This window comes from Streptomyces sp. NBC_01006 (assembly GCF_045162725.1).
Lineage (GTDB): Bacteria > Actinomycetota > Actinomycetes > Streptomycetales > Streptomycetaceae > Streptomyces.
In genome coordinates, this window is sequence record NZ_CP108700.1 from 7,352,442 (window position 1) to 7,409,662 (window position 57,221).

At 69.6% G+C, this 57,221-nt stretch carries 49 protein-coding genes and 3 pseudogenes (2 of these 52 cut by a window edge); 24 read left to right on the forward strand and 28 right to left on the reverse strand.

Going from position 1 to position 57,221, the window contains the following annotated elements; all coding sequences use genetic code 11:
* The 9 genes from OG509_RS33490 to kdpF (OG509_RS33530) form a co-directional block, all read right to left on the reverse strand.
* Positions 1–305 carry the 5' end (the start) of a DUF4142 domain-containing protein gene (locus OG509_RS33490; protein ID WP_406186335.1) on the reverse strand. It extends 445 nt beyond the left edge of the window, so 305 of the gene's 750 nt are visible here — the first part of the coding sequence; it begins with the start codon at positions 303–305; its stop codon lies off the left edge, out of view.
* Positions 306–801: 496 nt separating this feature from the next.
* Positions 802–3,345 carry an ATP-binding protein gene (locus OG509_RS33495; RefSeq protein WP_406186336.1) on the reverse strand — a complete coding sequence of 848 codons (2,544 nt, stop codon included), beginning with the start codon at positions 3,343–3,345 and terminating at the stop codon, positions 802–804.
* A 79-nt stretch (positions 3,346–3,424) separates the two neighbouring features.
* On the reverse strand, positions 3,425–4,108 hold the full coding sequence (locus OG509_RS33500) for a response regulator (RefSeq protein ID WP_363125035.1): 684 nt from the start codon (positions 4,106–4,108) through the stop codon (positions 3,425–3,427).
* A 95-nt stretch (positions 4,109–4,203) separates the two neighbouring features.
* Positions 4,204–4,920, reverse strand: coding sequence for a potassium-transporting ATPase subunit C (locus OG509_RS33505; RefSeq protein ID WP_406186337.1), 717 nt, complete (start codon positions 4,918–4,920; stop codon positions 4,204–4,206).
* Positions 4,921–4,926: 6 nt separating this feature from the next.
* A complete protein-coding gene (gene kdpB / locus OG509_RS33510) occupies positions 4,927–7,032 on the reverse strand; it encodes a potassium-transporting ATPase subunit KdpB (RefSeq protein WP_406186338.1) in 2,106 nt (701 codons plus the stop codon).
* Positions 7,029–8,693, reverse strand: a complete 1,665-nt coding sequence (gene kdpA, locus OG509_RS33515) for a potassium-transporting ATPase subunit KdpA (protein ID WP_406186339.1) — start codon at positions 8,691–8,693, stop codon at positions 7,029–7,031. Before kdpA ends, kdpB (OG509_RS33510) begins: the two co-directional genes overlap by 4 nt.
* Positions 8,694–8,699: 6 nt before the next feature.
* Positions 8,700–8,789 (reverse strand): K(+)-transporting ATPase subunit F, encoded by a 90-nt coding sequence (kdpF, locus tag OG509_RS33520; protein ID WP_037789535.1) that lies wholly within the window; start codon positions 8,787–8,789, stop codon positions 8,700–8,702.
* Between the two features lie 237 nt (positions 8,790–9,026).
* Positions 9,027–9,785, reverse strand: coding sequence for a DUF4118 domain-containing protein (locus OG509_RS33525; protein ID WP_406186340.1), 759 nt, complete (start codon positions 9,783–9,785; stop codon positions 9,027–9,029).
* 46 nt (positions 9,786–9,831) lie between these two features.
* The gene (gene kdpF, locus OG509_RS33530; RefSeq protein ID WP_351316968.1) at positions 9,832–9,921 is read right to left on the reverse strand and encodes a K(+)-transporting ATPase subunit F; all 90 of its coding nucleotides are present in this window, start codon (positions 9,919–9,921) and stop codon (positions 9,832–9,834) included.
* A gap of 249 nt (positions 9,922–10,170) precedes the next feature.
* On the opposite strand from kdpF (OG509_RS33530), the gene OG509_RS33535 reads away from it, so the two are divergent.
* From OG509_RS33535 to OG509_RS33550, 4 genes are all read left to right on the forward strand, one after another.
* Positions 10,171–12,042 carry an APC family permease gene (locus OG509_RS33535; protein ID WP_406186341.1) on the forward strand — a complete coding sequence of 624 codons (1,872 nt, stop codon included), beginning with the start codon at positions 10,171–10,173 and terminating at the stop codon, positions 12,040–12,042.
* A gap of 252 nt (positions 12,043–12,294) precedes the next feature.
* Positions 12,295–14,445, forward strand: a complete 2,151-nt coding sequence (gene kdpB / locus OG509_RS33540; RefSeq protein WP_406186342.1) for a potassium-transporting ATPase subunit KdpB — start codon at positions 12,295–12,297, stop codon at positions 14,443–14,445.
* A gap of 247 nt (positions 14,446–14,692) precedes the next feature.
* Positions 14,693–15,499 carry an SDR family NAD(P)-dependent oxidoreductase gene (locus tag OG509_RS33545; protein WP_406186343.1) on the forward strand — a complete coding sequence of 269 codons (807 nt, stop codon included), beginning with the start codon at positions 14,693–14,695 and terminating at the stop codon, positions 15,497–15,499.
* 150 nt (positions 15,500–15,649) lie between these two features.
* A complete protein-coding gene (locus tag OG509_RS33550) occupies positions 15,650–16,432 on the forward strand; it encodes a GNAT family N-acetyltransferase (RefSeq protein ID WP_406186344.1) in 783 nt (260 codons plus the stop codon).
* Between the two features lie 45 nt (positions 16,433–16,477).
* Here the strand turns inward: OG509_RS33550 and OG509_RS33555 are convergent, their stop codons facing one another.
* The gene (locus OG509_RS33555) at positions 16,478–18,448 is read right to left on the reverse strand and encodes an APC family permease (RefSeq protein ID WP_406187760.1); all 1,971 of its coding nucleotides are present in this window, start codon (positions 18,446–18,448) and stop codon (positions 16,478–16,480) included.
* Positions 18,449–18,622: 174 nt separating this feature from the next.
* The gene (locus tag OG509_RS33560) at positions 18,623–19,183 is read right to left on the reverse strand and encodes a hypothetical protein (protein ID WP_406186345.1); all 561 of its coding nucleotides are present in this window, start codon (positions 19,181–19,183) and stop codon (positions 18,623–18,625) included.
* Positions 19,184–19,352: 169 nt separating this feature from the next.
* Between OG509_RS33560 and OG509_RS33565 the strand changes: the two genes are divergently transcribed.
* On the forward strand, positions 19,353–19,991 hold the full coding sequence (locus OG509_RS33565; protein WP_406186346.1) for a hypothetical protein: 639 nt from the start codon (positions 19,353–19,355) through the stop codon (positions 19,989–19,991).
* An 8-nt stretch (positions 19,992–19,999) separates the two neighbouring features.
* On the opposite strand, the gene OG509_RS33570 is transcribed toward OG509_RS33565, so the two are convergent.
* From OG509_RS33570 to OG509_RS33590, 5 genes are all read right to left on the reverse strand, one after another.
* Positions 20,000–20,353 (reverse strand): hypothetical protein, encoded by a 354-nt coding sequence (locus OG509_RS33570; RefSeq protein ID WP_406186347.1) that lies wholly within the window; start codon positions 20,351–20,353, stop codon positions 20,000–20,002.
* Positions 20,350–20,511 carry a hypothetical protein gene (locus OG509_RS33575; RefSeq protein WP_406186348.1) on the reverse strand — a complete coding sequence of 54 codons (162 nt, stop codon included), beginning with the start codon at positions 20,509–20,511 and terminating at the stop codon, positions 20,350–20,352. The genes OG509_RS33570 and OG509_RS33575 overlap by 4 nt, the downstream gene beginning before the upstream one ends.
* 17 nt (positions 20,512–20,528) lie before the next feature.
* Entirely contained in the window at positions 20,529–21,305 is a 777-nt protein-coding gene (locus tag OG509_RS33580; protein ID WP_406186349.1) for a GNAT family N-acetyltransferase, read from the reverse strand.
* Between the two features lie 71 nt (positions 21,306–21,376).
* Entirely contained in the window at positions 21,377–21,451 is a 75-nt protein-coding gene (locus OG509_RS33585) for a 50S ribosomal protein bL37 (RefSeq protein WP_371681089.1), read from the reverse strand.
* Positions 21,452–21,465: 14 nt separating this feature from the next.
* Positions 21,466–22,272 carry an SDR family NAD(P)-dependent oxidoreductase gene (locus OG509_RS33590; RefSeq protein WP_406186350.1) on the reverse strand — a complete coding sequence of 269 codons (807 nt, stop codon included), beginning with the start codon at positions 22,270–22,272 and terminating at the stop codon, positions 21,466–21,468.
* Positions 22,273–23,581: 1,309 nt separating this feature from the next.
* Between OG509_RS33590 and OG509_RS33595 the strand changes: the two genes are divergently transcribed.
* The 3 genes and pseudogenes from OG509_RS33595 to OG509_RS33605 all read left to right on the forward strand — a co-directional run.
* Positions 23,582–24,979 carry an amino acid permease gene (locus OG509_RS33595; RefSeq protein WP_406186351.1) on the forward strand — a complete coding sequence of 466 codons (1,398 nt, stop codon included), beginning with the start codon at positions 23,582–23,584 and terminating at the stop codon, positions 24,977–24,979.
* Positions 24,980–25,087: 108 nt separating this feature from the next.
* Positions 25,088–25,393 carry a hypothetical protein gene (locus OG509_RS33600; protein ID WP_406186352.1) on the forward strand — a complete coding sequence of 102 codons (306 nt, stop codon included), beginning with the start codon at positions 25,088–25,090 and terminating at the stop codon, positions 25,391–25,393.
* A gap of 183 nt (positions 25,394–25,576) precedes the next feature.
* A pseudogene (locus OG509_RS33605) lies at positions 25,577–26,412 on the forward strand (sensor histidine kinase KdpD); the annotation flags it as partial.
* Positions 26,413–26,418: 6 nt separating this feature from the next.
* Here OG509_RS33605 and OG509_RS33610 read toward each other — a convergent pair.
* The 5 genes and pseudogenes from OG509_RS33610 to OG509_RS33630 all read right to left on the reverse strand — a co-directional run.
* Positions 26,419–26,514 (reverse strand): annotated as a pseudogene (locus tag OG509_RS33610) (class II glutamine amidotransferase); the annotation flags it as partial.
* Positions 26,515–26,834: 320 nt separating this feature from the next.
* Entirely contained in the window at positions 26,835–27,035 is a 201-nt protein-coding gene (locus OG509_RS33615) for a DUF5988 family protein (protein ID WP_123074881.1), read from the reverse strand.
* A gap of 110 nt (positions 27,036–27,145) precedes the next feature.
* The gene (locus tag OG509_RS33620; RefSeq protein ID WP_406186353.1) at positions 27,146–28,096 is read right to left on the reverse strand and encodes a 1-phosphofructokinase family hexose kinase; all 951 of its coding nucleotides are present in this window, start codon (positions 28,094–28,096) and stop codon (positions 27,146–27,148) included.
* A gap of 1,149 nt (positions 28,097–29,245) precedes the next feature.
* Positions 29,246–29,722 (reverse strand): cupin domain-containing protein, encoded by a 477-nt coding sequence (locus OG509_RS33625; RefSeq protein ID WP_406186354.1) that lies wholly within the window; start codon positions 29,720–29,722, stop codon positions 29,246–29,248.
* 366 nt (positions 29,723–30,088) lie between these two features.
* The gene (locus OG509_RS33630; RefSeq protein ID WP_406186355.1) at positions 30,089–30,964 is read right to left on the reverse strand and encodes a universal stress protein; all 876 of its coding nucleotides are present in this window, start codon (positions 30,962–30,964) and stop codon (positions 30,089–30,091) included.
* Positions 30,965–31,296: 332 nt separating this feature from the next.
* Between OG509_RS33630 and OG509_RS33635 the strand changes: the two genes are divergently transcribed.
* Both OG509_RS33635 and OG509_RS33640 read left to right on the forward strand, forming a co-directional pair.
* On the forward strand, positions 31,297–32,208 hold the full coding sequence (locus OG509_RS33635; RefSeq protein ID WP_406186356.1) for a universal stress protein: 912 nt from the start codon (positions 31,297–31,299) through the stop codon (positions 32,206–32,208).
* Between the two features lie 416 nt (positions 32,209–32,624).
* Positions 32,625–33,188: a DUF5994 family protein gene (locus tag OG509_RS33640; RefSeq protein ID WP_406186357.1), complete on the forward strand. Its 564-nt coding sequence runs from the start codon at positions 32,625–32,627 to the stop codon at positions 33,186–33,188.
* 275 nt (positions 33,189–33,463) lie between these two features.
* Here OG509_RS33640 and OG509_RS33645 read toward each other — a convergent pair whose 3' ends face one another.
* Positions 33,464–34,807, reverse strand: coding sequence for a phosphoribosyltransferase family protein (locus tag OG509_RS33645; protein ID WP_406186358.1), 1,344 nt, complete (start codon positions 34,805–34,807; stop codon positions 33,464–33,466).
* 372 nt (positions 34,808–35,179) lie between these two features.
* Here OG509_RS33645 and OG509_RS33650 point away from each other — a divergent pair, with 372 nt between their 5' ends.
* Together OG509_RS33650 and OG509_RS33655 are read left to right on the forward strand one after the other, a co-directional pair.
* A complete protein-coding gene (locus OG509_RS33650; protein ID WP_406186359.1) occupies positions 35,180–35,728 on the forward strand; it encodes an HPP family protein in 549 nt (182 codons plus the stop codon).
* Positions 35,729–36,317: 589 nt separating this feature from the next.
* Positions 36,318–37,493, forward strand: coding sequence for a site-2 protease family protein (locus tag OG509_RS33655; protein ID WP_406186360.1), 1,176 nt, complete (start codon positions 36,318–36,320; stop codon positions 37,491–37,493).
* Between the two features lie 112 nt (positions 37,494–37,605).
* On the opposite strand, the gene OG509_RS33660 is transcribed toward OG509_RS33655, so the two are convergent.
* Together OG509_RS33660 and OG509_RS33665 are read right to left on the reverse strand one after the other, a co-directional pair.
* On the reverse strand, positions 37,606–38,514 hold the full coding sequence (locus OG509_RS33660; RefSeq protein ID WP_406186361.1) for a universal stress protein: 909 nt from the start codon (positions 38,512–38,514) through the stop codon (positions 37,606–37,608).
* A gap of 229 nt (positions 38,515–38,743) precedes the next feature.
* On the reverse strand, positions 38,744–39,826 hold the full coding sequence (locus OG509_RS33665; RefSeq protein ID WP_406186362.1) for a YbhN family protein: 1,083 nt from the start codon (positions 39,824–39,826) through the stop codon (positions 38,744–38,746).
* Positions 39,827–40,233: 407 nt separating this feature from the next.
* Between OG509_RS33665 and OG509_RS33670 the strand changes: the two genes are divergently transcribed.
* Positions 40,234–40,641, forward strand: a complete 408-nt coding sequence (locus tag OG509_RS33670; RefSeq protein ID WP_406186363.1) for an STAS domain-containing protein — start codon at positions 40,234–40,236, stop codon at positions 40,639–40,641.
* A 369-nt stretch (positions 40,642–41,010) separates the two neighbouring features.
* Here the strand turns inward: OG509_RS33670 and OG509_RS33675 are convergent.
* Positions 41,011–41,390: pseudogene (locus OG509_RS33675) on the reverse strand (CBS domain-containing protein); the annotation flags it as partial.
* Between the two features lie 70 nt (positions 41,391–41,460).
* Positions 41,461–41,925 carry a cyclic nucleotide-binding domain-containing protein gene (locus tag OG509_RS33680; RefSeq protein ID WP_266616605.1) on the reverse strand — a complete coding sequence of 155 codons (465 nt, stop codon included), beginning with the start codon at positions 41,923–41,925 and terminating at the stop codon, positions 41,461–41,463.
* A gap of 406 nt (positions 41,926–42,331) precedes the next feature.
* On the opposite strand from OG509_RS33680, the gene OG509_RS33685 reads away from it, so the two are divergent.
* On the forward strand, positions 42,332–42,970 hold the full coding sequence (locus OG509_RS33685) for a hypothetical protein (protein WP_406186364.1): 639 nt from the start codon (positions 42,332–42,334) through the stop codon (positions 42,968–42,970).
* Between the two features lie 15 nt (positions 42,971–42,985).
* On the opposite strand, the gene OG509_RS33690 is transcribed toward OG509_RS33685, so the two are convergent.
* On the reverse strand, positions 42,986–44,041 hold the full coding sequence (locus OG509_RS33690) for an NAD(P) transhydrogenase subunit alpha (protein ID WP_406186365.1): 1,056 nt from the start codon (positions 44,039–44,041) through the stop codon (positions 42,986–42,988).
* A 102-nt stretch (positions 44,042–44,143) separates the two neighbouring features.
* Here OG509_RS33690 and OG509_RS33695 point away from each other — a divergent pair, with 102 nt between their 5' ends.
* The 10 genes from OG509_RS33695 (at position 44,144) to OG509_RS33740 (ending at position 56,577) form a co-directional block, all read left to right on the forward strand.
* Complete coding sequence (locus OG509_RS33695; protein ID WP_406186366.1) at positions 44,144–47,791, forward strand: hydantoinase B/oxoprolinase family protein; 3,648 nt, start codon at positions 44,144–44,146, stop codon at positions 47,789–47,791.
* A 401-nt stretch (positions 47,792–48,192) separates the two neighbouring features.
* Positions 48,193–48,729, forward strand: coding sequence for a hydrogenase maturation protease (locus OG509_RS33700; protein ID WP_406186367.1), 537 nt, complete (start codon positions 48,193–48,195; stop codon positions 48,727–48,729).
* A gap of 42 nt (positions 48,730–48,771) precedes the next feature.
* On the forward strand, positions 48,772–49,941 hold the full coding sequence (locus OG509_RS33705; RefSeq protein WP_406186368.1) for a 4Fe-4S dicluster domain-containing protein: 1,170 nt from the start codon (positions 48,772–48,774) through the stop codon (positions 49,939–49,941).
* A complete protein-coding gene (locus OG509_RS33710) occupies positions 49,938–50,423 on the forward strand; it encodes a cyclic nucleotide-binding domain-containing protein (RefSeq protein WP_406186369.1) in 486 nt (161 codons plus the stop codon). Before OG509_RS33705 ends, OG509_RS33710 begins: the two co-directional genes overlap by 4 nt.
* A complete protein-coding gene (locus OG509_RS33715; protein ID WP_406186370.1) occupies positions 50,420–51,226 on the forward strand; it encodes an FAD/NAD(P)-binding protein in 807 nt (268 codons plus the stop codon). Before OG509_RS33710 ends, OG509_RS33715 begins: the two co-directional genes overlap by 4 nt.
* Position 51,227: 1 nt before the next feature.
* Positions 51,228–52,046 carry an oxidoreductase gene (locus OG509_RS33720; protein WP_406186371.1) on the forward strand — a complete coding sequence of 273 codons (819 nt, stop codon included), beginning with the start codon at positions 51,228–51,230 and terminating at the stop codon, positions 52,044–52,046.
* Positions 52,043–53,407 carry a Ni/Fe hydrogenase subunit alpha gene (locus OG509_RS33725; RefSeq protein WP_406186372.1) on the forward strand — a complete coding sequence of 455 codons (1,365 nt, stop codon included), beginning with the start codon at positions 52,043–52,045 and terminating at the stop codon, positions 53,405–53,407. The genes OG509_RS33720 and OG509_RS33725 overlap by 4 nt, the downstream gene beginning before the upstream one ends.
* Positions 53,408–53,629: 222 nt before the next feature.
* Positions 53,630–54,499: a universal stress protein gene (locus tag OG509_RS33730; protein ID WP_406186373.1), complete on the forward strand. Its 870-nt coding sequence runs from the start codon at positions 53,630–53,632 to the stop codon at positions 54,497–54,499.
* Between the two features lie 103 nt (positions 54,500–54,602).
* On the forward strand, positions 54,603–56,078 hold the full coding sequence (locus OG509_RS33735) for an AAA family ATPase (protein ID WP_406187761.1): 1,476 nt from the start codon (positions 54,603–54,605) through the stop codon (positions 56,076–56,078).
* 307 nt (positions 56,079–56,385) lie between these two features.
* Complete coding sequence (locus OG509_RS33740; RefSeq protein ID WP_400931140.1) at positions 56,386–56,577, forward strand: hypothetical protein; 192 nt, start codon at positions 56,386–56,388, stop codon at positions 56,575–56,577.
* A gap of 289 nt (positions 56,578–56,866) precedes the next feature.
* Here the strand turns inward: OG509_RS33740 and OG509_RS33745 are convergent, their stop codons facing one another.
* Positions 56,867–57,221, reverse strand: partial view of a CBS domain-containing protein gene (locus tag OG509_RS33745; RefSeq protein WP_406186374.1) — the 3' portion only. Its footprint extends 302 nt past the window's final position; the window shows 355 of its 657 coding nt (coding positions 303–657); its start codon lies off the right edge, out of view; the stop codon is at positions 56,867–56,869.

Consider the following 57,221-nt stretch of genomic DNA (forward strand, 5'->3'; position numbering starts at 1 on the left):
AGGAAGGTTTTGTCCAACGCGGTGACTGCGTCGGTGCTGGCGGCCTGAGGCACTGCCAGACTGGAGCCTGTCGTCGGGAGGTTGGCGGAAACCGACTCGTCGGCCGAGCTGTTCTTGAGTGAGAGCCATGCAGTTGCAGTGGCGGTGACCGCGACGAAAGCGACTGCCGCGGCTATCAGGCGGCCACGGCGACGACGGGACGGGGGTCGGGTGCTGCGTGCATGAGATTTCATCATGCCTCCTGAGGTGCGCGACGGTTCACCAGTGCCGCCACCGGCATTGTGGCGCCCGGAACTTTTGGACACGGCCACGCTAACCTTTGCTCTAGGCAAACAAATTCGTTTAGCGATGATGTACAAAAGTGGGAGGAGAGGGGCGGTCACCGGATAGCATCACGGCTCGTCTCGCCGCCAGCGGCGACGAGGAGCTCGACCGGGGATCGCGGTGCAGGGCGACGACGTCGGCGCTGTGACCGTCGCGCCGTGACGGCAGCACGACCGTGACGGCTTCTCCGCAAAAGGCGTTCCGTACGGCAAGGCGGCGTCAAGAAGCGCAGCTCAGACTGTGGGCATCGCGCAAACTGGTCAGGCGACGGCGCCGGATGACGGTCCATTGGTGCAGCCGGACGGCGGGTGACCTGACTACCGCCGGAAGGACGCCGGGGCCGACCGTGGGGGGCGGGCCCGGGTGACCACGCGCCGGGAGCCCGTCGTGCCACACAGAGGTCGCCCGGTCACAGCTCAAGGGGATTGCTGTGACCGGGCGGCCTCTGGCTTCATCGGGATCCTGCGGCCCGTCCTCTTACGTGACCGCCGCGCCGGAAAGGTCCGGTGTGATCGGAGGAGTCTGCCCGGAGATGGGGAGCGTGAGGACCATCGTCAGGCCGCCGCCCGGGGTGTCCTCGGCGGCCAGCGTGCCGCCGAGGGCCTCCGTGAAACCGCGGGCGACGGCAAGGCCCAGGCCGACTCCGGCGCCGGCGGGCGCGTCGCCGTACCGCTGGAAGGGTTCGAAGATTCGGCCCTTCGCCGTGTCCGGAATACCGGGTCCGCGGTCGACGACCCTCAGTTCGACCCGGTCTGCCAGGGCACTGGCGGCGACCAGCACCGGGGCGTCTTCGGGGCTGTACTTGACCGCGTTCTCGACGATGTTGGCGACGGCCCGTTCCAGTAGGCCGCGGTCGACGGCGACCATGGGGAGGGATTCGGGGATGTCGAGTTGGACGCTGTCCTCGGGGACCCCGCCCAATGCCATGGGGACGACCTCGTCGAGATCCGTTTCGCGGATCTGAGGGGTGACGGTGCCGGTCTGGAGGCGGGACATGTCCAGGAGATTGCCGATGAGGGCGGCGAGTCGGTCGGCGCCGTTCTCAATGCCTTCGAGGAGTTCGGCCTTGTCCTCGTCGGACCATTCGACGTCGTCGGAGCGCAGGGAGGTGACGGAGGCTTTGATGCCGGCGAGCGGAGTGCGCAGGTCGTGGCTGACTGCGGCCAGGAGGGCGGTGCGGATGCGGTTGCCCTCCGCGAGTTCACGGGACTTCTCGGCCTCGACGACGAGGCGCTGGCGGTCGAGTACGACGGCTGCCTGGGCGGCGAAGGCGCCGAGGACGCGGCGGTCCTCGGCGGGCAGGACCCGGCCGGTGAGGGCAAGGGCCATGTTCTCACCGATGGGCATGTCGACGTCCGCGTCCTCGGGGCGTGCGGCGGGGCCGGCGCCTACCGCGGCCGTGGTGGTCCATGGGTCGACTTCGCTGGTGCGTTCCAGGAGGACGACCGACTGCATGGCGAAGGTCTCGCGGAGGCGTTCGAGGAGCGCGTCGAGGGAGTTCTCGCCGCGCAGGATGCTGCCGGCGAGGAAGGAGAGGATCTCGGACTCGGCGCGCAGCCGGGCCGCCTGGTGAGTGCGGCGGGCGGCCAGGTCCACGACGGATGCCACCGCGACCGCCACGCCGACGAAGATCGCGATGGCGACGATGTTCTTGGGATCTGCGATCGTCCACAGGTGCAGTGGCGGGGTGAAGTAGTAGTTCAGCAGCAGGGACCCGAGGGCCGCCGAGGCAAGAGCGGGGAGAAGTCCGCCGAGCATGGCCGCCGCCACCGTGAAGGTGAGGAAGAGCAGCATGTCGTTGGCGAGCCCGAGGTCTGGGACGACCTGGCTCAGCAGGATGGTGAGCAGCATGGGGCCGGCGATTCCGGCCAGCCAGCCCCAGATGATGCGGGAGCGCCCGAGCCGTGCGCCGCGGGCGACCGGGAGGCCCCGGCCCTTGGCGGCCTCGTCGTGGGTGACGATGTGGACGTCGAGGTCGGGACCGGACTCGCGGGCGACGGTGGCGCTGACGCCGGGCCCGAAGACGTACTGCCAGGAGCGTCTTCGGCTGACGCCGAGGACGATCTGGGTGGCGTTGCACCCGCGGGCGAATTCGAGCAGTGCGTCGGGGACGTTGTCCCCGATGACGTGGTGGAAGGTGCCGCCGAGGTCCTCGACCAGGGTTCGCTGGACGGCGAGTTCCTTGGGGGAGGCGGCGGTGAGCCCGTCGCTGGCGGCGATGTAGACGGCGAGGACCTCGCCGCCGGAGCCTTTCTCGGCGAGGCGGGCGGCGCGGCGGATGAGCTGCCGTCCCTCGGGTCCGCCGGTGAGGCCGACGACGATGCGTTCGCGGGCTTGCCAGGTGGAGCGGATGTTGTGCTCTCCGCGGTATTCCTGGAGGTATTCGTCGACGCGGTCGGCGACCCACAGCAGCGCGAGTTCGCGCAGGGCTGTGAGGTTGCCGGGGCGGAAGTAGTTGGACAGGGCCGCGTCGACCTTGTCGGACTTGTAGATGTTGCCGTGGGCCATGCGCCGGCGCAGGGCCTGCGGGGACATGTCGACGAGCTCGATCTGGTCGGCCCGCCGTACGACTTCGTCGGGGACGGTCTCGCGCTGCCGGATGCCGGTGATCGTCTCGACGACATCGCCGAGGGATTCCAGGTGCTGGATGTTGACGGTGGAGACGACGTCGATGCCGGCCTGAAGGAGTTCCTCCACGTCCTGCCAGCGCTTGGTGTTGCGTGAGCCGGGGATGTTGGTGTGGGCGAGCTCGTCCACGAGCGCGACGGCGGGACGGCGCGCGAGGATCGCGTCCACATCCATCTCGGTGAAGATGGTGTCGCGGTAGTCGAGTTCGCGCCGCTCGATGAGCTCAAGGCCGTGCAACATGACCTCGGTGCGCGGGCGGTGGTGGTGCTCGACGAAGCCGACGACGACGTCCGTGCCCCGTTCCAGCCGCCGATGGCCCTCGGAGAGCATGGCGTAGGTTTTGCCGACACCTGGTGCCGAGCCGAGGTAGATCCGAAGCTTTCCGCGTCCCATGATGCCGACTTCTCGTGTGTGTGCTGACGGGCGTGCAATGCGGAATTTCCCTGACCGTTCGCCGGTCAGGGAAACCCCGTTATGGTTCGAAGCGGTAACCCATGCCGGGTTCGGTGATCAGATATCGGGGGTGGGAGGGATCCGCTTCCAGTTTGCGCCGTAGCTGCGCCATGTATACACGCAGGTAGTTGGTGTTCTCCCCGGAAGCCGGGCCCCAGACGGTCAGCAGGAGCTCGCGCTGGGTGATCAGCCGGCCCGGGTGGGTGATGAGGATTTCCAGCAGGTGCCACTCGGTCGGCGTCAGCCGGATCGTGCGGTCACCGCGCCGCACCTTCTTCGCGACCAGATCGACGGTGAATTCGTCGGTCGTGACCACCGCGTCGTCGGCCTGGGGCGCCGGAGTTTCCTGCCTGCGACTGGCTGCTCGGAGGCGGGCCAGGAGCTCGTCCATGCTGAACGGTTTCGTCACGTAGTCGTCGGCGCCGGCGTCCAGGGCCCGGATCTTGTCCTCCGAGGTGTGGCGTGCCGAAAGGACGACGATCGGGACCCGACTCCAGTCGCGGACGCCTTTGATCACCTCGATTCCGTCCATGTCCGGCAGACCGAGATCAAGGATGATCACGTCAGGCTTTCGGGCGGCGGCGAGTCTGAGGGCCGATCGGCCTGTGGAGGCCTCATCGACGTCGAACTTGCGCGCCTGGAGGTTGATCTTGAGCGCGCGGACGAGCTGTGGGTCGTCCTCCACCACCAGCACCCGGGTCATGGGTGTGCAGCCTTTCGTTTGTTGCGGGCACGGTAAGAAGCCGGCGGGTCGCGAACTCGCGGCCCGCCGGCTCTCAGGTCGTGCGATGTCGGGCATCAGCTCTTGGACAGCGCCTTGAGGGCGATGTTGAGTTCGAGGACGTTGACGCGGGGTTCGCCCATGAAGCCGAGGATGCGGCCACTGGTGTGGTCGGCGACGAGCTTTTCGACCTGCTGGACGTCGAGCTTGTTCTGCTCGGCGACCCGGTGGATCTGGAGTTTGGCGTACTCGGGGGAGATGTTCGGGTCGAGGCCGGAGGCAGAGGAGGTGACGGCGTCGGCCGGCACGTCCTGGGGCTTGACCTGGTAGGAGGCCGTGGAGTTGTCGGTGATGACGGCTTCCTTGGCGGCGACGACCTGGGCGCAGAGGGTGCCTTCCTCGGCGGCCTTGGTACAGACCCCGTTGACCGCGCCGTTGTCACCGGAGCGGTTGGTGGCGCCGGAGAGGATCAGCGAGTACTGGGTGTTGACGCTGTTGGAGCCAAGACCGTTGGAGGGGCGCGGCTGGAACCACTTGAGGTCCGGCTTGGCCGCCTCGTCGGGGTCGTTCGGGTCCTTCTTGGGCAGGTTGTAGGTCTGGCCGATGAGGGAGGAGCCGACGACCTGGCCGCTCTTGTCCTTGATCTCGGAGCCGTTGGCCTTGTCGTTGAACAGGGCCTGGGCGATCCCGGTGACGGCCAGCGGGTAGATGACCCCGCAGATCACCGTCAGCACGAGAAGGGCTCGGAGGCCCGCGCCGATCAGGCGGACGGTGCTGGATACGGAATTGTTCATCGCAGATCAGCCGATTCCGGGGATGAGGGAGATGAGGAGGTCGATGATCTTGATGCCGATGAAGGGGGCGATCAGGCCGCCGAGCCCGTAGAGCCCGATGTTGCGGCGGAGCATCTTGTCGGCGCTGGTCGGCTTGTACTGGACACCCTTGAGGGCGAGCGGCACCAGCGCGATGATGATCAGCGCGTTGAAGATGACGGCGGAGAGGATCGCCGACTCGGGCGAGGCCAGGCCCATGATGTTGAGCTTGTCCAGGCCGGGATAGACCACCGCGAACATCGCGGGGATGATCGCGAAGTACTTCGCGACATCGTTGGCGATGGAGAAGGTCGTCAGCGCACCTCGCGTGATCAGCAACTGCTTGCCGATTTCCACGATCTCGATGAGCTTCGTCGGGTTGGAGTCCAGGTCCACCATGTTCCCGGCCTCCTTGGCGGCCGAGGTACCGGTGTTCATCGCGACACCCACGTCGGCCTGGGCGAGTGCCGGGGCGTCGTTGGTGCCGTCGCCGGTCATCGCGACCAGCTTGCCGCCGGCCTGCTCCCGCTTGATGAGAGCCATCTTGTCCTCGGGCGTCGCTTCCGCGAGGAAGTCGTCCACGCCCGCCTCTTCGGCAATCGCCTTGGCGGTCAGCGGGTTGTCGCCGGTGATCATGATCGTCTTGATGCCCATGCGGCGCAGCTCGTCGAACCGCTCCCGCATGCCTTCCTTCACGACGTCCTTGAGGTGGATGACACCCAGGACACGGGCGCCCTTGTCATCCTGGACGGCGACGAGCAGCGGCGTGCCGCCCGCCTGCGAGATGGCGTCGGTGAGCGTCTGCGCGTCCTCGGAGACACTGCCGCCCTGCTCCTTCACCCATGCCACGACCGAACCGGTCGCGCCCTTGCGGACCTTGCGCCCGTCCACGTCGACGCCGGACATGCGGGTCTGGGCGGTGAAGGGGATCCACTCGGCGTGCGCGAGCTCGCCTTGGTGGCGTTCGCGCAGTCCGTACTTCTCCTTCGCGAGGACCACGATGGAGCGGCCTTCGGGGGTCTCGTCTGCCAGCGAGGACAGCTGGGCGGCGTCGGCGACCTCGGCCTCGGTGGTGCCCTTGACCGGGACGAACTCCGATGCCTGGCGGTTGCCCAGGGTGATGGTGCCGGTCTTGTCGAGCAGCAGCGTGGAGACGTCACCGGCCGCTTCGACCGCGCGACCGCTCATCGCGAGGACGTTTCGCTGGACGAGGCGGTCCATGCCCGCGATACCGATCGCGGACAGCAGCGCGCCAATAGTGGTGGGGATCAGGCAGACGAGCAGCGCGGTCAGCACGATCATGGACTGTTCGGCGCCCGCGTAGATCGCGAAGGGCTGGAGGGTGACGACGGCCAGCAGGAAGACGATGGTCAGAGAGGCGAGAAGGATGTTGAGCGCGATCTCGTTGGGCGTCTTCTGCCGCGCAGCGCCCTCGACCAGGGCGATCATCCGGTCGATGAAGGTCTCACCGGGCTTCGTCGTGATCTTGATGACGATCCGGTCGGAGAGCACCTTCGTGCCGCCGGTGACCGCGGAGCGGTCGCCGCCGGACTCACGGATGACCGGGGCGGACTCGCCGGTGATGGCGGACTCGTCGACGGAGGCGACGCCCTCGACGACGTCACCGTCGCCGGGGATGATGTCGCCCGCCTCGCAGACCACCAGGTCGCCGATCTTGAGATCGTTGCCCGGCACGGACTCCTCGCCCTTGCCGTCCTTGGTCAGACGGCGGGCGACGGAGTCGGTCTTGGCCTTGCGCAGGGTGTCGGCCTGGGCCTTGCCGCGGCCCTCGGCCACCGCTTCGGCGAGGTTGGCGAAGATCGTGGTCAGCCACAGCCAGGCGGTGATCGCCCAGCCGAACCAGTCCGTCGGGTCCTTGATGGCCAGGACGGTCGTGACGACCGAGCCGATCAGGACCACGAACATGACCGGAGACTTGATCATGATGCGCGGGTCGAGCTTGCGCACCGCGTCCGGGAAGGACTTCAGCAGCTGCTTGGGGTCGAAGAGGCCGCCGCCAACCCGGCCGGCCGGGGGCTTGTGTCCGGTGGGCAGGTCTTCGTGCGGAGCACGGGTGGGGGTGGCGGTGCTCATGATGCGAGCCCTTCGGCGAGCGGACCCAGCGCGAGGGCGGGGAAGTAGGTCAGACCGGTGATGATGATGATCGTGCCGACGAGCAGGCCGGTGTAGAGCGGCTTGTCGGTACGGAGGGTGCCTGCCGTCTCGGGGACGGGCTTCTGCTCGGCGAGCGAGCCGGCCAGTGCGAGGACGAAGACCATGGGCAGGAAGCGGCCCAGCAGCATGGCGATGCCGATGGTGCTGTTGAACCACTGTGTGTCGGCGTTCAGGCCCGCGAACGCGGAGCCGTTGTTGTTGGCGCCGGAGGTGTAGGCGTAGAGGACCTCGGAGAAGCCGTGCGCGCCGGAGTTCAGCATGGAGTGGGGCGGGGTGGGCAGGGCCATGGCGGCGGCGGTGAAGCAGAGGACCAGAGCGGGGGTGATGAGGATGTAGCAGGCGGCGAGCTTGATCTCGCGGGTGCTGATCTTCTTGCCCAGGTATTCGGGGGTGCGGCCGACCATCAGGCCGGCGATGAACACGGCGATGATCGCCATGATCAGCATGCCGTAGAGGCCGGAGCCGACGCCGCCGGGCGCGATCTCGCCGAGCTGCATGCCCAGCAGCTGGATGCCGCCGCCGAGCCCGGTGAAGGAGGAGTGGAAGGAGTTGACCGCGCCGGTCGAGGTCAGCGTGGTGGAGACGGAGAAGATGGCGGAGGCGCCGATGCCGAAGCGGGTCTCCTTGCCCTCCATCGCCCCGCCGGCGATGTCGAAGGCCGGGCCGTGGTGGGCGAATTCGGTCCACATCATCAGCACGACGAAGCCGAGCCAGATGGTGGCCATGGTCGCAAGGATCGCGTAGCCCTGGCGCAGGCTTCCGACCATGCGGCCGAAGGTACGGGTCAGCGCGAACGGGATGACCAGGATGAGGAAGATCTCGAAGAGGTTCGAGAACGGGGTGGGGTTCTCGAACGGGTGCGAGGAGTTGGCGTTGAAGTAACCGCCGCCGTTCGTCCCGAGCTCCTTGATGACCTCCTGCGAGGCCACCGCCCCGCCGTTCCACTGCTGAGAGCCGCCCAGGAACTGGCCGACCTCGTGGATCCCGGCGAAGTTCTGGATGACACCGCAGGCGACCAGGACCAGCGCGCCGATCACGGAGATGGGCAGCAGGATGCGGAAGACACCGCGGACGAGGTCGGACCAGAAGTTGCCGAGCTCACCGGTGCGGGAGCGGGCGAAGCCCCGTACGAGGGCCACGGCGACGGCCATGCCGACCGCGGCCGAGACGAAGTTCTGCACCGCGAGGCCGCCGGTCTGCACGACGTGGCCCATGGCCTGCTCGCCGTAGTACGACTGCCAGTTGGTGTTCGACACGAAGGAGGCGGCGGTGTTGAAGGCCTGGTCGGGGTCGATCGCGGAGAAGCCGAGCGAGCCGGGCAGGATGCCCTGGGCCCGCTGCAGGGCGTAGAGGAAGAGGACGCTGACCGCGGAGAAGGCCAGGACGCCGCGCAGGTACGCGGGCCAGCGCATCTCGGCCGAGGGGTTGGCGCCGATGGCCTTGTAGATCCACTTCTCCGGCTTGTAGTGCTTCTCGGAGGAGTAGACGCGGGCCATGTAGTCGCCCAGGGGGCGGTAGGCCAGCGCGAGCGCGGCGATCAGTGCGAGGAGCTGGAGCACACCAGCGAGAACGGGACTCATCGGTGGCTAGAACCTCTCCGGGTACACGAGGGCGAGGACGAGGTATCCGAGCAGGGAGACGGCCACGACGAGGCCGACGATGTTTTCGGCGTTCACAGCTTGGTCACCCCCCGGGCGATGAGAGCCACCAGCGCGAACACCGCGATCGTGGTGACGACGAAGGCCAGATCGGCCACCGTGAGCTCCTGGATGAAGAGGGAGGAAAGGAATCGGCCAGATGGCCGATGACGAGATAACCGTGTCTTCAGTCGGGTGTTAAGACACTTTGACGGAGTCCATACGGGCGCACGGGAACCCTTAACGCCACTCTTACGGGGATGGGCCCGGCTGAGGTCAGCCTTGGTGGGAAAGCCCGGCCGTGTCCAGGGCGCTCCCGGCCTGCGCGGCCAGCGCGACGGCCACCAGACGGGCCTCTTCGGAGGGCAGTGGGCTGCCGGGGCGCGGGTCGAGGAGGAAGCGGCCGTAGTAGTGCCCGCCGCCGACGACCCGCAGCTCGGTCTCCCCGTCCGGCCAGTCGGCGTACTCCGTGATCCGGCCCGGACGGCGCAGCCACAGGCCACCGCCGTGCTCCAGGCGCGGCAGGTGCCCGATCAGGGTCCCGTACTCGAAGCGGCAGCCGCGCAGACCCAGCAGGCCGACGAGCTCCTGGCGCACGTACTCGACCACCGCCTCCGGCGAGCCGCCGTCCTCGGCCAGCCGAGCGGTTCCCTGGAGACTCGACAGATGCGCGGCGTCGGTCACCACGACCGCCTGGAGACGGCGTGCGCGCACGGCCAGCTGCGAGACGATCAAGCCGACGATGAGCAGCAGGACAGCCGTCTCGACGTCTGCACGGTCAGAGATGGCGAACTGCTGGTAGGGCCTGGTCAGGAAGAAGTCGAACCAGGCGGCCGCCGAGAGCGCGGCGAGTGCTCCCGCCGCTCGGCTGCCCATGGCGGCGACCGCGACCACCGCGACGACCAGGATCAGCGCCTCGTTCGTCGCCGAAAGCCCCGTCCGGAACGGCACGAGTACGAGCGCCACCAAGAAGGGGGCCACGAGGGCTGCGACCAAGGCGACGCGGTCGCGGAGCCGGAACCAGTACCCGGACATGTGAGGCCTCCCGTCCGGACAAGGCGATCGTTGTGCAGAGCGCCGGTCAGAACTTCTCGGGCCTGATCAGAGCGACCACGAGATAGCCGAGCAGCGCAAGGGCGATGAGCAGGCCGACCACGTTCTCCGCGTTCATCAGCAGCTTCTCTCTTCGTACTGGTCAGGCGTGTGCCGCCCAGATCAAGCATGCATCCCCGCGGAGCCGGGGCAACGCGAGGCAGCGCCTCTTGACGGACCCCTTACGCCGCGAGCGTCCATGCGTATGGAACACATGAAGAGTGCGGGGGCGGGCGTATGAAACGCGCCAAGGGTGCTGGTGGCCGACCCCTACGGCTCCGACGCTGTGCTGACTTTGCTCATACGGAGGGATCGGCGAAAAGTGGCCATGCACGCAGGAGAATCGACCACGGTCACTCAAGGGTCGGCCCAGGAGGAGCCCCCTGATACCGACGGCACCGGGGTCGGTGACCGGCACAAGCTGACTGCCCTCCAGGGCCTCGCCGCGCTGTCGCTCGACGCGATGGCGTCCGTGGCGTACGGGCCCGAGGCGATCGTCCTGGTCCTGGCCGCGGCTGGTGCCCACGGCATGGGCTTCACGCTCCCCGTCACCCTGGCCATCGCCGCCCTGCTCGCGGTGCTGGTTGCCTCGTACCGACAGGTGATCGCCGCGTTCCCCGACGGGGGAGGCTCGTACGCGGTCGCCAAGCGGCATCTTGGCCGGCGCACCAGCCTGGTCGCGGCCGCCTCGCTCATTCTCGACTACGTGCTGAACGTCGCGGTGTCGGTCACCGCCGGCGTGGCTGCCCTGACCTCGGCCTTCCCGGGGCTGCACGGGGAGCGGGTCTGGATCTGCCTGGCGGTTCTGGTGCTGGTGACCGCCGTGAACCTGCGCGGGGTCGTCGACTCCGCCAAGGCCTTCCTCGTACCGACCGCGCTCTTCGTCGGGTCGATCCTGGCGATGATCGGCGTCGGCCTCTTCCGCGACGGCCCGGTCAGCACCGCCTCCGCGGCCGGACACGCCTCGGCGCTCGGCGAGGGCGCCACCAGCGTGGGCGCGCTGCTGCTGTTGAAGGCGTTTGCCGCGGGCTGCTCGGCGCTGACGGGCGTCGAGGCCGTGGCCAATGCCGTGCCGTCCTTCCGTGTGCCGGCCGCCCGCCGGGCCCAGCGCACCGAGGTGGCCCTCGGCGCGCTGCTCGGCGTCATGCTGATCGGGCTGTCGGTGCTGATCGGCCGCTTCCACCTCCAGCCCGTCGAGGGCGTCACGGTGCTGGCCCAGCTGGCGGACGCGTCGTTCGGCCACAATGCTGCTTTCTACATCGTCCAGTTCGCCACCGTGGTGCTGTTGGCGCTCGCGGCGAACACCTCCTTCGGCGGGCTGCCGGTGCTGATGGGCCTGCTGGCCCGCGACAACCACCTGCCGCACGTCTTCGCCCTCAAGGCCGACCGCCAGGTGCACCGGCACGGGGTGGTCTGGCTGGCCCTCGTATCGGCCGTCCTGCTCGTTCTTTCCGGCGGCGACACGAACTCCCTCGTCCCGCTCTTCGCCATCGGCGTCTTCGTCGGCTTCACCATCTGCCAGGTCGGCATGGTCCGGCACTGGTACGGCGAACGGCGCAAGGGTTGGCAGGCCAAGGCCGCCCTCAACGGCTTCGGCGCCCTCCTGACCGGTGTCTCGGCCGTCGTCGTCACCGCCACCAAGTTCACCGAGGGCTCCTGGCTGATCGTGCTCGCGCTGCCGCTGATCGTCCTCGGCTTCGAGAAGATCCACCGCGCATACACCGAGATCGGCGAACGCCTCGAACTCGGCCGCGTACCGCAGCCCCCGCACCGGGCCCACTCGCTGGTCGTGGTCCCCGTCTCCGGTCTGTCCCGACTGACCTGTCAGGCCCTGACCGCCGCCCGCTCCCTCGGCGACGAAGTCCTCGCCGTCACCGTCACCCATCCCACACCTGAGGACCGTCAGAGCGCCGAAGCCCTCCGGCGTGACTGGGAGTTGTGGAATCCCGGCGTCGGCCTCATCGAACTCCCCTCGGAGACGCGCTCCCTCGGCCGCCCGGTGTCCGGCTACGTACGGGAGCTCGTCCGGAGCCGTCCGGACGCGCAGGTGACCGTTCTCATACCGGAGACCGAACCCGCCCGTCTCTGGCAGCGGCTGCTGCAGAACCAGCGCGGCGCGGTGGTGGCCCACGCCGTCCGCCGCGACACCGACGCCGTGATCTGCCGACTGCGCTTCCGCGTCACTGCCGACGCACATTGACGTGCCCTTGGCGGCGGCTTGACAGGTCCCGTGCGCTGCCATCAAGAAGGTGCCAATTCCCCCGCCCGCATGCGCCTTTCCCCCTGATCGGGCAGTAGCTTCCTCCCTGTTGCGCCGCCGGGGAGCCATGCTCACATGACGGCCGAGGGGGTCCATGGTGACATTCCCCGGCGGCGACACCCCTCACTCGCACCGCTGCCCACCCTGCCGGGTGGCCCACTCGATCCCACATCCCACTGAGAAGGTCCCTTCATGCCTCGCGCCGCCGCGCAGCACGTTCCTCCAGGGCTCGGAACCCCGCCGCGGACACCGCCTGCCCGTCCCTCCCGCAGACGCTCCGGACAGGCGAACATGCTGGAGCCCGAGCGGCTGGCGGCCTCTGTCGGCGAGGCGGTCCACAAGCTCCACCCGCGTGAGCTGGTGAGGAAGCCGGTGCTGTTCGTCGTCGCCGTCGGATCCGTCCTGACCACGCTCTCGGCGCTGATCCACCCGTCCGTCTTCACCTGGGTGATCAGCGTCTGGCTCTGGCTGACGGTCCTGTTCGCCAACCTGGCGGAGGCCGTTGCCGAAGGCCGCGGCCGCGCCCAGGCCGAGTCGCTGCGCAAGGCGCGTACGGACACGGTCGCGCTGCGGCTGAACCACTGGACGTACGGGGCGAACCTGCGTCGTGCCGAGACCGAGGCCGTCACTCCGGCCGAGCTCCAGCCCTTCGACTTCGTCCTCGTAGAGGCGGGTGAACTGGTCCCGGCCGACGGGGACGTGGTGGACGGCGCCGCGATGGTGGACGAGTCGGCCGTCACCGGTGAATCGGCCCCGGTCCTGAGGGAGTCGGGCGGCGACAGGTCCGGAGTGACCGGCGGTACGACGGTCCTCTCCGACTCGATCGTCGTACGGGTCACCTCGCGCCCCGGGAACAGCTTCCTGGACCGGATGATCGCCCTGGTCGAGGGCGCGTCCCGGCAGAAGACGCCGAACGAGATCGCGCTCAACATCCTGTTGGCCGCCCTGACCTTCGTGTTCATCCTGGTCGTGGTCAGCCTCGAGCCGATGGCCGCATACGCGGGCGCCGCGCAGTCGACGACCGTCCTGGTGGCGCTCCTCGTCACGCTCATCCCCACCACCATCGGTGCGCTGCTCTCCGCCATCGGCATCGCGGGCATGGACCGCCTGGTGCAGCGCAACGTCCTCGCGATGTCGGGCCGCGCGGTCGAGGCGGCCGGCGACGTGAACACCCTCCTCCTCGACAAGACCGGCACCATCACCCTCGGCAACCGTGAGGCCGCTGCCTTCATCCCGCTTCCCGGCGTCGATCAGACCAAGCTCGCGGACGCCGCGCAGCTGTCCTCCCTCGCCGACGAAACGCCCGAAGGCCGGTCCGTCGTGGCCCTGGCCCAGCAGTACGGGCTCCAGCCGGCCGCCCAAGAGGACCTCAGCAACCCCCGCTTCACCGAGTTCAGCGCCCACACCCGCATGAGCGGGATCAACCTGAGCTGGGACAACGGCGCCGGCTGCGCCATCCGCAAGGGCGCGACCGCTCAGGTTTGCGACTGGGTGGCGATGCGCGGTGGGACCGTGCAGGCCGAAGCCGTCGCATGGTCGGCCACCGTGTCCGCATCGGGGGGCACGCCCCTGCTGGTCGCCGTGCACGACTGGGACGGGCCGCGGGTCCTCGGCATCATCCACCTCAAGGACGTCGTCAAGGAGGGCATCCGGGAGCGGTTCGCCGAACTGCGGAGCATGGGCATCCGTACGGTCATGGTGACCGGTGACAACGAGCTGACGGCCAGGGCGATCGCCGCCGAGGCAGGCGTCGACGAATACCTGGCGGAGGCCACCCCCGAGGACAAGCTCGAACTGATCAAGCGGGAGCAGGCCGGCGGCAAGCTCGTCGCGATGACGGGCGACGGTACGAACGACGCCCCGGCCCTCGCGCAGGCGGACGTCGGCGTGGCGATGAACACGGGCACCTCGGCCGCCAAGGAGGCCGGGAACATGGTGGATCTCGACTCCAACCCCACCAAGCTCATCGACATCGTCGAGATCGGCAAGCAGCTCCTCATCACCCGTGGCGCGCTCACCACGTTCTCCATCACGAATGACGTCGCGAAGTACTTCGCGATCATCCCGGCCATGTTCGCTTCGGCCTATCCCGGCCTCGGAGCCCTCAACATCATGGGCCTGCACAGCCCGCAGTCCGCCATCACCTCGGCGATCATCTTCAACGCCCTGATCATCGTCGCCCTCATCCCGCTGGCCCTGCGCGGCGTCCGCTACAAGCCCGCCTCGGCCCACGACCTGTTGCGCCGCAACCTGGCGGTCTACGGGCTCGGCGGCCTCGTCCTGCCGTTCGTCGGGATCAAACTCATCGACCTGGCGGTGTCCACCGTCCCCGGCATCGGCTGAAGTCCGTCAAGGGCTCGTCAGAGGGCCGTCAGGGCTCTTGAGCCCACAGCGGCACACCAGTTGGATGGATGACGTGAACATCGGTCACCCCTACGACGACCGGCCACCGTCATGGCGGAGCCGTGCAGGGAAGTGATCACTGCGTACCGCCGGCCGTGCTGACGCCCGTACGCGATACCCATTCACCTTCACCGCACGGCCGCTTCCCGCAACGGGCGGCCGCCGTGCCCTTCCCCAGGAACCACTCATGTCTTCCTTCCTGTCCGGCCGTACCGTCCTGGTCACCGGCGCCACCTCCGGCATCGGCTACGAGACCGCCCGCCTGCTCGCCGAGTGCGGTGCGACGGTCCTGCTCCACGGCCGTACCCCTGCGGAAGCCCGGGCAGCCGTGGACCGCCTCATCGCCACCGCCGACGTCGACGCGGACATGCTGCGCCCGTGCGCGGCGGACTTCGCGCACCTCGACGAGGTGGAGCGGCTCGCGAACCGGATCACCGCCGGGTACCCACACCTCGATGTCCTGGTCAACAACGCCGCCGTCGCGGCGCCGGAGCGCCACACGGTCACCCCGGACGGCAACGAGCTCTCCTTCCAGGTCAACTTCCTCGCCCACTACCTGCTGACGAACCTGCTGGAACCGGTCCTGACCACCGACCCGGGCGGCCGCGTCGTCAACGTCTCCTCCTCGATGCACCGCACCGGTTCCATCATGTGGAACGACCCCAACCGGACCCGCCGTTACTCCCGCCTCGCCGCCTACGCGCAGTCGCAGCTCGCACTCACAGTCTTCGCCGCCGACCCGCGGGTGACCGCCGTCTCCGTGAACCCGGGCGTGTGTGAAACGGCCCTGATGCCGCTGTACGGACACGAGGGTGCGACGCCGTCCGAGGGGGCCGCCCACGTCGCGCGGCTGTGCGACCCGGCCGTCGAGATCGTCAACGGGGCTTACTACGACCGGAGCGAGCGGATGGAGCCCGCCTCCGGCGCGACCGAGGAACGCACGGTCAAGCGGCTCAACAAGCTCGCCGACGTGCTCGTCGGGCACTCTGCCTGAGGGCGCAAGCCCGACGCGCGACAAAGCCAACCACGGCCGCAAGGCCGGCCAGCGTCGCCTTCCCGCTCGCGCTGGTTCCCCCGCGGGGGCGGCCCACGGCCCCGGGCCGCCCCCGCACACCTCTTCCCTTCCCCCTAGGCGGCATCCGTCGTGATCCAGCTCCTTCCCACCCGTCTCCCCGCACTCGCCCGCTGGTTCCCCGGCGGGGCCCCGGGCGTCGCGGCCCTCCCCGAGCACGTCATCGCCACCGGAGCCGGTCAGTGGTGGGCGGACCGCGCCGTGGACCCGCGGGTCGTGGCGGTCTCCAGCGGGGATCACGTCCTGCTGCGAGGAGAGCCCGGCGCGTTGTCGCCCGAGGCCCTCGCCCCCTTCGCCGGCAGCTACATCGAGGCCCCGGCCCGCTTCGTGCCCATCCTCGGGGGCGCGTTCGCACGTGTCGATCCATGGGAGCGCATGGTCTACGTACACCGGGCGCCCGCCCTGGCCGCCCGCCCGGCACCCGGGATCACGGTGCGCCGGCTGACCCCGCATGACGCGCCGGCCCTCGTCGCCCTCGGCCCCGAGGCGGCCTGGATCCACCGGACCTGGGGCGGCCCGCAGCAGCTCGCCGCCTCCGGCCTCGGCTGGGGAGCCTTCCACCGGGGCCGCACCCTCTCGGTGGCCTGCACCTACTTCCTCGGCAGCGGGTATGAGGACGTCGCCGCCCTCGCGGACCCCGGCCACCGTCGGCAACACCTCGCGCTGGCCTGCGTCACCGCCCTGTGCCAGGACATCGCCGCCCGCGGCCGTACGCCGAGCTGGACCTGCTCCCGCGACAACCGCCCGAGCCGCCTGCTGGCCTGGTCGGCGGGCTTCCGCCTCACCCGCGAATACGTCCACTACGCGACCGGCCCCGCTCGCCGTCTGACGCTCGCCAGGGGAGAGGCCGCGTGAGCCCGTACGGGAATCCGGACCGGGTGACGTGAGGGCACGAGGCAGTCACCGCGGGCTCTTGGATTTTCGGGTGGGCTCTCCGCGGCGGACGGAGCCGGGGGCGCGGGCCGCGGGGTGGTCGGCGCGCGAGGAGGAGGTCAGCTGCCACGGGACGCTGGTGACCATGACGCCCGGAGTGAAGAGCAGCCGGCTCTTCAGCCACAGGGCGGACTGGTTGTGGAGGAGGTTCTCCCACCAGTGGCCGACGACGTACTCGGGGATGAAGACGCCCACCACATCGCGCGGGCTCTCCCGCCGGATCGAGCGTACGTACTCGACGACAGGACGGGTGATCTCGCGGTACGGGGAGTCGAGGATCTTCAGCGGGATTTCGATCCCGTACTCCTCCCACTGCCGCTTCAGTGACTCCGCCGCCTCGCGGTCCACGGAGATGGTGAGCGCTTCCAGGTGGTTGGGGCGGAAGGCCCGTGCGTAGGACAAGGCCCGCAGGGTCGGCTTGTGAATCGTGGAGACGAGCACGATCGCGAAGACCCGCGGCGGTGGTGCCAGCTCGCTCCGCGGATCGGTGACGGTCAGCTCGGCCGCCGTGTGGTCGTAGTGGCGCCGGATACCGCGCATCATCACCCACAGCACGAGCGCGGCGAGTACGGCGAGCCAGGCGCCCTGGGTGAACTTGGTGGCCAGCACGATCACCAGGACCAGCCCGGTCACGCACGCGCCGAGGCCGTTGACGGACCGGGTGACCTGATGGCTGCGGCGCACCGCCGGATCGGTCTCGGTGCGCAGCTCGCGGTTCCAGTGCCGGACCATGCCGAGCTGGGAGAGCGTGAAAGAGGTGAACACTCCCAGGATGTACAGGTGGATGAGGTCGGTGACGTTGGCCTTGTAGACCCACAGCAGCACTGCGGCGACGGTCGCGAGCGCCAGGATGCCGTTGGAGAACGCCAGCCGGTCCCCGCGGTTGTGCAGTTGCCGGGGCAGGTAGCGGTGCTGGGCGAGGATCGAGGCGAGCAGCGGGAAGCCGTTGTAGGCGGTGTTGGCCGCCAGGATCAGGATGAGTGCGGTAGCCGCCTGCATGAAGTAGAAGCCGAAGCTGTCCGAGCCGCCGAAGACGGAGGCCGCCAACTGGGCGATCACGGTGCGCTGGGTGTACGACGCGCAGTCCGCCAGCCCGGTCAGCCGGCAGGGGTCCTCGACGATGTGGACCTTGGCGACCATCGCGAGGGTGGTGACGCCCACGAACATGGTGATGGCGATGGCGCCCATGGCCAGCATGGTCTTCGCCGCGTTGACGGACTTGGGCTTGCGGAAGGCCGGCACGCCGTTCGAGATCGCCTCGACGCCGGTCAGAGCCGTACAGCCGCTGGAGAAGGCCCGCAGCACGAGCATCAGCAGGGCGAACCCGGCCAGGCCCGCGTCGGCGGGATCCGGCTCGATGCCGTACGCGGCGCTCTCGGCGACGGGGGCGTCGCCCAGCAGATAGCGGAAGAGTCCCGTCCCCACCATGATCAGCACGCCGCCGATGAAGAGGTACGTCGGCGTGGCGAAGGCCCGCCCGGACTCGCGGACGCCGCGCAGGTTCATCGCGGTCAGCAAGGCGACGAAGCCGACCGCGAGTCCCACCCGGTGCTCGGCCAGGCCCGGCAGCGCCGAAATGATGTTGTCCACGCCCGAGGCGACCGACACGGCCACCGTCATCACGTAGTCGACCAGCAATGAGGCGGCAACCACCAGACCGGCGGAGGGCCCCAGGTTCGTCGAGGCGACTTCGTACGAACCGCCGCCGCTGGGGTACGCGTGCACGACCTGCCGGTACGAGAGCACCACCACGGTCATCAGCAACACGACCGCCAGCGCGATCCACGGCGTGAAGTGCAGGTAGGCGAGGCCGCCCAGCGTCAGCACCAGCAGGATCTCCTGCGTGGCGTACGCCACCGACGACAGCGGGTCGGAGGCGAAGATCGGGAGCGCGAGGCGTTTGGGCAGGAGGGTCTCGCCCAGCTCCTCGCTGCGCATCGCCCGGCCGATCACCAGACGCTTCAGCAGACCCGTCACGTTGAACACGGCGGGAGCGTAGGCGCAGAAGGCCCGGCCCGGGCACGCGCAGCATGAGGACGCCGCCGAATGATCCCGGATGGAAGGAGAAGGGGCCTGCAAATGGCCCTGGAGCACCCGGTGCCCGAGCACCGGTCAGTGCAAGCCGGAGACCTTGAAGACCGTACGCGCCGTCTCGCGGTCGATGCGCTCTGCCAGCTGACGCAGCGCGGTCGCGCCACACGCCAGCGTTCCGCTCCGGAGTGACGCCAGGGCGTCCGCGTCGAAACGCCGCCACAGCGCAGGATTGCGGGCGAGGACGGTGGGGTCGATCTCGACCACGCTGCCCTCCACGTCCCGTAGGACCATGCGCTGGGCCACGCCGTCGAACCAGTGGACCGAGACGAGGGAATCGGTACGGACACTGTGCTCGACCAGTACTCCGCGGACGGTCAGCACGCCGGGACGCGCGAAGACCCTGGGCGGCAGCAGGATCAAGAAGAAGAGGGCGGCCAATCCGCTCCAGAGGGCGGCGCGGGGAAAACTGAGATGGCCGACGCCCGTGTCCACCACGAGCAGGGTCGTCAACAGCAAGGAGGCGGCGCGGATCGCCGTACGTCTCTCCGCTGCCCAGTGGATGTCGTGTGCGCACGGTCCGGCAGGGTTCGCGCGCTCGGCACGCGCACCGGTCGCAGCCAGTGTGAAGCGTCGTCCCATGAGGACGACGCTACGGCGGCTGGAGCCGCCCGAGCCGAACCCTGACGAACTGCTGACGCCGTGGCGCGGTTTCTTGACGGGCCCCTGGTGGCGCGGTGTCGACCTCGCTGCAGTGCGGAATCCCGGTGTCGTCAAGGGCCCGTCAAATTGCCGGCCTCTCCGCGTATGGGTGTCGTCAACATGTCAGCGGTATCGAACAGTTGCGTTCGACTCCGTCGTCGCGCTGTCGCGGTCCAAGGCGATCGGATACGACGCCAACGCGGACGAGAGCCGCTACCTCCTGGACCCCGGCCGCCGCCCCGCGTACGAGCGGTCCTTCCTCGACAAGTCACAGCAGCTGTACGGGATCGCGGGGGCCGGACTCGCCACCTACGACCGGCGACTCGACGAGACCTGGGGCACGTACCGGAAGGCCAACGGCGACAAGCAGTTCACCGGGGAGTACCGGCGCGAGCTGGACAACATCACCTTCGTGGGGGAGCGGGACGCCGCCGAGAAGACCGTCGCGGCGTACGCCGTCTACCAGCGCGACGACCGGACCTTCCGGCGGCTGGTGACCGAGGGGAAGACGCAGGAGGCCACGGTGTTCTGCGTCGGCTGGGCGCCCGACACGTCCAACGCCCACTTCGGGGAATGGATGAAGGCCCTGGACCGGGTCACCGCCATCAACCAGCGCCACTTCGACCGGGCGGTGAACGAGGGACGCGGGGCGCTGACCACGCTGGCCCCGGCGGCCGGCGCGGCGATGCTGCTGGTGGCCGGGCTGACCGCCCTCGGCCTGAGACCTCGGCTGGCCGAGTTCGGGTAGGGGCTGCTTCAGGACAGGTCCAGGGAGATGTCGTACGGGAACTCCTCGCCGTCCCTGAGGAAGGTGAGGCGTGCCTGGAGATGGCGTGCGGTGGGTGGGGGTGCAGGACGGGCGGTGATGGTGCCGTCGGTGCGGCGGCGGTCCGGGCTCGTGTCGTAGACGCCGCCCCAGTCCACGTACGTGTTGCCGAGGTCGTCGTCCGCGTCGAGGGTGAGCAGTACGGACTGCGGCAGCGCCGGGGTGACGGTGTAGCTGATGCTGAACGAGTCGGCTTCCAGGGCGAGTCCCTGAACGGCGAGCTCGTGCCACCCGCCGAGGACGGCGATGGCGGGCAGGCCGTCGTGGCCGGGGGTGCGGCTCATACGAGGGCCGCCAGGCGGTCGGGGTGTTCCTCGACGACGAGGTGGCCGGCGTCGGGGGCGACGTGCAGGGCGGTGCCGAGCGTTGCGCGGACGAGGCGGTCGGTACTCCAGCGCCGGATGTGCTCCCGGCCCGCCGCGCTGCGGCGGATGGAGTCCATCGGGCGACAACGGCCCCTCATCCTGCTGCCACTCTTCCTGTGGCGGCAGGAGCACCGACCGCGTAGTGGCCGTAATCGCGTACGGCGTGGAAGCCCGCACTGGAGGCGAGCAGGCGACCGGCCCGGTTGCCCGCCGAGCAGGTCCAGCTGGGGGTGCGGCGGCGGGTGTCTATGTCCGAGCACAGGGCGTCGATGCAGGCGAGTGCGAGGTGCTGGAGGCGGGGGTCGGGCACGCAGACGCAGGCGATGTCCTCGTAGGCGGTGCCGAGGAAGTAGGTGCAGGCCACGGCCACGATGCGGCCGCCCCGGAACGCGGCCCAGGCGTAACCGGAGCGGGCGAGTGCGTCGGGGCCGCCCCAGGTGCGGTGGATCCGGTGCATCGCGCACGGAAGGGTGCTGAGCGCCCGGGCGTCCTGAGCGGTCAGCCGCCGTAGCGTGATCCCCCTCGGGCGAGGTGCGGCAGGTGCCGTGGTGCGCTTGACGTACACCGTGCGCTGCCAGGGCACGACGCGGTCGAACGCGGCCCCGATCAGCGGCCGGAAGCGGCCGGGTGCCTCGATGTACCGGTGGGCGAAGTGCGCCAGGTCCTGGGGTGCCAGCGCTTGCGGGTCCCCGAGCAGCAGTACGTGGTCCCCGCATTCGGCGGCGATGACGCGTGGCTGGATGACGCGGTCCACCCACCAGCGGCCGGCATCGGTGGTCAGGACGTGCTCGGTCAGGGCGCCCGAGCCCGGTGCGCCGACGGGGAACCAGCGGACGAGGCCCGGAAGCCGGTGGGAGGGCAGGTTGATCACGATGCTTCCTCGCGGGGGCATGAAGGTGGGGCGGCCCTGTCCGAGGGCCGCCCCACGGGGTGGGCTGGTGACTAGCAGTTGGGTTTGCTGCCGTGGTTGGAGCCCTTCTTGCGGCGGGCCCTCTTCTTGCGTGCGCGCTTGGACATGTCCGTGGATCCCTTCAGGCGGTGTGGCCGACGAGGAGGTCGGCGAGCTTGTTGAGGCGCTTGACGGTGCGGTCGTCCGTGGCGGCCGGGGCCGGCGTGACGGGCTCGGAGCGGTCGTAGTAGGCGCCGTTGACGATTTCGGTGGCCGGGTCGCAGAGGCGTACGACGTACCCCGCACCCTCGGAGGCGGGCGCGCCCTCGTTCCCGTACAGCGGGAGGAGCCCGGTGTCGCAGATGCCGGGGTTGACGGATACGGCGGTGACGCGAGGGTCCGCGGCGAAGACGGTCAGGGCCAGCTGGGACTGGGCGTAGGCGGCGAGGCGGGAGTAGCGGCGCAAACGCTGGGGGTCGTTCCACATGATCGTGGCGGTGCGGTGGAGCGAGGAGGAGACGTTGACGACCCGGCCACCGGGGTCGGAGGTCAGCGCCGGCTCCAGCAGGTTCGTCAACAGGTAGTGGGCGAGGAAATTGACCTGGAAGGCGATCTCGTTGCCGTCGGCCGTGACGGTGTGGCGCTCAGGCGCGGCAATGGCGGCGTTGTTGACGAGGACGTCGAGACGCGGGTGCTCGCGCACGACCGCGTAGGCCAGGCTCTCGACCTCGTCGAGGTGGGCGAAGTCGGCGGCGAGCGGCCGCAGGGAGGAGCCGTCGATGCCGGCGGTGGTGATCAGCCGGTCGGCGGCGGCCTGCGCCTCATCAGGGGTGCGGCCGTGCAGGAGGACGGTGACACCGCGCTCGGCGAGCTGGCGGGCTGTCTCGTAGCCGATGCCGGAGGTGGCGCCGGTGACGAGGACGGTACGTCCGGACAGGGATGAAGGCATGTCGGATTCCTGGAAACGGGCATGGCTGACCTGCCTGTCGCCCCGGCGGGACGCGGCGCACGGGTTCAGCTCATGCGGTGAAGGAGGGATGCGTACGGTGCCCCGAACAACGCCCTTCAGGCGGGTGGTGGCAGGTACGCGCACGACGCGCGGCCGAAGTCAGACGGCCGGGCGGACAGCGGGCGCTGCCGGCGGCACCTGATTCGGTGGCCGGTCGTCGTAACGCGGACCGCTGTTCATGAACCCATCCCAGCGCATCCGACCTGCGGAGACAAGGTTCTGAATGCGCCCTTGACGCCACCTTGGTACGCGCCATCAGGGGCGCATCAAGATCGATCGCTGCGCGGAAGGAAGGCGTCAAGGAGTGCTGCCAGGGCTGTGTCGACGGGAGAGACTGATGCGGCGACGGACCGGGATGACGGTCCGTGGCGCGCGGCTGGAGGCGTGTGACCTGAACTCCGCCGAAGGACGCAAGACCCGGGCCGTGGGGGGCCGGGCCGACGCACCGCGTGCCGCTCACCCGTCGCACAACACATGAGCCGTCCGGCTCCCGGGGTGGGGATTCCGGGGCCGGCGGCTCACGTGGTTTGCATGACCATCTCGGGGCGTGCTCTGGCCGCTCCCTCCGCGGCCGAGTCGGTGCGGCAACGCCGCGGTGAAAGAGCGCCCCTGGGGAGCGGGCAGGCGTCGGCCGATGCCGATCGCGGCAGCATCACTTCACCGGTCCCAGGCCGGATGCCCGCGGGCATCCGCGTATGTGCTCGGACAGCCTGTGGCCCTGGGCACGGCGCGCCAAGGCGGAGGAGCTGCCCGAATGGCCGGAGAGTCCGCCGCCTGTCCCTTTGCCCGCCCAACTGCGGTCCCTTCACTCAGCGATGGCTGCGGGCGCAGAGTCCAAGCAGGCCCTGCTGTGCACATACCTGTCCGCCGTCCTCCTGGCAGGGCAAGGGCTGCGGCTGCCACCTGCACCGATGACGCCCGCCGTCAAGGAGCCCGGAAGTGCTTGCGGCGCCGACGTCGATGCCTGCTGCTCCGGGGGCAGGGTGGACACCGCGCGGTGAACGGGTGTCATCGAAGTGGTCACCGCCGGCGGCTACCCCGCGACCCCTGTGTCAAGCGGCACGCCGACACGTTGCCGCCACGACAAGGTGCGCCACGCTCAAGCCCCGTGTCAGGCAGTGCGTTTCGGCTATTCCTTAACGGACTGCTGACGTATCCTTGATGCCTGGTGTGCCGGGAAGCCTGGTCGGCGGTCAGGAGCCATGGGCTGTTCCATGTGCTCCGGCTCTCGCCGTGAAAGGCATTCCTCATGACCGCCATACAGCAGCCTGCTGTACCTGCTCCCGCGTCAGACGGCACGAGCCGCCGCGGGCCACGTCGTTCGGTCCTCTTCTTCGCATTCGCCTTCGCCGTGATCGCGGACCCCGTCTCCTCCGTGGCCTACGCCATCGAGGCGGCGCTGCGCGCTCTCCACGGCGATCTTGCCCTGCTGCTGCCGACGATGTCGCTGGTGGTGGGCCTGGTCGTGGTGGTCACCGCCAACTACTGGCAGCTGGTGCGCCGTTTCCCCAAGGGCGGTGGGGCGGCGGCCGCGGCGGGGCGGGCCTTCGGGCCGCGCTGGACGTTCGTACCCATCGGCGCACTCGTCGTCGACTTCGTCCTCACCATCGGCATCTCCATCGCGGCCGCCGCCAGCGCCGTGATCGCCCTCTTCCCCGCCGCCGCGCCCTTCCGTGTTCCGCTCGCTCTGCTCCTGCTGGTGGTCGTCGCCGGGCTGACGTGGTTCGGACACGGCGGGCGGCTGCTGTTCGCCGTCATGACCGTGCTCTTCGTGCTCGTCTGCGTCGCCGTACTCGTACGCGGCTTCGTCTCGCCCCACGCCATCGATGAGGCTCCCGCCTCGACCGACCCGGGCCGCTCTGCCACCCTCGCGGTCGTCCTCGCGTTCCCCGTCGCGATGGCCCTGGCCACCGGCATCGAGGCGCCGTCCACGGCCATCGCCCAGCTCGGGCAGCTGAACGACACCCACCGCCGCCGCTTCGGGCGCGGGACCCTCGCCCTGCTCCTGGTCATCGTCGGGGGCCTGACCCTGGCGCTGACCGCTCTCGCCGTACGCCTCCACATCGGCATCCCCGGCAAGGACTCGACCCAGATCGCCGACATCGCCCACGCCGCCACCGGATCCGGCTGGCTCTACGGGGCCTTCCAGCTCACCAGTGCCCTGCTGCTCCTTGCCGCCGCCAGCTCCTCCTTCCAGGCCGGCCCCGGACTCCTCAAGGCGCTGGCCGGTACGGAGGACCGCCCTGGCGTGCTGCCCACACCGCTGGGCCGGACCAACCGCCACCACACCCCGTACTGGTCCGTCGTCGTCTACCTGGCCGCGGCGGCGGTGATCATCGTGGCTGCCGCGGGAGAGGAGCAGGAACTTGTCCTCTTCTACGCGGTCGCGGTCTTCGTCAGCTTCCTCGTCGGCCTGCTGGCCATGACCCGCTTCGCCCGTACCGAGCAGAAGCCCGCCCTCGCCTGGCTGAATGCCATGGCGGCCGTCGCGGTGGCCTTCACCCTCCTGGTGAACCTCCTCCGCGGCTGGCCCATCCTCTCCCTGGTCGCCACCCTCGCCATCGGCGGAGCCTTCTACCTCCGTTGGGTCCGAGCCGGCCGCCCCTCCGACATCGAGGACGTGGAAGCCCGTGCCGAAGCCGACTGATCCGAAGCGGTCACCACATCGACCACGATCCGCAGGCGCGGTCGGCCGGGCCCTCGTACGGCCACAGTAATCACCGATGGCACACACGCACTGGAAAGGAGCGCCCGCATGGGCATCCGCTACGGCATCGGCGCACTGATCGCTGTCACAGCGCTACTGCTCGCCGGCTCCGGCATCGCCACACTCAGCAGGGGCTGGCTGCTGCCCTGGCAGCGGCGGCACGTCGTCCGCCAGCTTTTCGCCTGGGCGCAGCTCCTCATCGCCATCGCGCTGGGCATCCAGCTGATCGGCCTCCGGGCGGTCGATTCCGCCTGCCGCACAGTCTTCACCATGCCCGGCAGCGTGGTGCTGCTGCTCGCCCTGGTGCTGATCACGCGTGCGCAGCGTCCGAGAGGCACCGGCCAAGGAGACTGAGCCCCCGACTGAGGTCTGCGGGGACGGCGGTCCGACTCGCTGCCCCGCCGTCGTCCTCGGTACCGTGCGTTTCTCGCATCAGGGCCTCTGACCGGCGATCCTGCGCACGGCTCGCGCGCGGGAGCACGGTTGGGCGCACCATGGGATGCAGAGGGGGTGTGACGAGCGGGCAGGAGCCCGCCGATGACGCGTGGGCGATTGCGGATCTACCTCGGGGCCGCCCCGGGAGTGGGAAAGACGTGCGCGATGTTCGAAGAAGGGCAGCGGCTGGCCACGGCCGGTGCCGATGTCGTCGTCGGTTTCGTCGAGCCGCACGGTCGACGGCCGACCGCTGCCCTCGCCGAGGGGCTGGCGATCATTTCCCGGCGCGCGGTGGAGTACCGGGAGGCGAGCTTCACCGAGATGGACCTGGACGGGGTGCTCGCCCGCCAGCCACAGGTCGCCCTGGTCGGCGAACTGGCCCACACCAACGTGCCCGGCTCTCGCCATGCCAAGCGCTGGCAGGACGTCGAGGAACTCCTCGACGCGGGGATCGACGTCGTCACCACCCTCAACGTCCAGCACTTGGAGTCCCTGGGCAACGTGGTCCGGCAGATCACCGGGGTCCCGCAGCGCGAGACCCTGCCGGACGAGGTGGCACGCCGCGCGGACCAGATCGAACTGGTGGACCTGCCTCCCGAGCTTCTGCGTCGGCGCATGCTGCACGGCGAGATCTACCCGTCGGACCGCATCGAGACCGCCCTCACCCACTACTTCCGCGTCGGCAACCTCACCGCCCTACGCGAACTCGCCCTGCTGTGGCTCGCCGACCGAGCCGAGGAAGGCCTCCAGCGCTACCGGCCGAGCACGGCATCACCACCCCCTGGGAGACCCGCGAGCGCATCATGGTCGCCCTGACCGGCGGCCCCGAGGGCGACACCCTGATCCGCTGCGCCGCCCGGGTCACCGCCCGCATCCCCGGCAGTGAACTGCTGGCCCTGCATGTCATACCGAGCGACGGTCTCACCCACGGGGATCCGCCCACCCCGGAAGGCCCATACGGCCGTCCCGTCACTGACCGCGACCGTCATCTGCATCGGATACTCCACGCCGTGTTCGCGGCCGACGCGTTCCACGAGCCCCACGTCCAGGAAAACACCGACGCCACTGACGCCGATCACAAGGTTCCTCTGCTCGTCCCATCGTCCGAGTCATGTTGGCTCCGAAGGCCGGGCCCCCCTTTAGGGTCGGGCTACTGAGAGGGCAATGGAGGGGGCAGACGATTCCTGTGCTGCCTTGAGCGGCCGTGGCTGGAAGCCGGTCGCGAAGTACCAGGAGGACGGAAGTCGTTGGGGAGCGGGTGGACTGGATCGAGGCTGGCGATCCCGCACACCATCGGTGTCGGCCCGCGCATCTCGGCCGCCGTGGTGAGGTGCAGGCCGAGCGTCCTTGACCGTCCGTTTCATTCGGCGATCTCTGTCCGTTCCCACCATTCGTAGACCGCCAGTTGTCCCTCCGGGCTGTCCTGGTGCCGCGACGTGATCTTGAAATGCTCGTACCCGCCGCGGTGCGGAATCTTCAGGTCTTGTCCGGGGTCGGAGATCGGAACGATCCGCTCGGGCAGATCGTCCGGGCCGCCCTCAAGCACTGCCTTGGTCGCCATGCTTCCAGTCTTCCCAACCGCAGGCCCGCTCGCATCACGAGGTTGGCACTGGCGTCGCTCAGCACCCCCGTCAGCGCCCCGCCCCGACGCGCTGACGGGGGTGGGCAGAGTCAAACGCCCCGGCGTCGAGCATCGGTCTGGAACCTGGTCCTCACCTGGGAGTGGAGGGATCGGGCCGTGTCCAGGTCGAAGGGCTCGGTGCTGGGGGTGAGCATCGCTGCGGCGGCTGCGGCTACCCCCAGCGCGGAGGCGCTGACGGGATCCTCTCCGGCGGCCAGCTGTGTGATGAGGGCGGCGACCATGCTGTCTCCTGCCCCGGCGTCGCTCAGGGGCTCGCCGGGCAGCGGCGGCGCGTAGAGCTCGGTGTGGCCGTGGCGGGTCGAGCACAGTGCGCCCAGTTCTCCGAGGGTGGTGACGGCGATCTCGGCGGCCCCTGTGGCGAGCAGGTGCTCGTTGAGGGCCCGGGCGTCGTCGAAGCCGCGGACCGGCCGGCCGGTCAGGCTCTCGGCCTCTGTACGGTTGCACCTGAGCAGGAACACGCCCTCCGCGAGTGCTCCGCGAAGTGCCGGACCGGAGGTGTCCAGGACCAGTCGGGATCCGGCTTCCCTGATGCGGCGGGAGACGGCCGCGTAGAAGTCGTCGGGCAAGCCGCCGGGCAGGCTGCCACTGGCCACGACGTACGGGCAACCGCCAACGGTCCGCTCCAGTGCATCCAGGCACCGCCGCCCCTCGTGGTCGTGCAGGTGCGGGCCGGGTGGCACGATGTGGTAGCCGCGGCGCGATTCGGCCTCGAACAGCACGAGTGCTTCGCGGGTGTCGTCGTCGATGTCGACGGCGACGTGGTCGACGCCCTCTTCGTCCAGCAGCCGGTTCAGGCGCAGGCCGACCTCGCCTCCGGCGGTGTGGACAGCGGTGGCTCGTCCTCCGAGCCGCACGACATGACGGGCGACGTTGATCCCTCCGCCCCCGGCGGCCACCGACCTGACCCGGGCGCGGTTCTTGCCGATGCCCTCCAGGTGTCCGACCTCCCAGCAGAGATCGACCGCGGGATTCATCGTCAAGGTGAGGATCGACGGCTTGGCTGCACTCTCCGATCCTCCTGCACCGTCGGTAGTCCTGGCTGTGGTGGGGTCCGGCGTTGCGGCCGTCCTCATCGCGGGACCCGGGTGGTCGCGCCGACCCTTGCCCGGCGCACCGCCCGCTGGGCAGGGCCCCGCTCACTGCAGCCTGAGGAGATTGGGGTCTGTTCCCGCGCGCTGCGGTAGATCCCGATCTCGGCCGCTGCCAGGGACAGCTTCGGCTCCAGACGGTGCCGGCCGTTGAGCGCGTGGGGCCTGGCCATGCCCGCTGGGAGCAGGTCTGGTACCGGCATCGGCCGGAGCGGCGCGTGCCGCGCCCACGGCACACCCAGTAACGGGTGCGTGCGGCCGAAGAACGCGTCCGGCTCCACCGGGCCACCGGTCCGGAGCCGCGTGGGAAGCGTCATCGCACTCACCTCCGTGGACAGCGACACGCCCGACCCGACTTCCATACTGAAACAGCCTGACGTCACCTGCATGCCGGCCCACGGCTGGGCCTGTTCCTCGGCACGTGGATCTACTGGAGCATCGGGTGGGCGGTGACAGCTGCGGCACCCGGGGCAAGAACGCGCGGCCTTGGCAATCTCGTCCAGCTCGGACGGGGACAGCGTGGCATCGGCCTTCTTGGAACGCTTTTGCACCGGAGGACGAACGGTCGAGGCTGCACGCAGGCTGACGCCAGCCCGTTGCGAAGGACCTCGCAATGCTCCGCACTTTGCGGACAGGTCGAGCACCGAGTCGGTCGCTACCTGCCGCAGAGGTACGTCCATGCCTTTCAGAAGCCGAGCGGAACGTCGCGTGCCGTGGGAATGGATACCTCGTCATGTGCTGCACGCTTGAGGGAACAGCCTTTGGGTGGCACATCCAGGCACATGAACCCGGGAAAGGGAGCGGACACTTGACTGCTTGAGACAGCAGTCCCAGGTGCAGCCGCTCGCAACCGACGGCCAATCACGGGCATCGAGGAGCGGATCAGGCCGCTTCCCAGGCGCTACCGCTAAAGACATGTCCCCAACCGTGCCCTTCGAAGCGGTCAACAGCGGCCAGATGGGTGTACGGGCGGAAGGGAAGATCGTGATTCTCCCGGCTCGCCTCGGGGCCAGGAACTGCTGTCGCGATAAGCCTCGCTGGTCAGGCGTGCTCGTCCGATGGCTGCTGGGCAGCCTGGACCGACCAGCTTGGCGGCTCGTCGCCGCCTGAGTCCTCGTCGCGCTCCGCGTCGGCGGCTGTCGCATGGATCTTGCCCGACGTGTGGTGGACCGGTGCGTATACGGCGTAGAGCTGCAGGGTCTCGTCACCGATGTTGGTGACGTTGTGCCAAGTTCCGGCGGGCACGAAGATGGCCCAACCATCCTCGACTTCTTGGTCGAAGTCGAGTCGATCCTTCGCGCGGCCCATCTGGACGCGGACCCGGCCTGCGTCGAGTCGTAGAAATTGGTCAGTCTCCGGGTGCGCTTCCAAGCCGATGTCCTCACCCACCGGGATCGACATGAGGGTCAGCTGAAGGTACTTCCCAGACCAGGCGACGGCGCGATAGTTCGTGTTCTCGAGCGTCGCCTTCTCCAGGTCGAAGCTTTGAGGTTCCGGCCCGATGTCCTTGATGGTCACACGCCTCTCCCGGTCAACGAAGGCGGTACGCGGTACACGGTCGCGGTCTTGCGCCAGCGCACATCGACATTCTCAGAGCCCTGGGCTCTTCTGGCCACAAGTACGCGAGCTGCCACCGCACAAGCGGCCGGCCGTGACCCGTTGCCACATTCCGCCGTGCATCCCGCCGACGGGTTGAGAGGCATGTCCAGCGGCGGGAGGCTCCCACGCTGTTGGCCGCGATGACCGGTACCGGTCAGCCGCCAGGGGAAGTGCGCAGGATAGGGCGAAGGAGAAATCGCACGCGTGACCGCGTCTCGGCGAGGGCAGTCGCGGCAGCGTTGCCTGGGTGGTGCGGGCGCGGGACGGTGCTTCCTGCGGAGCCGGTCAGTCGTGGGCCACGACGGCGACCGGTGCGGTGGAGTGATGCAGTACGGCGTGGGTGATCGGTCCGATGTGGGAGCCGAGGGTGGAGCTGCGGATCCGGCGGCCGACGACGACGAGAGAAGCGTCGGAGGCGGCCTCGACGAGCTGGATCGCGGCGTGGCCGATGGGCGCCCGCACTTCGACCTCGACCGACGGGAACTTGTCGCGCCATGGCCTGAGCATCTCTTGCAGTGTGGCGGTGATGCCGTGGGCCATCTCCTGCAGAACAATGGGGTCGAGGGCGGGCGCGTAGCTCAGGATCGGCGGTGGAGTCCACCCGTGCAGCACGTGGAGGGCGGCCCGGTGGTGGGCTGCCTCTTCGAAGGCGAAGGCGAGGAGCTTGTCGCAGAGCTGACGGGTGTCCACGCCGGCCACGACGGCTCCGTGCGTGCGCAGTCCGTCGGCGGGGGTCACGGCGTTGCCGGAGGAGCGGACCAGCACCACAGGATGTTCGGTCGCGGCGATGGTGGCCGAGCCGACCGAACCGACGATGAACCCGGCGATGCTGCCGAGCCCGCGTGAGCCGATGACGACCATCGTCGAGGAGCGCGCGGCGGCTGCGAGGGCCTCGGAGGGCGGTCCGGGGACCTCTCGGGTGGTGATGTCCAGGAGCGGGTGCAGGCGCCGTAGCTCGTTGGACGTCTCGCGCAGCAGGTTCTCGGCCCACTGGCCGCGTATCTCGGTGCTCGCCAGAAGGAGGGGCGGCTGCTCGAGCCATTCCGTGGCGTGGACCAGCTCCAGTGCAGTGTTCCCGAGTTCGGCCTCGCGCGCGGCCCAGTGGGCGGCGGCGGTGCTGGCGCCGGAGCCGTCGAGGCCGACGGTCACCTGGTTGGTCATGAGGAACATCTCCCTGGGATGGCGCGCTACTGCCTCCAGAGTCCCCCGACGGCTCACGCTGGAGAAGGGCCGAGAGGGCCCGTATCAGACCGATCGGCCCTGGTAGGGGAGTAAGCAAGGCGAGGTCGGCCTGGCGGGCGAGCCGGTCGGCTTCCGATGGATACCGCCACTCGCTCGTGCTCGTCCACAGGGAGCTCGGTGATGCCGTGCGCGACACGTGGCTTCGCGTCATTCTTGAAGGAGCTGACCGGATCCACCAGTCGACCTCGTTCGTCATCAGGTTTCGGAGCGTGTGATGGATGACCCCTCCTGGCTTTCGGTGAGGAGGATTCATGGCAGTCGGTATGACGCATGGTCCTGAGCTCGGCGCTGTGGTGGCGGGAGTGGATGGATCCCGGTCTGCGGAGCGGGCGGTGGTCTGGGCCGCGGCGGAGGCCGTGCGGCGGGATGGCACCTTGCACCTCGTGCACGGCGCGGACACCGACAGCCGGATGCTGTATGCATCTATGTACGCCATCGAGCGGATACGTCGGGCGGGCCGGGACCTGCTCGAGGAGACCGCCGCCAAGCTCGCCGAACGCCATCCGGGGCTGCACGTGTCGACCGAACTCAGTCCCCACGAGCCGGTCGCCGGCCTGCACGCTGCGGCTGCGGACTCCGACACCATCGTGGTCGGTAGCCGCGGCCTCGGCGGCTTCGAGTCACTGATGCTGGGTTCGGTCGGCCTGAAGGTCGCCGCGGGCGCCAAGGCGCCCGTGGTCGTGGTCCGGGGGGACGAGAACACCGCCGAAGCAGGGGTCGTGCTGGCCGCCATCCGTGACGAACATGATGTGGAGTGCGCGAGGTACGCGGCGAGTGAGGCGGAGCTGCGCCGGTCGTCACTGCGGTTGTTGCACGTCTGGAATGTGCTGGAGTCCGTGGCGGAGAGCGTGACCGTGCTCGACGATGCGGACGAGGGAGTGCAGGTGCACGTACGAAGGGTGACGTCAGTGGCCCACCGGATCCGTGACGAGTTCCCGGCCCTGAGCGTGCACGTCGACACCGAGAAGAGTTCGTCCGTCGCAAGGGTGATGGTGGAGGCGTCACGCCACGCGGACCTGTTGGTGATGGGCGGACGGCGCACCCCCGGATACTTCGGGCCCACCCTGGGCTGGGCGACGCACAGCCTCCTGCACCACTCACACTGCCCCGTGGAACTCATTCCGCGCCATGGCAAGCAGGACGACGAGGACCAAGGGTTGTGACCACCCCGAAGGCCGCGGAATCGGCGTCAGCCTCGTGGAACACCTCCGGGCCGGCTGCGGTGAGTCCGTCAGTGGGCGGCCCCCGCAGCTGCTGTGAGTTCCACACGCACGTCCACCATGCCTTGGACGGCGCGGGCGGCGCGCATGACCAGAGGGACCAGAGCACGGTTGTGGAGGCTGCCCCGGAGCGTCCTCACCCTCCTCGACCGAGCAGTCGAGGTGAAACGCGGGGCATGCGTGGCCTTCATCGCCCGGCTGTGGATGCCGCGCCGAAGGGCCGTCTTCGACTGAGGAGCCTTCCGTTGCTCACACGGGTCCGTTGGTCGGTGTAACACGCGTCGCGGCCGGCCAAGCCCGGGCCGCCGCGTGAGCCACTTACGGGCTGCCGACGGACAGCCCGGGGGCAGGAGCGTGACATGACCACCACCCCCGGCCGGACCTCTTCCCGCGACCTCGCCACAGCGCTCCCGGCCCGTCTGTCCCTCACGCCGAAGACCACCCTCACTGGCCAGCTGGACGGGGCTTGGTGGCCGCGCTCGCGCGACCTCCAAGTGGAACTTCCGCCCCTTGCGGCGACACTGGACGAAGTCTGGGGACGCATCACACGCGTCACCGTGAACCCCACCCGCTGGCCCGTCGTACCTCACACGGTGAACACCGACGGGCACATCATCCACGTGGGCTGTTTCACCGAACAGCACCCTGACGAGCTGATCCTGCTCTCCTACACCGTCGGCCGCTGGGACCTGCTCGTAATCCCGCCCGAGACTGAGCCCGCCGCCGCGGCACGGCTCATGGCAGCCGCAGCCATCCCCGGCAGCGTCCTTACCGCCGGCGCTCTCATGGCCGACGAAGCGGCCATCGGTCGCGGTCTACGGGACACCCGAAACCGTGAGGACACCTGGGAGAGCGAAGGTGGATCCCGCACGGCACCCTCCGGTCGGCGAGACCTGTCTCCGTCCGGAGACACCTGGAAGTGAGCAGCGGGGAGACACACCCTCGTCCTCGCCAGGCGATCCTCTCCCTGACCGCAGCCAGCACGTCTGCCCGCCCGCGTGGCAATCGGCACGAGGAGCCACGCTGCCTGTCAATTCGGCGACACCTGCGTCGTCCGACGCCGACACGGATTTCGCCAGCGCGCACCCGGAGCTCCGGCACTGTCGCCAGTCGCGGGCCGCCGAGCCCGGAAGCCTCCGTATAGGCCGGGGCAGATGAGGCTGGCCGGGACATCAGGCTTCGGCAGCGCGCGCGGCCATCACGTCTCTCGGTGTTCGCCGGACCTGTGGGGAACGACGCCGAGGTGGGGGAGATGGCGGACGAACCAGTCCAGCGCGGCGTCGGCCACGGCGTCCAGCGCGCCGGGTTCCTCGAAGAGGTGGGTCGCACCAGGAACCACCCCCATCTGGTGCTCGCAGCGCAGGTGCGCCGCGGCCTGACGGTTGAGGTTCAGTACCTGTTCGTCGGCTCCGCCGACGATCAGCAGGGTCGGAGCACGTACGGCCGCGAGCCGGGAGACCGCCAGGTCGGGGCGTCCGCCCCGCGAGACGATCGCGGCGATGTCCGATCGCGGTTCGGCGGCGGCCATGAGCGCGGCCGCGGCGCCCGTGCTGGCACCGAAGTAGCAGATGCGCAGGGAAAGCCGCGCCCGGATCCATCCCGTGGCCTGAGTCAAGCGGAGGGCGAGGAGCGGTACGTCGAAGACCTTCGCCCGGTCACGTGCCTCGGCCGGGGTGAGGAGATCGAAGAGCAGCGTCGCCAGCCCCGCACGGTTCAGGACCTCGGCCACGTGGCGGTTTCGGGGACTGAGGCGACTGCTGCCGCTGCCGTGCGCGAAGACGACGACGCCCTCGGCGTCCTTGGGCACGGTCAACAGCCCGGGCAGCGCCGTGCCTCCCGCGTCCACCACCACTTCACCAGTCTGTGGCGCGACCCGATCTGAAGCCTGTGCCGGTGCTGGCGGGCGTGCCCGCACCGCCTCGGCCAACAGCGCGGCGACCTCCTCGTCTCCCACCTGCGAGAAGTCCTCGTACCACTGGCCGACCGCGGAGAAATGACGGGGCACCGACAGGCACACCACCTCGTCCGCCTCGCGCCGAAGCTGTTCCAGTGCCTGGGGAGCCGCCACGGGAACGGCGAGGATCACCTGCTCAGCCCCGTGCTCCCACGCAACCTCGCACGCCACGGACGCGGTCGATCCGGTGGCGATGCCGTCGTCCACGACGACCACCGTCCGTCCGGTGAGCGGGATCCGTTCCCCTCCCCGGCGGTAGCGTGCCTGTCGCCGTTCCAGCTCCGCCCGTTCGGCTTCCTCGACCCTGGCGCAGTCCCGTTCTCCGAGGCCGGCTGCACGGACCGTCGCCCCGTTGATCAGCCGTACGCCGCCCTCGCCGATGGCGCCGAAGGCCACCTCGGGTTGGAAGGGCACCCCGAGTTTGCGGACCACGATCACGTCCAGCGGTGCGCCCAGGAGGCGTGCGACCTCCGCGGCCACGGGTACTCCGCCGCGGGGGAGGCCGAGTACCACCGGCCCGGCCAGTCCGAGCCGGGCCAGCTCACCGGCCAGTTGTCTGCCGGCGGCCGTTCGATTGGAGAAGAACATACCGCGCCTCCTTTCACGGCCCCGATCCGTCGGCAAGCGTCCGCAGAGACGCCGGCCGGAGGGCCGGGTCGGAACCAGACGGTTTCGGTGGCAGGCCAGGCCGCGGTGGTGCCGGGTTCGAGCTCAGGAGCCCCGACAACCTGCGCATCAGGTGCTGGCGGGCACGCAACAGAACCCCTGACTTCAGGGTCGTACCGGTGCACGAAGTCCGCATCCGGATGGTGCCCGCGTCGAGCGGTCGGCGGGCCGACCTCGTGGCCGTCATGGACTCCGCGGTGGCGGCCGGTGAGGTGGTGTCGACGTCGGCGTTCAGACGGGGCCATGCTGGAGGTCCGATAGCAAGGCCTCACAACGCGGCGAGGGGAGTCCGCCATGGCATCGGCGACGCACCCTCAGGCGCATCCCCGGGCCGGGGCGAACATGGCCGTCATGGCCTGGACCGTCGGGGAGGTCATGCGGACGGAGGTGGCGGCCGTCGCCGCCGACGAGACCGTGCTCATGGCCTGGGAGCTGCTGGAGAGGACCGGTGCCGCGTACCTTCCTGTCCTGCTGCCGGACGGCCGCTGCTCCGGACTCCTCGACCGCTGCGAAGTCGCGGTCGCGTGCTCCGCGCCCGCAGTCGTGCTCTCGGCGCAGGACGTCGGCACCCTGCTTTCCGGGCGTCGGCGGCCGGTTGTCAGGCCTGAGGAAAGCCTGCGCAGGGCAGCGGTCGCCATGACGGACAACAACTGCGAGGCACTTCCAGTGCTCGGCAGCGCCGGCAGGCTGGTCGGCCTGCTGACGGCCTCCGACATCGTGGCCGCCCTCGTGCGGTACCCGGCCTCCGCGTCCGGGAACGCCGAGGCGACAGCGATCGGACCGTCCACGCTGACTCCGGGACTCAGGCCCCGCCGCGACGACCGGGTGAACCCTGTCCCATGAGCGGCACCACAGGGTGAGGGCGGGATGACCAGGGCGAACGACCGGGCGGGCACACAGAGGACAAACCCGAAGCGGTGGCAGGAACCGGGTGACGCCGATGGACCGAGCGGTCCGCTGCCCGCACGCGAGAAGCCCACCGGGCCACCGCTTGCACGGCGGGGCGCCTCACCACGGGATCGGTCCGTGGAGACCATCCGGGTCCGCGAACTGGTCGGCTGATCCGCACCGCGCGCCGTTGCCAGCCGGTGACTGCGGCCGAGACCACCGGGCCAGTCTTCCGTGCAGTTCTCACAGCCAGTTGCCGAGTCCGCGCCTAGGACCAATGGGGACAGGAGCGGGACCAGTCGGCCCCTGTGAGGAGACTGGCCGGTGTCTAGCCTGGTGAGTGGGCTGCGAGGCGCATGGGACTCGGCTTCGCCGGTGTCAACGGCGACGAGGCCTTGCCGGATCACCGGCTTGTGATGGCCCCCGGTACGCAATCCGGGCGAGGGATCTCACCTCGCAGGTCCCGTGGTGTGCCGGGACGTGGCACGGCCCGTCGACTGGCGGGGTCGAGAACGATCTGCGGGGGCGCGACGCTGGACGAACCGTGAAGCCGACATTCGTACTGGGCCGGATCGCGGGAGTCCGGGTCGGTGTGCACTGGAGCATCCTGGTCATCTTCATGCTCATCGCACTCGGGCTGGCCGAGGGACGGTTGCCGGATGCTTACCCGGGGCGCTCCTGGTGGGTGTACTGGCTGGTGGGGCTGTTGGCCGCCGCGCTCTTCTTCGCGTCTCTGCTCGCCCACGAACTGGCCCACGCCGTGGTGGCCCGGCGCAACAAGGTGGCAGTGGACGACATCGTGCTGTGGCTTCTGGGCGGCGTGGCCAGGCTCAGGTCGGAGGCATCCACGCCGGCAGCCGAACTGCGGATCGCCGGCGTCGGACCCCTCGTGAGCCTGGCTCTGGGGGTGGGCTTCGCGCTGGCCGGGTGGCTGGTCGGCACTGCTTCTGGGGCCGGGCTGGCGAGCGAGGCGCTGATGTGGCTCGCGGTGATCAATCTCTTGTTGGCTTTGTCCAACTCTGTGCCGGCCGCTCCACTGGACGGAGGCCGACTGCTGCGCGCCTTCCTCTGGTGGAGGACGGGAGACCGGGCACGGGCCACGGCCGGTGCGGCAGCGGCGGGGCGCGGGTTCGGCTGGTTCCTCCTCCTGTTTGGCCTGCTGCTGTTCGCGCGCGGTGACGTGGTCGGCGGGCTGTGGCTCGTCATGATCGCCTGGTTCCTGATCGCCGCCGCGACCGCGGAGGGGCAGCAGGCACAGTTGCGGGCGGTGCTGGCGGGTGTAGCGGTGCGGCATGCCATGACGCCCTCCCCGGTCACGGTTCCCGCCGGGTCGACCATTGCGGCGCTCCTGGCAGATCCCCGCTACCGCTACCACCACTCGGCTTTCCCGGTCATCGGTGATGACGGACGCTCCCCGGTGGGGCTGTTGACGCTTTCCGCGGCAGGGCGGGTGGCCGAGAGACAACGCGAGGTGACGAGGGTTGGGGACGTGATGGTCCCGCGGTCGGACGTCACCGTGGTCGGCCCGGACGACCAGTTGGCTGAACTGCTGCCGCAGATGCTGGCGGGGGGCGGGCAGCGTGCCCTCGTCGTCGACGAGAGCGGCAGCCTGGTCGGCATCGTCGCGTCCTCGGACATCAGCCGCACCGTGTCCTGGCTGATGACGGCCCCGGCCAAGGGGCGCCCACACAGCGGCGGCGGCCCCAGAGATATGCCCTGAGCAGCAGCGGGTTCCACGCGGAGCGGCGAGTGGCTTCCCGGATCCGCTTCGCCGGGACCGCATGGCCCTGCGGCGGCGCAGGAGGGTGTGCCGTAATGGGTCATCCCTTGGGTCACGGTGCTTCCTGAGCCGGTGCGCCGTGGTGCTGTGGGACGACTGCGACGGGGCAGAGGGCATGATGCAGGGCTCGGTGGGCGACCCTCCCCAGTTCCATGCCGATCGGGCTGCCTGGCCGCCGTGCGCCGACGATCAAGAGGTCTGCTGCGGCGGACCGCTCCGTGAGCACCTTGCGTGCGTTGCCTTCGAGTGTGGTGCGGCGGAGCCGTACCTGTGGATGTTCCCGGGCCGCGGTTTCCACGGCTTTGTCGAGGAGCGTTTTCGCCCGCTCCTCGTGGTCGCGGGTGGCGTCGCCGGGCAGGACCATGTGGTCGACCGGTTCGTGTGGTGAGCGTCGCCAGGTGCAGACGACATCGAGTTCCGCGTCCCGTGCGGCGGCCTCGCGGAAGGCGAACCGTACGGCTGGAGAGTCGACGTCGTAGGGGCCTATGCCGAGCAGTACGCGCCCGTGGCGTGCTTCCAGGGCGTGCCGGTCCCCGCGCACGACGACGACTGGGCCGGAGGACCTGGCGGCCACGACCAGGGCCACGGATCCGAGCAGAAGGTCGGCGAGTTCCCCACGTCCGCGCGAGCCGACGACGACGGCGTCTGCCGTGCGTCCCTCGCGCAGCAGAGCACTCGCCGCGTCCTCGGCCGTGATGTCCGTCGTGACCTGCAGGTCGGGTGTGCGTCGCCGGACGCGCTCGGCGCAGACCCCCACGATGTTCTCGGCGAGGATCTGTCCGGAGGGACGGTCCAGGCTCCAGGCTGGTACGGCTCCCTCGTACCGCTCCCAGAACGAGGCGTACACGATGCGCAGGGGGAGCGCGAGTCGTACTGCCTCGTCCGCGGCCCAGTCCGTCGCGGTGAGACTGGAATCGGAACCGTCGACGCCTACGACAAGGGGAGCCAGGGTCTTCATCATCCCCACCGCCTCTCGAGACTCAGATCGACTCACTGGCACGTTCACACCGGACCGGGACGGCCGCCCGGTCCCCGGCCTCAACTCGTATGGGAGGCCACGGCCGCGTGGCAGCCCTTAGCAGGACCCGGCGGCCGTCTCGCAGACCACGTCGCGGTTGACGACGGCAGGTGACGCACCTGTTCTTCCATTCTCGCCCTGCAGCGGTGAGGCGCTGCCCGGGCAAGGCTTCTCACGCCTTCGGCCGTCTTCGTAGAGTGACCGCCCCATGACGCGAGGCGATGGTGAGGACGAGCCAGCTCACCCAGCCGATGGGCTGCAGCACCCAGTAACTCGCGATCCGGTACAGGAGTGTGAGCGCGATGGCCTGATCCGCGGGGAGTCCGTAGAGGACCAGGAGCGCGGCGAGGCTGGTTTCGATGACTCCGAGGCTGCCGGGTGTGAGCCGCAGGGCCCCTGTCATCTGAGTGAGGGTGTAGGCGATCAGTGTGCCCGGCCAGGGCGGCGCGACCCCCAGTCCCCATGCGCAGGCGACGAGGCAGGCCACATCCAGAATCCAGTTCGAGACGGCCAGGGCGAACGGCGCCAGCCATGGGCGCACGCCGGGCCTACTTACTCGAACGTGTCGGACGAGGCGGGACAGCCCTTCCTCGATGTCCCACATGCGGGGGGTGCGGACTCCGATCCTTCGCCACAGACGCCATGCGCGGCGCCGCAAGGAAGGAAACCGTGACAGGGCAACCACCGCGGTGGCGGCGAGCACGAGGGCCACCGTCAGCCAGAGCACGGCGGAGCGCAGACCGGCGCCGGGCCCCGATCCGCTGCCGGTAAGGACACCGACCACCAGCAAGAAGAACAGGGCGAGAGCGGACAGCAAGCCGGAGACCGCGAGGACGGACCCTGCGAGCACCAGCGGTACGTGTCGGCGCCGCAACTGCCCGAACAGCCATGCAGCGGCGAATGCCGCACCACCGGGGAGTGCTCCAGCCACTGCGTTGGCTGCGGCGACCATGGCACCCATCAGGGGGAATCCCAGACGGGCGCCACCCAGCTTCAGCAGCCACCATTGCATCGCCGCCATACACGTCAGGGACAGCACCTCAAGCAGGGCGCCCAGTACCAGCCACGCCGGCGGCACCGCCCCCATCAGGCGGAGGGCCGAGGCGATGTCGTGGCGCCGGTTCACAGCGGCGACCGCGGCAGCCGTCACGAATACGGCCGACAGCAGCCACCACAACGGGTGACGGGCCGACGCGGGCAGCGGCCGGGGAACCGGTTGCCCGGTACCGTCCGATTCGCCAGTTCCATGCGCCATACAGGCCACGTTACGGACGGGCTTGCCGTCGGCGCGGCATACAGTCCGCCGCGCACCAGCCCGGCTGTGCGGATCAGGGCGATTGCGGTGATGATCTCCGGCAGCGGACGCAGCGCCGCAGGGTCAGTGCCCCCTCAAGGCACGACCGGTTCCGCCCCGGGCGGTCGTCGAATCCCCAAACACTCGGGCGCCGATGGTCCTGGCACTCTGTACCCGGCGCGTCTCTCCACTGCCGCAGCCCCGGCCTGCCCCTCACTCTCGCTGCACTCGACGCCGCCAGTGATCGGCGCGGTGAGCCAGGCCACCCATCACGCGCACAGGGCTTCAGCGAGCCTCGCGTCCGTTCGGGGGACACGGGGCCAGGATGGGGGCCGCAGGCGCGGGGCCGCCGGTGGAAGGAGAGTGCATTGATCACCATTGACGTTCAGCACCGTGGCAGTTCGGCCATGGTCGGCATCAGCGGGAAACTGGACGAGAGTACGGGCGCGCTGCTCCAGCGGGCCTTGGACGACGTCACCGTTTGCGAGCGGGATCTGATGGTGGATCTGCACGGCCTGCTGTCCATGGACGCCGACGGACTGCTGCACCTCTTGGAGCTGCACCGGCGCGCCGAGCGCCTGGGGCTGCGAGTGCTTGTGGTCGGGTGGCAGCCCCAGCCGCAGCAGATGATGGCCCAGGTTGCCGGGATTCCTGGTCCGGGATCGGCCACCGGGGAGCGATACGCACTGGCAGGCTTCCGCCGACTGATCGAGCAACGGGCGCAACGTGCACGAGACATCGCCGACTTCGGTGCCGGATGGCTGCCCCGCGTTTAGGCTTCGGCAGCTGAGCCGCACAGGTCAAACGGTGCGACACGAAGCAGTCAGCCGGTTGGCCAGCTCCACCCTGCCCGGGTACCGCCAGAAGAACCAGTCGAGGACGTACCGCCGTACTCGCCGCGCTGGTCGGCTCGGCCGGAGGCAGCAACGCCTGCGGCTCCGTGAGAAGTCCGACGACGTCTCACGGAGGGCGTGATCGCCCATCCGGTGGGCCAATCTCCCTGTGTACAGCTCTGAAAGGCCCTTTCCCTCCAATGCGAGGCAACCCGTGTGAGGAGGAGCTCTTGACGATCGCTGCCCAGCCACCGGATCAGGTGGCTGAGCCCGACCGGGGCCGGACCAGAGCCGCTCATGGGGCGCCGGAGTGAGTAGGTCACTACGGCTGACAAGGCCCTGCAGCAGGCCGATGGCATTGACCACCGGCAGCCGCTTCACGCCCTTCCTGGCCATGATGCGGGCGGCTTCGGCAATCGTGGCGTCCAGGTGCACGGTGACGGTCGGGCTGGACATGAGCTCCTCGGCGAGCACCGCTCCCGCCCCTTGGGGGCCTCCGCCAGTTGCTCCGGAGATCTCGGGTTGTCCCGCCGAAACTCCGCCTTGGGTAGAAGATCGGCCTCGGAGACGACGCCCACGACGTCTCCTTCGCCCTCCAGCACCGGCAGGGCGCTGACCTTCCACTGATCCATCAGCTCGACCATGTCCTTGTACGAGGCCTTGCGGCCCACGGCGATGGCCGTATGCGTCATCACGTCGCTGATGGCCTAACGGGTTGCATGCATGACCGGCTCCTTGGATCCCGCTCTCGGTCCGAGCGGCTCACAGCGTGCTGCCACTTCCGTGGGGGGCGTACAGGTCGAGCAGGCGAATCCGTGCGGAGAGAAGCCGGTGGGCGAGTACCTGACCCACCCAGTGGCCGATCGCGGACCCGAACGCCGGGTCTGCGTCCATCATCATCCGCACGGCCGCGGCGTCGAACTCGTGGGTACGTACAGGTGTCATCGCCTCGGCGCCGAAGTGCCATGTGTAAGGGCGGAACAGCCAGGACCAGCCGACCAGCTCACCGGGACCGAGGCTCTCGATCACCGCAGGTTTCGTGCCGGGCACCTTGACGTCGAGAGTGACGGTGCCGGTCCGCACGATCCAGAACCGATCTGCAGGGCCTCCTTCGCTGAAGATCCGTGTTCCCTCCACGAAGTTCACTTCGTGGGCCACGCTCATCAGCCGTGTACGGTGCTCCGCCGAGAGGGCGGCAGTGATTCGGATGGGAGAAGGGGTGCTCATGGCGGCCTCCGTTCGAGTCCGTTTCCAGTCTTGCTCAGAGGTCCCTCGCAGGGCATGGGCCGACCGGCCCCACAGGTGGCCCAATCAGACCCGCACGAAGTGCAGCCTTCTCCGAATGCGGCGCGCAAGGGCTCGCAGAGACCCGGCAGGTCCAGGTGGAAGCGGCCGGGAACGGATACCGTCCGCCGGTACGCGCACGCAGGGGAATGGATGGCAACGGGAGCTGTGGTCACCTGGCGCTGGCCGAGCGGCCCTGGTGAGGGTGTCGTGAGGCGTGGCGTGCCGACGTCCGGCAGGCTGTTCTCTGCCATGCTTGCGCGGTTGCGAGAGCTGCCGCGGCTGCGGTTCTCGGGATGCCGCGGCCGACGCGGCCGACTCCGGCCGGCCGCAGGAGCAGGAGCTCGACATGAGTGAAAGAGCGCTGGAGCAGACGGAGCAGGCTGTCCGCCGTGTGGCGCACGTGCTTCGGCTGGCTCACGCCGCCGTAGGCCAGGCGACAGACTTGCTGGCGACGCCCGAGGCCGGGCTGGAGCAGGGGATGATCACCCTGAGCGGAACGCTGGGCGAGCTCCGGCAGGAGACGGACGAGCTGGTCGCGGCAGATACTTCCATCGGAACGATCGAGGAGGCAGACCTCCGGTCCCTGGTGACGGACATGTACGTCGGCCAGGACGCGGGGCGCATCGATCTGCTGATCCGTCAGGTCGGTGACATCGCATGGGCGCGCCGGTCGAGGCAGCCTCTTCCCGACGAAGTGAGGTTCCGCGTACGTGACATGGGTGATGACTGTCTTGCATTGGTCGGACGGGCGGCTGATGTCGTTGAGCTGTCCGCGCCTCGTGCGGTCATGGACAGGCAGGTGGAGGACATCGACCGTCGCCAGCAGGAGCTCTGTCGCGTCCTGCTGTCCAGCAGGGACTCGCTCACCACCCGTGACGCCGTCGACGCGGCGGTCCTCGGCCGCTGCTACCAGGAGTGCGCCCAGAGAGCCGTTGCCGTGGCCCGTCACATCGCCCTGCTACAGGAGACCGCACCAGGGCGGTGAGCAGGCCGTTCGGCGTCAGGGCAGGCCGGCCACAGCGGTTTGCTCCACGATCAATTGCCATACGCCCTTGTGCAGGACCATGTTGCCGTGGGTGACCAGCATCGCCGCCTGGACGGGGTCGGCCGGGTCGATCAGCAGTTCACCGTCACATACGAGGTGCCCGAGTAGTGCCGTGACGTTGTGCGAGTATGCCGCGGAAGCCGCTTGGGGGATGCGCTCCGGGAGGCGGCCGGCGCCGATCAGGGTGACGCCGGGGCCCACGGTCGTCGTGGACTCGGGCAGGACGCCTTCGACGTTTCCGCCGTCCGGTCCGACGGCGGTATCGATGATCACGGAGCCTGGCCGCATGCCCGCCATGGCCCGTGCCGTCACCAGCACCGGTGGCCGCAGGCCCCGGCGTGGGCGGACCATGGTGATGACGATGTCCGCACCTGCCACCAGGCCGGAAAATCTTGGACCGTACGGCGGAACAGAACCGTCGACGGCTACGGTCGCCCCCAGGCGGCGGAGAGTGTCCGCAGCCTGCCGCGCGGCAGCATCGGAGCCGAGGACCAAAGCCCGTACCTCCCGGGGAGCGGCGGGAACAACCGTGCCCGACAGGGGATGCCCGAACCGGTCGGCTGCCAGCAGGGCCGCCTTGTAGCCGGCGAGCCGGTCCTGGGAGGCGACGGCGTCCATGGGCCGGGCCAGTACCGAGGTGTCGGGAGCCAGGTCCAGCCCGATGGCGGTCACGCCCTCGTCCGCCCACCTCCGCACGTCGAACGGAATGCGCAGGGGATCCAGGAGCGCGATCAGAACCTGGCCGTGGCGAAACCGGTGTCCCGCCGGGAAGGCGGGCGGTCGTACGCCCACGAGGATGTCCGCGCGATGGAGCAGTTCGTCGCGCGTCGCGACCTGCGCACCCGACTGCCGGTAAAGGAGGTCGGGCAGCCAGGAGGCTGTTCCGGCCCCCGATTCCACCAGTACTTCCAGCCCGAGCGCCTGCACCGCGCCCACGGCGTCCGGCACGAGGGCAACGCGTCGCTCCCCGGGCGCGGTCTCCCCGCACACGCCGACGATCATGGGAGCCATCACTGCTGCACCACCCTCCGAACGCGTTCCCCGTTCAGTATGGATCTCGCTCAGGGCGAGTCGCATGGTCACTGAGCGTGCCGCACGGGTAATGCTGGGTACATGGTCCCCAGTGCCGGTCTCGGATGGCAGTTCTGGGTCGACCGAGGAGGCACGTTCACCGACATCGTGGCCCGCTCCCCGGACGGCGAACTGCTGACCCGCAAGATCCTTTCGGATAATCCGGCCCGCTATCGCGACGCGGCCGTCGCGGGAATCCGCGCGCTGCTCGGCCTTTCCGAGCAGGAAGGGATTCCCGGCGGCGCGATCGATGCGGTGCGGATGGGCACCACGGTGGCGACCAATGCCCTGCTGGAGCGTGCTGGTGAGCCGACCGCGCTGGTGATCACCCGCGGCTTCCGGGACGCCCTGCGCATCGGCTACCAGAACCGCCCCCGGATCTTCGACCGGGAGATTGTCCTCCCCGAAGCCCTGTACGACCGGGTGATCGAGGTCTCCGAACGCGTCACCGCCGACGGCACGGTGCTTACTCCGCCCGATCTGGAGGCCCTTGCCCCCGAGTTGAGGCGGGCGCACGCCGACGGATTCCGCGCCGTGGCGGTCGCCTGCATGCACAGCAGCCTCCACCCCGCACACGAGCAGGCGATCGGCGCCCTGGCCGAGCGGATCGGCTTTCCTCAGATCTCGTTGTCCAGCGAGGTCAGTCCGCTGATGAAGCTGGTTCCGCGCGCGGACACCGCTGTGGTCGACGCCTACCTCTCTCCCGTCCTGCGCCGCTACGTACAGCAGGTGGCCGATGAGCTGCGCGGCGTTCGGCTGATGTTCATGCAGTCCAACGGCGGTCTGGCCGAGGCGGGACACTTCCGGGGCAAGGACGCGATCCTGTCCGGTCCGGCCGGCGGCATCGTCGGTATGGCGCGCATGTCGCAGCTGGCGGGCTTCGAGAAGGTCATCGGTTTCGACATGGGCGGCACTTCCACCGACGTGTCCCATTTCGCCGGCGGGTACGAGAGGGTGTCCACCTCCCACGTGGCGGGAGTCCGGATCCAGGCGCCGATGCTGGACATCCACACCGTCGCGGCCGGCGGCGGGTCCGTCCTGCACTTCGACGGCATCCGCTACCGGGTGGGACCAGACTCGGCCGGAGCGGCCCCCGGCCCCGCCTGCTACCGCGCGGGAGGCCCGCTGACCCTCACCGACGCCAATGTGATGCTCGGCCGCGTTCAGCCGGCCCACTTCCCGCACGTCTTCGGGCCCGAAGGCGACCAACCCCTGGACCACGAGGTCGTACGGCGGCTCTTCACCGAACTCGCCGCGAAGATCCAGGCGCACACCGGCGACCGGCGCTCGCCGGAGCAAGTGGCCGAAGGCTATCTGCAGGTGGCGGTGGCCAACATGGCGACCGCCGTCAAACGGATCTCCGTGCAGCGGGGCCACGACGTCACCGAGTACGCGCTGACCTCCTTCGGCGGTGCCGGCGGCCAGCACGCGTGCGCCGTCGCCGACTCCCTCGGCATCCGCACCGTCCTCGTACCGCCCATGGCCGGAGTACTCTCCGCGCTCGGCATCGGACTCGCCGACACCACTACCCTGCGCGAGCAGTCGGTGGAACTTCCCCTCGAAGAGCCGAGCATGGAACGGATCCTCGCTGTGGCGCGCGAACTGGAAGCCGCCGCCCGCGCCGTGCTCCACGACGAGGACGTCCCCGCCGACCGAATCCAGGTGTCGCGGCAAGCACGGTTGCGGTACGACGGCACCGACACGACCGTCACGGTGGCACTGGCCGACCCCACTGCTATGACAGCGGAATTCGAGCAGAACCACCGGGCGACGTACTCGTTCCTCCTGGACCGCCCCGTCATCGTCGACGCCCTCTCGGTGGAGGCGACGGGACTGACCCGGCAGCCCGATCTAGGCCGCCTCACCCCGACCGGAACGGCTGACGACGGCGCGCAGGAAGCGGACACCGTACCGCTCCATACTGGCGGAACCTGGTGCGATGTCCCTCTGCGGCGACGGGAGTGTCTGGGACCGGGCGCCGTCGTGGCCGGACCGGCCGTCATCGCCGAGGCCGACGCCACCACCGTTGTCGACCCCGGCTGGCAGGCAACCGCGACCACCACAGGGCATCTGCGTCTCGAACGCGTGGTCGGACTTGCCCAGACCGGGGTCGAGACCAGGGCGGACCCCGTCATGCTGGAGATCTTCAACAGCCTCTTCGTGTCGATCGCCGAGCAGATGGGCGGCCGTCTGGAGGCAACGGCTCAGTCAGTCAACATCAAGGAACGACTGGACTTCTCCTGCGCGCTCTTCGACCCGGATGGCAATCTCGTTGCCAACGCCCCGCACATCCCGGTGCACCTGGGCTCGATGGGCACCGCCGTCAGCGAAGTGATCCGCCGCCGCCGCGGTGCGATGCGGCCCGGCGACGCCTACGCGGTCAACGACCCGTACCACGGCGGCACTCACCTGCCCGACATCACCGTGGTCACTCCGGTCTTCGACGAGCGGGGCGAGAGGGTCGGGGCCCCTGGCGCGGAGATCCTCTTCTTCGTCGCCTCACGTGGTCACCACGCGGAGATCGGCGGCCTGACACCGGGATCCATGCCGTCGAACAGCCACGAGATCGACGAGGAAGGAGTCCTCTTCGACAACTGGCTGCTCGTCGAGAACGGCAGGCTCCGGGAGGGCGAGACGCTGCGACTGCTGACGGAGGCGCCCTACCCGTCGCGAGACCCGGCAACCAACCTCGCCGACCTACGAGCCCAGATCGCCGCCAACCGCAAGGGCGTCGAGGAGGTCGGCAAGATGATCGACCACTTCGGCCTCGACGTGGTGCGCGCCTATATGCGACACGTCCAGGACCACGCCGAGGAGGCCGTCCGCCGCGCGCTCGTCTCCCTCGCCGACGGTGCGTACCGCTACGAGATGGATTCCGGCGCGGTCATCTGCGTACGCATCACCGTGAATCGCGAGCAGCGGTCGGCAACCATCGACTTCACCAGTACATCGCCACAGCTGGAGACGAACTTCAACGCGCCGACAGCCGTGGTGAACGCGGCAGTCCTGTACGTCTTCAGGACGCTGCTGGCCGAGGACATCCCTCTCAACGACGGCTGCCTCAGGCCACTGCGCATCATCGTCCCGGCCGGATCGATGCTCGCGCCGGTCTACCCCGCGGCCATCGTCGCAGGGAACGTCGAGACCTCGCAGGCGATCACCGGGGCCCTGTACGCCGCGCTGGGTGCCCAGGCAGAGGGCAGCGGCACGATGAACAACCTCACCTTCGGCAACGAACGCCACCAGTACTACGAAACCATCGCCTCCGGCTCCGGCGCAGGACCGGGATTTGACGGGGCATCCGCGGTGCAAACCCACATGACCAACTCCAGGCTCACCGACCCCGAGGTTCTCGAGTGGCGCCTTCCGGTGCTGCTGGAGGAGTTCTCCGTACGCAGCGGCAGCGGCGGCCAGGGCCGATGGCGGGGAGGTGACGGCACCGTACGCAAGATCCGCTTCCGCGAACCGATGACGGTCAGTACCCTCTCCGGCCACCGCAGAGTCCCGCCTTACGGCATGGCCGGCGGAGCCCCCGGCGCGCTGGGCGTCAACCACGTGGAGCGGGCCGACGGAACCTCCGTCCCGATGGCAGGCTGCGACTCCGTCGAGGTCCGGACCGGCGATGTGCTCGTGGTGGAGACCCCAGGAGGAGGCGGGTACGGCGAGCCGGGCCGAGAGGGAGAGCGATGATCTGGAGGTCAGGGGCGCGGGCGGGCCCTCATGCGGCGATGAGTCGATCGGTCACCTCCGCTACCCCGTCGATCTTGCGGCTATCGGCAAGGATCCTGCCCACGTCGGTTCCGCCCACAGAACCGGTGAGCGTACTGCCCCGCGTGTGCCGAGACCTGGAGTCCGTAACGGCCGAGGGAACCCCCCCAACGGGGATGGATGACAAACCCGGGATGCAAGCATCTGACCACCGACGCAACGGATCACCGATGGCCGTAACGGGCGCGGGCACCTTGGTGGGCGGCCGGGCCCCGTCCCTCACTCGGTGCGGTGCCGTGCGCCGTTTGCCCCGTGGCACAGGACGTCATCCCGCGAGTGGGGCAGGCTGTGCCGGGAGACGCCCGAAGAGGAAGCGGGTACGTATGAAGCCGCTCGCCGGTACGGCGGTCATCGGGATCGGAAACGAGTTCAGGCGCGATGACGGGGTGGGGTGGGCAACCATCGCTTTGCTGCGCGCGCGGAAAGCGCAGCGACCTCTCCCGTCCGGCACTGAGCTCGCACAGTGCGACGGAGACCCCGGCCGGCTGATCAGCCTCTGGGAAGGCAAGGCCCTCACCTTCGTCGTCGACGCCTGTTTCCCACCCGCGGCGCAGCCCGGGCGGACACACCGGTGGTGGGTGGCCCCGGGAGAGATGCCGCACCCGGCTGCCGCAGGCAGGCAGAGCACCCACGGGCTGGGGCTCGCCGAGGCCTTGTACCTCGCCGACAGTCTCGGGCGCGGCCCCGGCCGTCTCATCGTGTACGCGGTCGAGGGCGCGGACCGCTCCCTGGGCACTGGGCTCACGCCGGCGGTGGCGGCCGCCCTGCCGCTTCTGGCCCGGCGTATCGAGGCGGATGTCCGCCGACACGGCGAGCGGACTCGCCGGACCGGGTTCGAACCCCGGAGCCCGCTGGTCTGACATGCTGCCGGATCTAGGCACGTGGAGACCGAGAGGTGGACCATGACCGACGCTTCGGATGCCGGAGCCGTCCTCGACCACCAGGCGGAGGCGGTTCTCGACCGCGACGGTCTGGCCGCGCTCGTGCGTGTCCTGAAGCGGCGCGGCCGCACGGTGATCGGCCCGACCGTGCGCGACGGTGCGATCGTCCTCGACGAGCTGGACTCTGCCGATGCGCTTCCCTACGGGTGGGGGGTCGAGCTGGAGGCGGGGCGGTACCGGCTCCGCCGCCGCGAGGACGGGGCGGCCTTCGCGCACAGCGCGGGGCCCCAGTCGTGGAAGTCGTTCCTGCATCCGCAGCGTGTCCGCCAGTGGTCCGCGGACCGGGGCCCCGACGGTGCGCCGGTCGTCCGGGAGGAGAAGCAGGAGAGCGTTTCGTACGCGTTCCTCGGCGTGCGGCCCTGCGATCTGCGTGCCATTCAGATCCTGGACCGGGTGATGAGCGGAGGCCGGTACCGGGATCCCACCTACCTCTCCCGGCGGACGGGCGCCTTCCTGATCGCGGCCGAGTGCACCGAGCCGGGTGCCACCTGCTTCTGCGTCTCGATGGGGAGCGGGCCGGCCGCGGACGCCGGATACGACCTCGCCCTCACCGAGGTCGTGGACGATGCGGGCCACCGCTTCCTGTGCCGGAGCGGGAGCGAGGAGGGAGCCGCGGTCCTCGCGGAACTACCGCGCCGGAGCCCAGATGGCTCCACCCGAGCGGCTGCGATCCAGGCGGTGAGCGCCGCCGCCGAACGCATGGGCCGCTCCATGCCGCCCGTGGACCTGCGCACGCTGATGCGGGACAACCTGGAGGCGGAGCGCTGGGACGACGTCACCGCCCGGTGCCTGAGCTGCGGCAACTGCACCATGGTCTGCCCCACCTGCTTCTGCACCACCACGGAGGACGTCACCGACCTGACCGGCGATCACGCCGAGCGCTGGCGCCTCTGGGACTCCTGCTACGACCTGGACTTCTCGCTCCTCCACGGCGGCCCGGTCCGGTCCACCCCGCGCAGCCGATACCGCCAGTGGCTCACCCACAAGCTGGGTACCTGGCACGACCAGTTCGACAGCTCCGGCTGTGTCGGATGCGGCCGGTGCATCGTGTGGTGTCCCACGGGTATCGACCTCACCGAGGAGGCCCACGCCTTGCACCAGGAAGCCACGCAGCGGGAGAGCACGCCGTGACCTCGCAACCGGGCGGGCCTCCCGGCGAGGAGGTGTTCGCCGCTCTGACGGCGGAGCACCGCGGGAAGCTGATGGCCATCGCCCGTGAAGTCGCCCTTCCAGGCGGCACGCGGATCTTCGAGGAGGGGGAGAAGGCCGACCGTTTCTGGGTCATCCGCTCGGGCACGGTCGCGCTCGATGTCCACATGCCCGGTCGGGGTCGCGTGGTCGTCGAGACCATCGGTGCGGGCAGTCTGCTCGGCTGGTCATGGCTGTGCCCACCCCGGCAGTGGCACCTCGCGGCCGAGACACGGGAGCCCGTCCGCGCCTGGGAATTCGATGCCGCCGCGGTCCAAGACCTGTGCGCCGAGGACACGGCGCTGGGCCTGTCGCTGGTCACCGTCGTCGCCGAGACCATCGGCGACCGGCTGCGAGCGACCCGCACCCGGTTGCTCGACCTCTACGGACCGCCGGGACCGCAGGGGAGCGGGCCGGTGCCATGACGCTCACGCCCCTCTCCTACCGTGTGGTGGACCGCCGCGACGAGACGCACGACACGGTCACGCTCGTACTGGAGCCTGCCGGGGATGCCTTGAAGCCCTTCGTGCCCGGCCAGTTCGCGATGCTCTATGCGTTCGGTGTCGGCGAGATTCCGGTGTCGGTGTCCCGGCTCGGGGACGGGCACCGGCTGACGCACACGGTGCGCGCCGTGGGGGCCGTCTCCCGCGCATTGTGCGGCCTGCGGACCGGAGGGTGGGTCGGCGTGCGCGGCCCCTTCGGTACCGCCTGGGACCCGGCCGCTGCTCACGGCAACGACCTGCTCGTCATCGCCGGCGGCATCGGGCTCGCCCCGCTCCGTCCCCTCGTCGACGCCGTTCTGGCCGAGCCCCAGGCGTTCGGGCGGCTGAACGTCCTCGCGGGTGCCCGGACCCCCGCCGATCTGCTCTACACAGACGAGTTCCCCGCCTGGGAGAAGCCGTTCGGCGCCGTCACGGTCGACCGGCCGTCCGGCGGCTGGACCGGCCGGGTCGGAGTCGTCACCACGCTGCTCCGCGAGGCCCGGTTCGCACCGTCGGACACGGTCGCCTTCGTCTGCGGTCCCGAGGTGATGATGCGCGCGACCGCACGGGCACTGATCCACCAAGGGGTACGTCCCGACCGCATCCAGGTCTCCCTCGAACGCAACATGCACTGTGCCACCGGGCACTGCGGACACTGCCAGCTGGGGCCCCTGCTCCTCTGCCGCGACGGCCCGGTCGTCGGCTACGACCAGGCCGAGCCCCTGCTCACCGTCCGGGAACTATGAGATGAGCGCCCCCACCCCACCCCAGCCTCCTGCCCGCCCCCGCCTCGGCGTGTTCAAGTTCGCCTCCTGCGACGGCTGCCAGCTCACCCTCCTCGACTGCGAGGACGAACTGCTCGGCATCGCCGCCGAACTGGAGATCGCCCACTTCCTGGAGGCGTCCAGCGAAGCCGCGCCCGGCCCGTACGACCTCGTCCTCGTCGAAGGGTCGGTCAGCACACCCGAGCACGTGGAGCGCATCCGGCGCATCCGCGCCGAAGCCCGCCACCTCGTCACCATCGGCGCCTGCGCCACGGCCGGCGGCGTGCAGGCGCTGCGCAACTACGCAGATGTCGACGGGTACCTGGCGACCGTCTACGCCCGCCCCGACTACATCGAGACCCTCGCGACCTCCACGCCGATCTCCGCCCACGTACCCGTCGACTTCGAACTGCGCGGCTGTCCCATCGACCGCGGTCAGCTCCTCGAGGTCATCACCGCGTTCCTCGCCGGACGCAAGCCCGCCATCCCGAACCACAGCGTCTGCTTCGCCTGCAAACGGCGCGGCAACGTCTGCGTCACCGTCGCCCACGGCACACCCTGCCTCGGCCCCGTCACCCACGCGGGCTGCGGAGCCCTGTGCCCGACCTACGGGCGCGGCTGCTACGGCTGCTTCGGGCCGGCCGGAACCACGAACCTTCCCGCGCTTGTCCCGCTCATGCAGCGTGACGGGATGAGCGAGGAAGACATCGGCAGGTTCCTGCACACCTTCAACGTGACCGCCTTCACCGCCGTGGAGGAGCAAGGACAGCCCGGCAGGACCGACGCGGAAGGCCTCGGATGAGCGATCCCACGCCCGGGTCCCGGGAGCTCCGCATCCCCTCACTCGCCCGTGTCGAGGGCGAGACCGCGCTGCACCTGAGGATCCACCACGGCACCGTCATCGAGGCGCGGCTCAAGATCTACGAGCCACCGCGGTTCTTCGAAGCCTTCCTCCGGGGCAGGGCGCACACAGAGCCACCCGACCTCACCTCCCGCATCTGCGGGATCTGTCCCGTCGCCTACCAGATGAGTGCTTGCCGTGCCATCGAGGACGCGTGCGGCGTCGTCGTCGACGGACAATTGGCCGCCCTGCGCCGCCTGCTGTACTGCGGTGAGTGGATCGAGAGCCAGACCTTGCACATCCACATGCTGCACGCACCGGACTTCCTCGGCGAAGACGACGTGATCGGTCTGTCCCGCTCGCATCTGGAGCACGTCAAGCGCGGACTGCGTTTGAAGCAGGCCGGCAACGCCGTGGTCGAACTGCTCGGGGGGCGGGCCATCCACCCCGTCAACGTCCGGCTCGGAGGCTTCCACCGCGCCCCGACCCGCGCCGAACTCCGCCCCCTGGAAGAACGGCTGCGCATCGCCCTCGACGACGCCTGGGACACGGTGCGCTGGGTCGCCGGCTTCGAATTCCCCGACGCCGAGTGCGACGCCGACCTGCTCGCCCTCGCCGAGGAGGGCACTTACGCCATCGAGTCCGGCGTGCCCACCGTGATCCCGTACGACGGGACGCCCCCGCCCTACAGCTTCCCCCTGCGTGACTTCACCGACCACGTGGCCGAGGAGCAGGTGTCCCACTCCACGGCCCTCCACTCCCGGCTGGACGGCCGGAGGCATCTCACCGGCTCCCTCGCCCGCTGGGCGGTCAGCGGTCACCTGCTGTCCCCGCTGGCCCTGCAAGCGGCACGGGAGGCCGGGCTGGGCGACCCGCCGTCGCGCGCAGGCGCCGGGCGGGGAGAGGTCTGCAGGAACCCGTACCGAAGCATCCTCGTCCGTGCGGTGGAAGTCCTGTACGCGGTGGAAGAGGCTCTCCGGATCATCGCGGAGTACGAGCGTCCCGCCCGCCCGTACGCAGAGGTGCCGGCCCGGGCCGGCAGCGGGCACGGCGCTACGGAGGCGCCACGCGGCCTGCTGTACCACCGCTATGCGCTCGACGGCGGAGGTCGTGTCACCGACGCATGCATCGTTCCGCCGACCGCACAGAACCAGGGCGCCATCGAGGAGGACCTGCGCCGGCTGGTCCAAGCCGGGCTCGATCGGGGCGAGGGCTCCGAGGCCGAGCTCACCCGACTGTGCGAGCGGGCCGTCCGCAACCACGACCCGTGCATCTCGTGTTCGGCCCACTTCCTGGAACTGGACATCGAGCGCACCCATTGACCACGCCCTGGAAGGGCGGCCTCTTGCGCGCTGCGGAGAGGCTTCGGGCGCTCCTCGGATGGCATGTGGCCGTAGCTCGGCGCGTTGGCACAGGTGCTTCATCGAGTACCGCTTACGGTCGCTGCACGGCTACCGGCGGGAGCGCGGGGACGACAGGGTTCCGGGCCGGTCGGACGGACACCTCACCGCCATTCCAGTCATCTACCAGACGGAGCAGTCGGCATGGAGCCAGTCGTCACCGTGGGCCTCGACGGCTCACCCGAGAGCCTCGCCGCCGCCCGTTGGGCCGCTGACGAAGCCGACCGCCGCAAACTCACGCTGCGCCTGCTGCACGCGTGGCCCCTCCTGGCTCCGGAACCCGCCCACGTCACTGCCGAGATGGATCAGAACTACTGGGCGAAGCGGATCGTGCACCACGCGAAGGCGGAACTGCAGGCACGCCACCCGGGCCTGGTCATCGTCGGAAACCTGGTCGCCGAGGACGCCCAGGAGGCGCTGCTGAAGGCGGCGGCGGAGTCCGAGATGACCGTGCTCGGTTCGCGCGGACTGGAGTCCGTCGAGAGCTATTTCCTGGGCGACATCAGCATGCCCGTCGTCGCACGGGCCGAGCGGCCGGTGGTCCTGGTACGTGCCGGGACAGAGGGTCCGTCGTCCGCTCCGGGTGCCTCGGGCGGAGTGGTGGTGGCACTGAAACTGCGCGGTCCGTGCGACGACCTGCTTGCGTTCTCCTTCGCCGCCGCCGCGGCGCGCGGCGTGCCCCTTCGGGCCGTCCATGGCCGGAGCGTTCCCCTGCACGCTCATGCTCCCTGGGGCACGGACCACGACGTGACCGAGAAGATCACGCAGGACGCGCAGAAGCTCCTGAGCGACGCCCTCCGCCCCTGGCGCGAGAAGTTTCCGAGTGTGGAGGTGGCCGACAGCATCGGTCTTGAAAGCCCCACCAAGGCCGTGGTGCGTGCCGCCGAGGGCGCAGGGCTTCTGGTCGTCGGCCGACGCATGCATCGTCCCGCCCTGGCACCCCCATTGGGTGCCGTGGCCACGGCCGCGATCCATCACGCGCGCTGCCCCGTCGCCGTCATTCCCCATGACTGAGCCGAGCCACCGCGAGGAGCCGTCGGTGCCGGGGCACCGGACCGACGCGTCCGTACTCCGGACCGGCACCGGCGTCGGTGTTCCACCACTTCCGCGGGCAGAGGTGTGCGAGACGCACACGGCCGTGCTGTTCTTCGTTGGTGACCGTGCCTACAAGCTGAAGAAGCCGGTCGACCTGGGGTTCCTCGACTACACGACCACGGCGGCCCGGCGGATCGTCTGCGAACGCGAAATCGCCCTCAACCGTCGCTTCGCCCCTGACGTGTACCTGGGCCTGGGTGAGTTCCACGGACCGGACGCGGACACGCCCGAGCCTCTCGTGGTGATGCGCCGCATGCCGGCGGAACGCCGCCTGTCCCTGCTCGTGAGTCAAGGCGCCGACGTAGACGACGCCCTGCGGACCGTCGCACGCCTCCTCGCCTCCCGTCACGCGGACGCGCCCCGCGGCCCGGACATCGACGAACAGGGCCGGCGGGACGCGCTGTCCGCACGCTGGGAAGCGAGCTTCACACAGGTCAGGAAACTGACCGAAGACGGCCGGCTGCTCGACGGGGTGGAGGAGATCGAGCGTCTGGTGCGTCGCTATCTCACCGGCCGTGAGAAGCTGTTCGACACGCGCATCGAGCAGGGGCGGGTGGTCGACGGCCACGGCGACCTGCTCGCCCAGGACATCTTCTGCCTCGACGACGGACCCCGCGTCCTGGACTGCCTGGAGTTCGACGACCGCCTTCGCTACGTCGACGGCCTCGACGACGCGGCCTTCCTCGCCATGGACCTCGAGCAGACGGGTGCCCCGGAGGCCGCGGCGTTCTTCCTCGCCCAGTACGGCGAGTACTCCGGCGACCCCGCACCGCCGTCCCTTTGGCACCACTACGTCGCCTACCGCGCGTTCGTCCGGGCCAAGGTCTCCCTCATCCAGGCAGCTCAAGGCGCTCGCGGCGCGCAAACGGCCGCGCGGCGACTGGTCACCACGACGCTGCGCCACCTGCGCACCTCCGCTGTCGGCCTGACCCTCGTCGGCGGCCTCCCGGGCAGTGGGAAGTCCACGCTCTCCGGCGCACTCGCCGATCGACTGGGCGTCACGCTGCTCAGCAGCGACCGCCTGCGCAAGGAGCTGGCAGGCATGCCGGCGGAGGAATCCGCTGCCGCCGACTACGGCGAAGGGCTGTACACGCCCGAATGGACTGCGAGGACGTACGCGGCCCTGCTCGACCGGGCGTCCACCCTGCTGTCCCTGGGCGAGTCAGTCGTCCTCGACGCCACCTGGTCCGATGCCGCACAGCGTGAAGCCGCCCTCCGCATGGCCGAACGGACGAGCGCCGACCTGGTGGCCCTGCACTGCCAGGCTCCGGGAGAGGTGTCAGCCGCGCGCTTGACCACCCGCGCCCCCGGAGCATCCGACGCCACCCCTGAGGTGGCCAAGGCCATGGCAGCCGCGGAGCCGCCGTGGGAGGAGGCCGTCCCCATCGACACCGGCGGCCATTTGGAGGCCGCAGTCATCCAGGCGATGGCGGCCGTACGCCCGTACGGCTCCGGCCAGGCCCCGGTCTTCCGCCGCCCCTACATGGAGCCGGACTGAGCAGCGTGGCGAGCCGGTGGTCCCAACACGAAGCCAGGACGGCTGATCACGACGACCGGGTGAATCAGGGTCTCTCCGGCATGACGCACGCGCAGGGGGAGGTAGTGCGGCCTCTATTGCCGGTGCCGGCCCGGCCGGAGAGAAGAAGTGCGAAGCGGACGGCCGCGGTGATTGATTCGCCCTGCGGCAGATCTGTCTCGCCCGGCAAGAGCAGGTGCCGAATGCCTCCGGTGGACCCGTCCCTTGCCATGGCGCACAGTGGCACGTGACGCCGTACACCCGCTGTCTTGATCACGGAGGCTTCGTCATGACCCAGAGCACCCCTTCCGAACAGGACCGTTTGTCCCTCGTCGAAGCACAGGTGCAGACGCTTGCCCAGGCAGTGCGGGCACTGGCCGAAGGGTTGGAGGCCAACCCCTCACAGGAGGCAGAGGGATCGGCCCACGCGGCGCGCGGCGCACGGCTCGCTCATGAGCTTCTCCTGGCCCAGGGCCTGTAGTGCCACTGGGAGGACCGCATGGTGGAAGGCGACGAGGGGGTAGGAGACGTCCACTTCCTCCTCATCGGCACAGCCGCTCAAGGAGCCGCCCAGTGGGCGGCTCCGTGGCTTTCCGCAGATCAGTAGAGGCTGGCGACGATTCGATCGTTCACGATGGCTTCCCAAGCATGGGGGATGACCGGGATCCACTTGACGGGCCACGTTCACCGTGAGGAGGGGATGGTTCGACCGCGCCGACGTGCTGACCGGCCGCGGGGACCGGAAGCACTCGACATGGTCGCCGGCTCGCTCACGCTGAGGTCGTGTCGTCGATGGCGTATCCGAGATGCTGGGTGACGGAGACCACGCCGTCCACGGTCCGGCAGAGTCGTTCGATGAGTGGGATGAGGCTCTTGTAGTCGACGCTTCCGTGGAGTTCGACCCGGCCGTCGATGACGGCGACGGTGATGGCAGTGGGGCTCTGACGCAGGCTGAGGTCGAGTACGTCGCCCATGATCTCGTGACGGATGTCCTCGTCGTCCCGGAGGAAGATCCGCAGCAGGTCCCGTCGGCTGACGATGCCGATCAGTACGTCCGAGTCGTCCACGACCAGGAGCCGCTTGACTCCTTGGGCTTCCATCAGCCTGGCGGCTTCGGCGACGGTC

Excerpts from the sequence above, each read along its gene's own strand:
- OG509_RS33495 (WP_406186336.1), bottom strand. The coding sequence starts at position 3,345 with ATGGGACGCGGAAAGCTTCGGATCTACCTCGGCTCGGCACCAGGTGTC.
- OG509_RS33500 (WP_363125035.1), bottom strand. The coding sequence starts at position 4,108 with ATGACCCGGGTGCTGGTGGTGGAGGACGACCCACAGCTCGTCCGCGCG.
- OG509_RS33505 (WP_406186337.1), bottom strand. The coding sequence starts at position 4,920 with ATGAACAATTCCGTATCCAGCACCGTCCGCCTGATCGGCGCGGGCCTC.
- kdpB (WP_406186338.1), bottom strand. The coding sequence starts at position 7,032 with ATGAGCACCGCCACCCCCACCCGTGCTCCGCACGAAGACCTGCCCACC.
- kdpA (WP_406186339.1), bottom strand. The coding sequence starts at position 8,693 with ATGAGTCCCGTTCTCGCTGGTGTGCTCCAGCTCCTCGCACTGATCGCC.
- OG509_RS33525 (WP_406186340.1), bottom strand. The coding sequence starts at position 9,785 with ATGTCCGGGTACTGGTTCCGGCTCCGCGACCGCGTCGCCTTGGTCGCA.
- kdpF (WP_351316968.1), bottom strand. The coding sequence starts at position 9,921 with ATGAACGCGGAGAACGTGGTCGGCCTGCTCATCGCCCTTGCGCTGCTC.
- OG509_RS33535 (WP_406186341.1), top strand. The coding sequence starts at position 10,171 with ATGCACGCAGGAGAATCGACCACGGTCACTCAAGGGTCGGCCCAGGAG.
- kdpB (WP_406186342.1), top strand. The coding sequence starts at position 12,295 with ATGCCTCGCGCCGCCGCGCAGCACGTTCCTCCAGGGCTCGGAACCCCG.
- OG509_RS33545 (WP_406186343.1), top strand. The coding sequence starts at position 14,693 with ATGTCTTCCTTCCTGTCCGGCCGTACCGTCCTGGTCACCGGCGCCACC.
- OG509_RS33555 (WP_406187760.1), bottom strand. The coding sequence starts at position 18,448 with ATGCGCAGCGAGGAGCTGGGCGAGACCCTCCTGCCCAAACGCCTCGCG.
- OG509_RS33560 (WP_406186345.1), bottom strand. The coding sequence starts at position 19,183 with ATGGGACGACGCTTCACACTGGCTGCGACCGGTGCGCGTGCCGAGCGC.
- OG509_RS33570 (WP_406186347.1), bottom strand. The coding sequence starts at position 20,353 with ATGAGCCGCACCCCCGGCCACGACGGCCTGCCCGCCATCGCCGTCCTC.
- OG509_RS33575 (WP_406186348.1), bottom strand. The coding sequence starts at position 20,511 with ATGGACTCCATCCGCCGCAGCGCGGCGGGCCGGGAGCACATCCGGCGC.
- OG509_RS33590 (WP_406186350.1), bottom strand. The coding sequence starts at position 22,272 with ATGCCTTCATCCCTGTCCGGACGTACCGTCCTCGTCACCGGCGCCACC.
- OG509_RS33595 (WP_406186351.1), top strand. The coding sequence starts at position 23,582 with ATGACCGCCATACAGCAGCCTGCTGTACCTGCTCCCGCGTCAGACGGC.
- OG509_RS33600 (WP_406186352.1), top strand. The coding sequence starts at position 25,088 with ATGGGCATCCGCTACGGCATCGGCGCACTGATCGCTGTCACAGCGCTA.
- OG509_RS33615 (WP_123074881.1), bottom strand. The coding sequence starts at position 27,035 with ATGGCGACCAAGGCAGTGCTTGAGGGCGGCCCGGACGATCTGCCCGAG.
- OG509_RS33630 (WP_406186355.1), bottom strand. The coding sequence starts at position 30,964 with ATGACCAACCAGGTGACCGTCGGCCTCGACGGCTCCGGCGCCAGCACC.
- OG509_RS33635 (WP_406186356.1), top strand. The coding sequence starts at position 31,297 with ATGGCAGTCGGTATGACGCATGGTCCTGAGCTCGGCGCTGTGGTGGCG.
- OG509_RS33640 (WP_406186357.1), top strand. The coding sequence starts at position 32,625 with ATGACCACCACCCCCGGCCGGACCTCTTCCCGCGACCTCGCCACAGCG.
- OG509_RS33645 (WP_406186358.1), bottom strand. The coding sequence starts at position 34,807 with ATGTTCTTCTCCAATCGAACGGCCGCCGGCAGACAACTGGCCGGTGAG.
- OG509_RS33650 (WP_406186359.1), top strand. The coding sequence starts at position 35,180 with ATGGCATCGGCGACGCACCCTCAGGCGCATCCCCGGGCCGGGGCGAAC.
- OG509_RS33660 (WP_406186361.1), bottom strand. The coding sequence starts at position 38,514 with ATGATGAAGACCCTGGCTCCCCTTGTCGTAGGCGTCGACGGTTCCGAT.
- OG509_RS33665 (WP_406186362.1), bottom strand. The coding sequence starts at position 39,826 with ATGGCGCATGGAACTGGCGAATCGGACGGTACCGGGCAACCGGTTCCC.
- OG509_RS33680 (WP_266616605.1), bottom strand. The coding sequence starts at position 41,925 with ATGAGCACCCCTTCTCCCATCCGAATCACTGCCGCCCTCTCGGCGGAG.
- OG509_RS33685 (WP_406186364.1), top strand. The coding sequence starts at position 42,332 with ATGAGTGAAAGAGCGCTGGAGCAGACGGAGCAGGCTGTCCGCCGTGTG.
- OG509_RS33690 (WP_406186365.1), bottom strand. The coding sequence starts at position 44,041 with ATGGCTCCCATGATCGTCGGCGTGTGCGGGGAGACCGCGCCCGGGGAG.
- OG509_RS33695 (WP_406186366.1), top strand. The coding sequence starts at position 44,144 with ATGGTCCCCAGTGCCGGTCTCGGATGGCAGTTCTGGGTCGACCGAGGA.
- OG509_RS33700 (WP_406186367.1), top strand. The coding sequence starts at position 48,193 with ATGAAGCCGCTCGCCGGTACGGCGGTCATCGGGATCGGAAACGAGTTC.
- OG509_RS33705 (WP_406186368.1), top strand. The coding sequence starts at position 48,772 with ATGACCGACGCTTCGGATGCCGGAGCCGTCCTCGACCACCAGGCGGAG.
- OG509_RS33715 (WP_406186370.1), top strand. The coding sequence starts at position 50,420 with ATGACGCTCACGCCCCTCTCCTACCGTGTGGTGGACCGCCGCGACGAG.
- OG509_RS33720 (WP_406186371.1), top strand. The coding sequence starts at position 51,228 with ATGAGCGCCCCCACCCCACCCCAGCCTCCTGCCCGCCCCCGCCTCGGC.
- OG509_RS33725 (WP_406186372.1), top strand. The coding sequence starts at position 52,043 with ATGAGCGATCCCACGCCCGGGTCCCGGGAGCTCCGCATCCCCTCACTC.
- OG509_RS33730 (WP_406186373.1), top strand. The coding sequence starts at position 53,630 with ATGGAGCCAGTCGTCACCGTGGGCCTCGACGGCTCACCCGAGAGCCTC.
- OG509_RS33740 (WP_400931140.1), top strand. The coding sequence starts at position 56,386 with ATGACCCAGAGCACCCCTTCCGAACAGGACCGTTTGTCCCTCGTCGAA.